At 63.1% G+C, this 56563-nt stretch carries 51 protein-coding genes and 1 pseudogene (1 of these 52 running past the window's edge); 29 read left to right on the top strand and 23 right to left on the bottom strand.

All coding sequences use genetic code 11. The annotated features are described in order from the left end of the window. The 3 genes from AB688_RS17160 to AB688_RS17150 form a co-directional block, all read left to right on the top strand. A protein-coding gene (locus tag AB688_RS17160) for a YebC/PmpR family DNA-binding transcriptional regulator (RefSeq protein WP_063545256.1) crosses the window boundary here: on the top strand, positions 1-146 show its end. 565 nt of this gene lie to the left of the window's left edge; 146 of the gene's 711 nt are visible here — the last part of the coding sequence; its start codon lies beyond the left edge, outside the window; the stop codon is at positions 144-146. Between the two features lie 74 nt (positions 147-220). Then, positions 221-1165 (top strand): LysR family transcriptional regulator, encoded by a 945-nt coding sequence (locus AB688_RS17155; protein WP_063545255.1) that lies wholly within the window; start codon positions 221-223, stop codon positions 1163-1165. Between the two features lie 107 nt (positions 1166-1272). Beyond that, positions 1273-2685, top strand: coding sequence for a DOPA decarboxylase (locus tag AB688_RS17150; protein ID WP_063545254.1), 1413 nt, complete (start codon positions 1273-1275; stop codon positions 2683-2685). Positions 2686-2718: 33 nt separating this feature from the next. Here the strand turns inward: AB688_RS17150 and AB688_RS17145 are convergent, their stop codons facing one another. Next, positions 2719-4089 carry an MFS transporter gene (locus AB688_RS17145; RefSeq protein WP_054891558.1) on the bottom strand — a complete coding sequence of 457 codons (1371 nt, stop codon included), beginning with the start codon at positions 4087-4089 and terminating at the stop codon, positions 2719-2721. Positions 4090-4368: 279 nt separating this feature from the next. Here AB688_RS17145 and quiC point away from each other — a divergent pair, with 279 nt between their 5' ends. Next, entirely contained in the window at positions 4369-6264 is a 1896-nt protein-coding gene (quiC, locus tag AB688_RS17140) for a 3-dehydroshikimate dehydratase QuiC (protein WP_063545253.1), read from the top strand. Between the two features lie 80 nt (positions 6265-6344). Continuing rightward, on the top strand, positions 6345-7013 hold the full coding sequence (locus tag AB688_RS17135; protein ID WP_063545252.1) for a TetR/AcrR family transcriptional regulator: 669 nt from the start codon (positions 6345-6347) through the stop codon (positions 7011-7013). Positions 7014-7028: 15 nt separating this feature from the next. On the opposite strand, the gene AB688_RS17130 is transcribed toward AB688_RS17135, so the two are convergent. Next, complete coding sequence (locus AB688_RS17130) at positions 7029-8036, bottom strand: GlxA family transcriptional regulator (protein WP_054891555.1); 1008 nt, start codon at positions 8034-8036, stop codon at positions 7029-7031. A gap of 168 nt (positions 8037-8204) precedes the next feature. Here AB688_RS17130 and AB688_RS17125 point away from each other — a divergent pair, with 168 nt between their 5' ends. From AB688_RS17125 to AB688_RS17110, 4 genes are all read left to right on the top strand, one after another. Continuing rightward, positions 8205-8417: a PLDc N-terminal domain-containing protein gene (locus AB688_RS17125; RefSeq protein ID WP_054891554.1), complete on the top strand. Its 213-nt coding sequence runs from the start codon at positions 8205-8207 to the stop codon at positions 8415-8417. A gap of 120 nt (positions 8418-8537) precedes the next feature. Further along, a complete protein-coding gene (locus AB688_RS17120; RefSeq protein WP_063545251.1) occupies positions 8538-9041 on the top strand; it encodes a GNAT family N-acetyltransferase in 504 nt (167 codons plus the stop codon). Positions 9042-9147: 106 nt separating this feature from the next. Further along, positions 9148-11637, top strand: coding sequence for an EAL and GGDEF domain-containing protein (locus tag AB688_RS17115; RefSeq protein ID WP_081255255.1), 2490 nt, complete (start codon positions 9148-9150; stop codon positions 11635-11637). A 111-nt stretch (positions 11638-11748) separates the two neighbouring features. Continuing rightward, positions 11749-12627 (top strand): DMT family transporter, encoded by an 879-nt coding sequence (locus tag AB688_RS17110; RefSeq protein WP_054891552.1) that lies wholly within the window; start codon positions 11749-11751, stop codon positions 12625-12627. A gap of 3 nt (positions 12628-12630) precedes the next feature. Here the strand turns inward: AB688_RS17110 and AB688_RS17105 are convergent, their stop codons facing one another. Then, positions 12631-13260: a hypothetical protein gene (locus AB688_RS17105; protein WP_063545250.1), complete on the bottom strand. Its 630-nt coding sequence runs from the start codon at positions 13258-13260 to the stop codon at positions 12631-12633. Positions 13261-13609: 349 nt separating this feature from the next. Here AB688_RS17105 and katG point away from each other — a divergent pair, with 349 nt between their 5' ends. After that, positions 13610-15871: a catalase/peroxidase HPI gene (gene katG, locus AB688_RS17100; protein ID WP_063545249.1), complete on the top strand. Its 2262-nt coding sequence runs from the start codon at positions 13610-13612 to the stop codon at positions 15869-15871. A gap of 239 nt (positions 15872-16110) precedes the next feature. On the opposite strand, the gene AB688_RS17095 is transcribed toward katG, so the two are convergent. From AB688_RS17095 to AB688_RS17085, 3 genes are all read right to left on the bottom strand, one after another. Then, complete coding sequence (locus AB688_RS17095; RefSeq protein WP_081255254.1) at positions 16111-16422, bottom strand: hypothetical protein; 312 nt, start codon at positions 16420-16422, stop codon at positions 16111-16113. 378 nt (positions 16423-16800) lie between these two features. Beyond that, a complete protein-coding gene (locus AB688_RS17090) occupies positions 16801-17229 on the bottom strand; it encodes an RDD family protein (RefSeq protein ID WP_063545247.1) in 429 nt (142 codons plus the stop codon). Between the two features lie 142 nt (positions 17230-17371). Further along, complete coding sequence (locus tag AB688_RS17085; protein WP_063545246.1) at positions 17372-18322, bottom strand: DMT family transporter; 951 nt, start codon at positions 18320-18322, stop codon at positions 17372-17374. A gap of 104 nt (positions 18323-18426) precedes the next feature. Here AB688_RS17085 and AB688_RS17080 point away from each other — a divergent pair, with 104 nt between their 5' ends. Together AB688_RS17080 and AB688_RS17075 are read left to right on the top strand one after the other, a co-directional pair. Then, complete coding sequence (locus AB688_RS17080; RefSeq protein WP_063545245.1) at positions 18427-19311, top strand: LysR substrate-binding domain-containing protein; 885 nt, start codon at positions 18427-18429, stop codon at positions 19309-19311. 81 nt (positions 19312-19392) lie between these two features. Next, the gene (locus tag AB688_RS17075; protein WP_054891547.1) at positions 19393-20553 is read left to right on the top strand and encodes a GGDEF domain-containing protein; all 1161 of its coding nucleotides are present in this window, start codon (positions 19393-19395) and stop codon (positions 20551-20553) included. A gap of 15 nt (positions 20554-20568) precedes the next feature. Here AB688_RS17075 and AB688_RS17070 read toward each other — a convergent pair whose 3' ends face one another. After that, positions 20569-20892 carry a DUF2790 domain-containing protein gene (locus tag AB688_RS17070; RefSeq protein ID WP_063545244.1) on the bottom strand — a complete coding sequence of 108 codons (324 nt, stop codon included), beginning with the start codon at positions 20890-20892 and terminating at the stop codon, positions 20569-20571. Positions 20893-21116: 224 nt separating this feature from the next. Between AB688_RS17070 and AB688_RS17065 the strand changes: the two genes are divergently transcribed. Continuing rightward, entirely contained in the window at positions 21117-22454 is a 1338-nt protein-coding gene (locus tag AB688_RS17065) for an OprD family porin (RefSeq protein ID WP_063545243.1), read from the top strand. Positions 22455-22562: 108 nt separating this feature from the next. On the opposite strand, the gene AB688_RS17060 is transcribed toward AB688_RS17065, so the two are convergent. After that, positions 22563-23561: a FecR family protein gene (locus AB688_RS17060; RefSeq protein ID WP_063545242.1), complete on the bottom strand. Its 999-nt coding sequence runs from the start codon at positions 23559-23561 to the stop codon at positions 22563-22565. A gap of 225 nt (positions 23562-23786) precedes the next feature. On the opposite strand from AB688_RS17060, the gene AB688_RS17055 reads away from it, so the two are divergent. The 4 genes from AB688_RS17055 to AB688_RS17040 all read left to right on the top strand — a co-directional run bounded on the left by AB688_RS17055 (position 23787) and on the right by AB688_RS17040 (position 27860). Continuing rightward, positions 23787-24275 carry a MarR family winged helix-turn-helix transcriptional regulator gene (locus AB688_RS17055; RefSeq protein WP_054925628.1) on the top strand — a complete coding sequence of 163 codons (489 nt, stop codon included), beginning with the start codon at positions 23787-23789 and terminating at the stop codon, positions 24273-24275. A 16-nt stretch (positions 24276-24291) separates the two neighbouring features. Further along, a complete protein-coding gene (locus tag AB688_RS17050; RefSeq protein ID WP_063545241.1) occupies positions 24292-25488 on the top strand; it encodes an HlyD family efflux transporter periplasmic adaptor subunit in 1197 nt (398 codons plus the stop codon). After that, the gene (locus AB688_RS17045; protein WP_054891541.1) at positions 25485-27020 is read left to right on the top strand and encodes a DHA2 family efflux MFS transporter permease subunit; all 1536 of its coding nucleotides are present in this window, start codon (positions 25485-25487) and stop codon (positions 27018-27020) included. Before AB688_RS17050 ends, AB688_RS17045 begins: the two co-directional genes overlap by 4 nt. A 93-nt stretch (positions 27021-27113) precedes the next feature. Then, positions 27114-27860, top strand: a complete 747-nt coding sequence (locus AB688_RS17040) for an SDR family oxidoreductase (RefSeq protein WP_063545240.1) — start codon at positions 27114-27116, stop codon at positions 27858-27860. A gap of 3 nt (positions 27861-27863) precedes the next feature. On the opposite strand, the gene AB688_RS17035 is transcribed toward AB688_RS17040, so the two are convergent. From AB688_RS17035 to AB688_RS17020, 4 genes are all read right to left on the bottom strand, one after another. Then, a complete protein-coding gene (locus AB688_RS17035; RefSeq protein ID WP_081255338.1) occupies positions 27864-29552 on the bottom strand; it encodes a PAS domain-containing sensor histidine kinase in 1689 nt (562 codons plus the stop codon). Positions 29553-29599: 47 nt separating this feature from the next. Further along, on the bottom strand, positions 29600-31009 hold the full coding sequence (mapR, locus tag AB688_RS17030; RefSeq protein WP_054891539.1) for a GntR family transcriptional regulator MpaR: 1410 nt from the start codon (positions 31007-31009) through the stop codon (positions 29600-29602). A gap of 48 nt (positions 31010-31057) precedes the next feature. Next, on the bottom strand, positions 31058-32464 hold the full coding sequence (gene ccoG / locus AB688_RS17025; protein WP_063545239.1) for a cytochrome c oxidase accessory protein CcoG: 1407 nt from the start codon (positions 32462-32464) through the stop codon (positions 31058-31060). Positions 32465-32585: 121 nt separating this feature from the next. Next, entirely contained in the window at positions 32586-32825 is a 240-nt protein-coding gene (locus AB688_RS17020; protein WP_054891537.1) for a DUF3203 family protein, read from the bottom strand. 147 nt (positions 32826-32972) lie between these two features. Here AB688_RS17020 and AB688_RS17015 point away from each other — a divergent pair, with 147 nt between their 5' ends. After that, complete coding sequence (locus AB688_RS17015; protein WP_054891536.1) at positions 32973-33500, top strand: MgtC/SapB family protein; 528 nt, start codon at positions 32973-32975, stop codon at positions 33498-33500. 532 nt (positions 33501-34032) lie between these two features. On the opposite strand, the gene AB688_RS17010 is transcribed toward AB688_RS17015, so the two are convergent. Further along, on the bottom strand, positions 34033-34512 hold the full coding sequence (locus AB688_RS17010; RefSeq protein ID WP_063546775.1) for a GNAT family N-acetyltransferase: 480 nt from the start codon (positions 34510-34512) through the stop codon (positions 34033-34035). Between the two features lie 132 nt (positions 34513-34644). Between AB688_RS17010 and AB688_RS17005 the strand changes: the two are divergent. The 4 genes and pseudogenes from AB688_RS17005 (at position 34645) to AB688_RS16990 (ending at position 36833) form a co-directional block, all read left to right on the top strand. Then, positions 34645-35018, top strand: a pseudogene (locus AB688_RS17005) (hypothetical protein). Next, positions 35015-35218, top strand: a complete 204-nt coding sequence (locus AB688_RS17000; RefSeq protein WP_063545237.1) for a helix-turn-helix transcriptional regulator — start codon at positions 35015-35017, stop codon at positions 35216-35218. The pseudogene AB688_RS17005 and the gene AB688_RS17000 overlap by 4 nt, the downstream one beginning before the upstream one ends. Positions 35219-35319: 101 nt before the next feature. Further along, positions 35320-35940: a LysE family translocator gene (locus AB688_RS16995; RefSeq protein ID WP_054891533.1), complete on the top strand. Its 621-nt coding sequence runs from the start codon at positions 35320-35322 to the stop codon at positions 35938-35940. A gap of 20 nt (positions 35941-35960) precedes the next feature. Then, positions 35961-36833, top strand: a complete 873-nt coding sequence (locus tag AB688_RS16990) for an alpha/beta fold hydrolase (RefSeq protein WP_063545236.1) — start codon at positions 35961-35963, stop codon at positions 36831-36833. An 18-nt stretch (positions 36834-36851) separates the two neighbouring features. Here the strand turns inward: AB688_RS16990 and xthA are convergent, their stop codons facing one another. After that, positions 36852-37664, bottom strand: coding sequence for an exodeoxyribonuclease III (xthA, locus tag AB688_RS16985; RefSeq protein WP_054891531.1), 813 nt, complete (start codon positions 37662-37664; stop codon positions 36852-36854). A 161-nt stretch (positions 37665-37825) separates the two neighbouring features. On the opposite strand from xthA, the gene AB688_RS16980 reads away from it, so the two are divergent. Genes AB688_RS16980 through AB688_RS16970 form a run of 3 tightly spaced genes read left to right on the top strand, consistent with a single transcriptional unit; the run spans position 37826 to position 43933 of the window. Then, complete coding sequence (locus AB688_RS16980) at positions 37826-38467, top strand: GNAT family N-acetyltransferase (RefSeq protein WP_054891530.1); 642 nt, start codon at positions 37826-37828, stop codon at positions 38465-38467. A gap of 52 nt (positions 38468-38519) precedes the next feature. Further along, complete coding sequence (locus AB688_RS16975) at positions 38520-40262, top strand: autotransporter assembly complex protein TamA (protein ID WP_063545235.1); 1743 nt, start codon at positions 38520-38522, stop codon at positions 40260-40262. Continuing rightward, the gene (locus AB688_RS16970) at positions 40262-43933 is read left to right on the top strand and encodes a translocation/assembly module TamB domain-containing protein (RefSeq protein WP_155738212.1); all 3672 of its coding nucleotides are present in this window, start codon (positions 40262-40264) and stop codon (positions 43931-43933) included. The genes AB688_RS16975 and AB688_RS16970 overlap by 1 nt, the downstream gene beginning before the upstream one ends. Here the strand turns inward: AB688_RS16970 and AB688_RS16965 are convergent. The 4 genes from AB688_RS16965 to AB688_RS16950 form a co-directional block, all read right to left on the bottom strand. Then, positions 43915-44487 carry a DUF2589 domain-containing protein gene (locus AB688_RS16965; protein WP_063545233.1) on the bottom strand — a complete coding sequence of 191 codons (573 nt, stop codon included), beginning with the start codon at positions 44485-44487 and terminating at the stop codon, positions 43915-43917. The genes AB688_RS16970 and AB688_RS16965 overlap by 19 nt on opposite strands. A gap of 115 nt (positions 44488-44602) precedes the next feature. Continuing rightward, entirely contained in the window at positions 44603-45244 is a 642-nt protein-coding gene (locus tag AB688_RS16960) for a DUF2589 domain-containing protein (RefSeq protein WP_063545232.1), read from the bottom strand. A gap of 43 nt (positions 45245-45287) precedes the next feature. Next, positions 45288-45668, bottom strand: a complete 381-nt coding sequence (locus AB688_RS16955; protein ID WP_063545231.1) for a Mor transcription activator family protein — start codon at positions 45666-45668, stop codon at positions 45288-45290. A 231-nt stretch (positions 45669-45899) separates the two neighbouring features. Next, positions 45900-46361, bottom strand: a complete 462-nt coding sequence (locus tag AB688_RS16950; RefSeq protein WP_063545230.1) for a hypothetical protein — start codon at positions 46359-46361, stop codon at positions 45900-45902. A 150-nt stretch (positions 46362-46511) separates the two neighbouring features. On the opposite strand from AB688_RS16950, the gene AB688_RS16945 reads away from it, so the two are divergent. Further along, positions 46512-46700 (top strand): hypothetical protein, encoded by a 189-nt coding sequence (locus AB688_RS16945; RefSeq protein ID WP_054891523.1) that lies wholly within the window; start codon positions 46512-46514, stop codon positions 46698-46700. A gap of 35 nt (positions 46701-46735) precedes the next feature. On the opposite strand, the gene AB688_RS16940 is transcribed toward AB688_RS16945, so the two are convergent. Then, entirely contained in the window at positions 46736-47110 is a 375-nt protein-coding gene (locus tag AB688_RS16940) for a hypothetical protein (protein WP_063545229.1), read from the bottom strand. Between the two features lie 198 nt (positions 47111-47308). On the opposite strand from AB688_RS16940, the gene AB688_RS16935 reads away from it, so the two are divergent. Next, positions 47309-49624, top strand: coding sequence for an acylase (locus tag AB688_RS16935; RefSeq protein WP_063545228.1), 2316 nt, complete (start codon positions 47309-47311; stop codon positions 49622-49624). A gap of 49 nt (positions 49625-49673) precedes the next feature. Here the strand turns inward: AB688_RS16935 and AB688_RS16930 are convergent, their stop codons facing one another. After that, positions 49674-50396, bottom strand: coding sequence for a UDP-2,3-diacylglucosamine diphosphatase (locus AB688_RS16930; protein WP_063545227.1), 723 nt, complete (start codon positions 50394-50396; stop codon positions 49674-49676). Further along, positions 50393-50893: a peptidylprolyl isomerase gene (locus AB688_RS16925; protein WP_063545226.1), complete on the bottom strand. Its 501-nt coding sequence runs from the start codon at positions 50891-50893 to the stop codon at positions 50393-50395. The genes AB688_RS16930 and AB688_RS16925 overlap by 4 nt, the downstream gene beginning before the upstream one ends. 246 nt (positions 50894-51139) lie before the next feature. Here AB688_RS16925 and AB688_RS16920 point away from each other — a divergent pair, with 246 nt between their 5' ends. Both AB688_RS16920 and cysS read left to right on the top strand, forming a co-directional pair. Then, positions 51140-52840: a glutamine--tRNA ligase/YqeY domain fusion protein gene (locus AB688_RS16920; RefSeq protein ID WP_054891518.1), complete on the top strand. Its 1701-nt coding sequence runs from the start codon at positions 51140-51142 to the stop codon at positions 52838-52840. Positions 52841-52849: 9 nt separating this feature from the next. Beyond that, positions 52850-54232, top strand: a complete 1383-nt coding sequence (cysS, locus tag AB688_RS16915) for a cysteine--tRNA ligase (protein WP_063545225.1) — start codon at positions 52850-52852, stop codon at positions 54230-54232. An 84-nt stretch (positions 54233-54316) separates the two neighbouring features. Here cysS and AB688_RS16910 read toward each other — a convergent pair whose 3' ends face one another. Both AB688_RS16910 and AB688_RS16905 read right to left on the bottom strand, forming a co-directional pair. Beyond that, positions 54317-55696, bottom strand: coding sequence for a sensor histidine kinase (locus tag AB688_RS16910; RefSeq protein ID WP_054891516.1), 1380 nt, complete (start codon positions 55694-55696; stop codon positions 54317-54319). Then, complete coding sequence (locus AB688_RS16905; protein ID WP_054891589.1) at positions 55674-56354, bottom strand: response regulator transcription factor; 681 nt, start codon at positions 56352-56354, stop codon at positions 55674-55676. Before AB688_RS16905 ends, AB688_RS16910 begins: the two co-directional genes overlap by 23 nt. Positions 56355-56563 lie beyond the last annotated feature (209 nt).

Here is a 56563-nt window from a genome sequence, read left to right as displayed (position 1 = left end):
CCTCGGCGAAGATTGGCTATACCCCGAAAAACCCGGTGAGCGCCGCCAGCCTGAGTGCTGAAGCCCTGGCCGAGGTCGAGGCCTTCCTCGAGGCGATCGACGAGAACGAAGACGTGCAGAACGTCTATGTCGGTCTGACGGACTGACTTCCTGCCGGGCCGCCTCGCGGCCCGATGGGCCCCGCCATGGGGCCCTCCACCTCACCCGCGCAGGTCACCCCATGACCCCCACCTTCGCCTCACTGAGCCTGGCCCACCTGCGCACCCTCGATTGCCTCCTGCAATTGAAGAACCTCAGCCACGCCGCCGAGCGCCTGGGTTGCAGCCAGTCGGCCCTCAGTCGGCAGCTCGCTCACCTGCGCGATGCCTTCGGCGACCCGCTGCTGGTCCGCCAGGGGCGCGGCTATGTGCTCAGCGAACATGCCGAAACCTTGGTCGAACCCTTGCGCCAGGTGCTCGATGAGCTCAGCGCCCTGCGCCAGCCTGCCGCCTTCGACCCGGCGCGTTGCGAGCGGCGTTTCTGCATCGCCGCCTCCGACTATGTGGCCGAGCACATCCTTCCGGACCTGGTGACGGCACTGGAGCATGAGGCGCCCGGGGTGTCCCTCGAGTACCGCACCTGGCAGGCCGGCCAATACGCCTCGCTGGCCAGTGGGGAGGTCGATCTGGCCACCACACTGTTCGATGAGTCCCCGCCCAACCTGCATGGCCGGCTGCTCGGTGAAGACCGTGCGGTGTGCCTGATGGCGGGCGGGCATCCGCTGACCGCCTGCACCACGATCAGCCAGGACGACTACCTTGCTTATCGCCATGTGCGGGTATCCGGCGGCGGCGACAAGGACAGCTTCATCGACCGACACCTGCGTGCCCAGGGCCTGCAGCGACGCATGCAGCTGCAGGTGCCGTTCTTCAGTGCCATGGTGCAGGTAATCGGCAATGGCCAGGCGTTGGCCACGGTGCCGGAGCATATCGCCCGCCAGCTTTGCCGTTTGCATGGCCTGGCCTGGCGGCCGCTGAGTTTCATCGAGCACAGTCAGCGCTACTGGGTGGTCTGGCACCAGCGCTTGCAGGCCTCGGCCGAGCACCGCTGGTTGCGTAATCGGGTATTCGAGCTGTGGCGCCAGTCGTCGTTTGGCGTGCAGGGCGGGGATGCGCGGTTGCGATAGCAGCTATGCGCGAAACGGGGTTATTGCCCGACGGCGGGTTGCCTAGACTGGGCTGATTGCGGGGTGTCGGTGCTGACACCTCATCCCTTCGCCCAGGAGCCAGCCCAGTGACCCCCGAACAATTCCGCCAATACGGCCACCAGCTCATCGACCTGATCGCCGACTATCGCCAGACCGTCGGCGAGCGCCCGGTGATGGCCCAGGTCGAGCCCGGCTACCTCAAGGCCGCGCTGCCCGAGGCTGCGCCGCAGCAGGGCGAGCCGTTCGCCGCCATCCTCGATGATGTCTCCAGCCTGGTGATGCCCGGCCTGTCGCACTGGCAGCATCCGGACTTCTACGGCTACTTCCCCTCCAACGGCACGCTGTCGTCGGTTCTCGGCGACTTCCTCAGCACAGGGCTTGGCGTGCTCGGCCTGTCCTGGCAGTCCAGCCCAGCCCTGAGCGAGCTGGAGGAAACCACACTCGACTGGCTGCGCCAGCTGCTGGGGCTGTCGGCGCAGTGGAGCGGGGTGATCCAGGACACGGCCTCCACCAGCACCCTGGTCGCGCTGATCAGCGCACGTGAGCGCAGCACCGACTACATCCTCGCCCGCGGCGGCCTGCAGGCCCAGGACAAACCGCTGATCGTCTACGTCAGCGCCCATGCCCACAGCTCGGTGGACAAGGCCGCGTTGCTGGCCGGGTTTGGCCGCGATAACATTCGCCAGATCCCGACCGACGAGCGCTTTGCCATGATCCCCGAAGCGCTGCAAGCCGCCATCGAGCAGGACCTGGCCGCCGGCAATCAGCCCTGCGCCGTGGTTGCCACCACCGGCACCACAGCCACCACGGCCCTGGACCCGTTGCGCCCGGTCGGTGAGATCGCCCAGGCGGCGGGGTTGTGGCTGCATGTCGATTCGGCGATGGCAGGCTCGGCGATGATCCTCCCCGAATGCCGCTGGATGTGGGACGGCATCGAGCTGGCCGACTCGGTGGTAGTCAATGCGCACAAGTGGCTGGGCGTGGCCTTCGACTGTTCGATCTATTACGTGCGCGACCCGCAGCACCTGATCCGGGTGATGAGTACCAACCCCAGCTACCTGCAGTCGTCGGTGGATGGCGAAGTGAAGAATCTGCGCGACTGGGGCATACCGCTGGGGCGGCGGTTCCGTGCGCTGAAGCTGTGGTTCATGCTGCGCAGCGAAGGGGTCGAGGCCTTGCAGCAGCGCCTGCGCCGAGACCTGGAAAATGCCCGATGGCTGGCCGAGCAGGTCGCGGCGGCGCCGGGTTGGAAACTGCTGGCGCCGGTGCAGTTGCAGACCCTGTGCATTCGGCATGAACCAGAGGGGCTGGACGGTGAGGCGCTGGATGAGCACACCCGTGGCTGGGCAGACCGGCTCAATGCTTCCGGCGATGCCTACGTGACCCCGGCCACCCTGCAAGGCCGGTGGATGGTACGGGTGTCGGTCGGCGCGCTGCCGACGGAACGGGCGGATGTGGAGCGGTTGTGGAGGAACCTGCAGGCGGTGGTCAAGGCTTGAGGTTGCCGGGGCCGCAGTGCGGCCCCGACGGCCTTACGGGCTCACCACCTCGAAGCTGCTTTTGCGGCTGGCTTCATAGGCGTCCTTTTCCAGCGGTTTGGCCTGCGGGTTACCCAGGTCTTCCATCGCCATCCGGTAGGTTTCAGGCGCCACATAGGCGGCCAGCGCACACACGCAGGTGATGGCGAATGCCAGTGCCCCGACTACCAGCCAGATATGCTCCGAACCGGGTGGGGCGACGGCTGCGAACAGTGCCGGCAGCATCGCCGTGAGCATGGTGCCGATGTTCTGTGCGATGGCCATGGCCGACACCCGGTAGCGGGTCTGGAACAGCTCGGGGTAGAAGCTTGGGAACACGGCGTTGTAGCCCTGGTAGACCATGCCCCACATCAGGATCGAGCCGACGAAGGCCAATGGCACGTTCTGGATGCTGATCGCATACAGGTAGACGAACGCCAGCAGGCCCGATCCCAGGCACCCGGCAATCATGGTCGGGCGCCGGCCGATGCGGTCCGACAGGTTGCCCACGAACGGAATCACCAGCACCGCGACGATATTGCCCACCACCGGGATCCACAGGTACACGCTCTTGTCGAAACCGATGCCGTAGGCCGGCTGCACCGCATAGGCCGCGCCGAAGATGGTGGCGACCACCGGGATCACGTTCATCAATGCCATGAACATCACCAGCACCATGTGTTTCCAGCTGTGGCGGAACGCTTCGCCGATTGGGGACTTGGCTACCTTGTCCTGTTTTTCTTCCTGAACGAATGCCGGGGTTTCGTGCACCTCCTTGCGGATGATGAAGCCTGCGATCAGCACCACTGCACTCATCAGGAACGGAATGCGCCAGCCCCATTCGTTGAACGCTTCGCTGGGCATGAAGTAGGCCAGTGGCAGGAATACCGCAGCGGCCATCACTTGGCCGGCCTGCACGCCTTGCAGCGTATAGCTGGCGTAGTAGCCGCGACGCCCGAAGGGCGCGTGCTCCATGATCATGGAACTGGCGCCGGAGATCTCTCCGGCCACGGCGAAGCCTTGGACCAGGCGCAGGACCACCAGCAAGGCAGGGGCGAGGAGGCCGATGTCGTGGTAGGTGGGCAGCAGGCCTACGGCCATGGTCGAGATGCCCATCAGGAACATGCACAGCAGCAGCACGTTCTTGCGTCCTCGCGTGTCACCCCAATGGCCGAGCACGAAGGCGCCGACCGGACGAGCCAGGTAGCCGACGCCATAGGTGGCAAGGGAGGCGATGATGGCCATCTTCGGGTCACTGGACGGGAAGAAGATCTGCGGGAAGATCAACGCTGCCGCCTGGGCATAGATGAAGAAATCGTAGTACTCGAGGGCCGAGCCGATCCACCCGCTGGCGGTGGCTTTCTTGGCCTGTGAAGAGTGGGCCATGGTGTCTCCGTTGTTCTTGTTGGTTGTCGGATGGCGGTCGCCCTCGGGCAGGCATGAGCCCGGATGGCGGCGACTGAATCCATGGTGGTCCAGGGTTCTGCGGTGAATCAATTCGCCTGGCTGGCTTTTGTTCGATTACCGAACACAAACTAACCATTTCGTACAAAGTGCATTGCCGTCCCGACTTTACCTGCGAATAATCGATCCTGCCATCGTCGAGAACAAGCAGGCTCACAGGTCAGACGAACCCGCGCCTGTACAAACAACAAGGAACTCAACATGCAGCGTTCGATCGCCACCGTCTCACTCAGCGGTACCCTGCCTGAAAAGCTCGAAGCTATCGCTGCCGCAGGCTTTGATGGCGTCGAGATCTTCGAGAACGACCTGCTCCATTACGCCGGTGCCCCGCGTGAAATTCGGCAGCGGTGTGCGGACCTGGGGCTGGCCATCACGCTGTTTCAGCCGTTTCGCGACTTCGAGGGCTGCCGCCGTGATCGTCTGCACAAGAACCTCGACCGCGCGGCGCGCAAGTTCGACCTGATGCAGGAACTGGGCACCGACCTGGTGCTGGTGTGCAGCAACGTGCAGCCCGATGCGCTGGGCGATGAGCAACTGCTGGTCGATGACCTGCGCCTGTTGGCCGAGCATGCCGGGGCGCGGGGCCTGCGCATCGGTTACGAAGCGTTGGCCTGGGGGCGTCACGTCAACACCTGGCAGCAGGTGTGGCACCTGGTGCGCAAGGCCGATCATCCGGCGCTGGGGGTGATTCTCGACAGCTTCCACACGCTCTCGCTCAAGGGCGACCCCAGTGCGATCCGCGATATTCCCGGTGAGAAGATTTTCTTCGTGCAGATGGCCGATGCGCCGATCCTGGCCATGGACGTGCTGGAGTGGAGTCGGCATTTTCGCTGTTTCCCCGGCCAGGGCGAGATGGACCTCGCAGGTTTCCTTGCGCCGATCATCGCCAGTGGGTATCGCGGCCCGCTGTCGCTTGAGGTCTTCAACGATGGCTTTCGCGCCGCACCTTCGCGTCAGAACGCCGCCGATGGTCTGCGCTCGTTGCTGTACCTGGAGGAAAAGACCCGCGTGCGGCTGGCCGAGCAGGCGGTCGCAGTGGAACCCGGCGTGCTGTTCGCACCGCCTGCGGCGAGCCGTTATGACGGGGTGGAGTTCGTCGAGTTCGCCGTAGATGACGCGGTCGGTGCACGGCTGGGTGGGTGGCTGAAGCGCCTGGGGTTCGCCGAGGCCGGTCAGCACCGCAGCAAGGCGGTCAAGCTGCTGCGCCAGGGTGATATCAATATCGTGCTCAACGCCGAACCCTATTCCTTCGCCCACAACTTCTACGAGGCTCATGGTCCATCGCTGTGCGCTGCAGCCTTGCGCGTGGATGACGCCCAGGCGGCGCTGCAACGGGCAATGGCCTATCGTGGTCAGCCATTCCGTGGCCTGGTCGGCCCCAACGAGCGGGAAATCCCGGCGGTGCGCGCGCCGGATGGCAGTCTGATCTACCTGGTGGAGCCGGCCGGGGCAGGGCAGAGCATCTACGACAGCGATTTCTGCCTCGATCCGTCGGCCACTGCCGCTGGCGGGCTGCAGCGCATCGACCACATGGCCTTGGCCTTGCCGGCCGAGGGGCTGGACAGTTGGGTGCTGTTCTACAAGAGCCTGTTCGACTTCACCGCCGACGACGAAGTGGTACTGCCCGACCCTTATGGTCTGGTCAAGAGCCGCGCCCTGCGCAGCCCGTGCGCGACGTTACGCCTGCCGCTGAACATCTCCGAGAACCGCAACACCGCCATCGCCCACGCCCTGTCGAGCTATCGTGGTTCGGGCGTGCACCATATTGCCTTCGACTGCGCCGACATCTTCGCCGAGGTCACGCGGGCCAAGGAGGCTGGCGTGCCATTGCTGGAGATCCCGATGAACTACTACGACGATCTGGCGGCGCGCTTCGAGTTCGACGATGAGTTCCTCAGCGAGCTTGCGTACTACAACGTGCTGTACGACCGCGATGCGCAGGGCGGCGAGCTGTTCCATGTATACACCGAACCGTTCGAGGGGCGTTTCTTCTTCGAGATCCTCCAGCGCAAGGGGAACTACGCGGGGTATGGCGCGGCGAACGTGGCGGTGCGCCTGGCGGCGATGGCCAAGCTGCGCGCGAGTGCGGCTGGCTAGCAAGCCGCACTCGCGCTTCCCTGCACCGCCCGGCTCACGGATAATCCCCGCACATTCCAAACAACAGCCTGTGAGTCGGTATGAGTGATCCGCAAGTCAGCCTCGGTCAGCCCGCGGGCGGGGCGCGCAAGTCGCGCAAGAACAACCCGGAGAAAACCCGCGAGGACATTCTCCAGGCTGCGATCCACGAGTTCGTCCAGCAAGGCCTGGCCGGCGCGCGGGTCGATGCGATCGCCGAGCGCACCGCCACTTCCAAGCGCATGATCTACTACTACTTCGGCAGCAAGGAACAGCTGTACCTGGAATGCCTGGTCAAGCTCTACGGCGACATCCGCAAGACCGAGCACAGCCTGGACCTGGAGTCGCTGCCGGTCGAGCAGGCGATCCGCCGGCTGGTGGAGTTCACCTTCGATCACCACGACCACAATGTCGACTTCGTACGCATCGTCTGTACCGAAAACATCCATTACGGTGAGTTCGTCAAGCAGGCGCCGGTGATCCGCGAAATGAGCAGCCTGGTGCTCGAATCACTGGCGCGCACCCTGCAGCGCGGGGTCGAGGAAGGCATGTTCCGTGCGGGCATCGAGGTCATCGACCTGCATATGCTGATGAGTTCGTTCTGCTTCTATCGGGTCTCGAACCGGCATACCTTCGGCCAGATCTTCCAGATCGACCTGGCGGACGACGCAATCAAGCTGCGCCACAAGCAGATGATCTGCGAAGCCGTGCTCAACTACATCCGCGCCTGATGCCCAGCATCGGCATCACTCGCCCAGCCGCTGCTCACGTGAAGGTGGGTAGCCGAAATACGCCGCGTAGCACTTGCTGAAGTGCGACACCGAAACGAACCCGCACGCCACCGCCACTTCCATGACCGACAGGTCCGAGTACTGCAGCAGCCGCCGGCTCTTGGTGATGCGCAGCTCCATGTAGTAGCGCCGCGGCGAGGTACCGAGCTGGGCCTGGAACAAGCGGTCGATCTGCCGACGCGAGCGGCCGCTGTAGGCGGCCAGCTGATCGAGGCTGAGGGTCTCTTCCAGGTTGTTTTCCATCAGCTCGACAATGGTGCGCAGTTGCAGGCTCATGGACTTCTTCGCCCCGGGCCCGACCTGGCGATAGCGGGCGCCGGAGAACGACAGGATCTCTTCGACACCTTCGGCCAAGGCATCGCCATACAGCCGGCGTACCAGGCCCAGCATCAGTTCCATGGCGCCATTGGGGCTGGCGGCGGTCAGGCGATCGCGATCAAGGGTGAAGCTGGCCGGCGTGATGCGCGTCTGCGGGCTGCGTTCGGCGAGGCTGGCACGCTGTTCGGGGTGGATGCTGCAACCGTAGTCGCCCAGCACCCCGGCGCGGCCGAGGAACCATGCACCGCTCCACAAGCCACCCAGGGCCATGCCGTGGGCCGCGCAGTCGCCCAGCAGGCGGTCGAGCTCGGGGTATTTGAGCGGGGTGCGCAGGCCGGCGCAGATGACCAGGAGGTCGGGCTCCTTGAGCTTGCGCGGGTCCAGCTCGCTGGCCACCAGTTCCAGCCCCAGGTCACTCAGCACTCGGTCACCTTCGAGCGACAGCGGGGTGAAGCGGAAACTGTCGGCTCGCAGCAGGTTGGCGGTGACCAGCACGTCCATCGCCACGGTGAAACTGGCCATGGAAAAATGCTCGAGCAGAACGAAGTCGACGCGGTACGGCACCTGTTCGTCGCTGGCGCCGGATTTGAGCCGCAACATGTTACTGGTGCTAGTCTTCTTGCTGAACTGGCGAGGCGTGGGCACAGCGGACTCCGTTTCCTTCGATGGCGCAGGGAGTGTGCTGGGAGTTGCGGGGAAAGACAATCACTGGCCGGATAATGCCGCGTACCCTGCACTGGCGGTACGCGGATTGGAATGAACCCTTGGCGCCTGGCGTGAACAAATGCATTACATGCTCACAGGAGAACGCTCATGGAAATCGGAACGGTCTGGATCCTCGTCGCAGTGCTGGTGATTCTTCTGCAGATCTGGGCGATATGGCACATCATCGGCAGCGAGCGCCGTGCCGAGCGCAAGATGTTGTGGGTCGTGTTCGTGGTTTGGGCGCCGTTCCCCGGCCTGTTGTTCTGGGCCTGGCGCGGGCCGCGGGCGGTGAAGGGCAGGGCCGTGCTGGAAGAGAAATGAGCCTTGCCTGGCGCCTGTCGCAAGGACAGGCGCCACGGACTTGGATCTCGGTGCCGATCCCTGGAAAAACCTGTCTGGGCGGGTAGAATCGGCGCTCCTGCCTTCAGCGAGCCTGCCCCTATGTCAGCGCCGTCACTCGAGCTGTTCCCGACCGGCCCTGAACACGCCGAAATCATCCGCAATCTTTATCAGTTCTATGCCTACGAGTCCTCGGACTGGGAGCAGGAAGACGTCGAGGCGGATGGACGTTTCTACCTGCACGAGGCGCACATGGCGCGCTACTGGCAATCGTCCGGTTGGGGCGCCAGCCTGGTGCTGGTCGACGGCTTCATCGCCGGTTTCGTGCTGGTCGAGCGTAGCGAGCTGCCAGGGGTCGAGGCCCTCGAGCTGGCCGACCTGTTCATCCTCAAGCGCTACCGCCGTCAAGGCATTGGCCGTGCAATAGCGTGCCAGATGCTCTGCAGTGGCGCGCATGACTGGCTGTTGCGCTGCTATCGGCAAGATGAAGCGGCCATGGCCTTTTGCAGCCGCGTCGTCGCCGAGTTGCCGCGCGCCGTGCAGGCAATCGCGCCGGAAGATGACCCGCAGTTGCACACATGGCGTGTCGCGGCGGTGCGTCACTGAGGTCCAGCAAGCGCGAATTTTTGTGATCCACTTCACAAAATCCTGTCGCTCAAAGGCATAATGCCAGTATCTTGAAAAACGGCCCCGCAGGTTCAGGAAGAATGCCATGTCGCTAGTCGCGAGCCCCGACGTCATGTACCGGTTGTTGATCCAGAGCGTGGTGGACTATGCCATCTACCTGCTGACCCCGGAGGGGGTGGTCGCCAACTGGAACCCGGGGGCGCAGCGCGCCAAGGGCTATGAGGCCGCCGAGGTTGTCGGGCAGCACTACTCGCTGTTCTACAGCGAGGCGGACCGCTCTGCCGGCCTGCCGCAAGCCAACCTCGAGCAGGCGCGCCGCTGTGGTCGTTTCGAGGAGCATGGCTGGCGCCTGCGCAAGGACGGCAGCCTGCTGCGCGCGCATGTGGTGATCGAGGCGGTGCATGACGACGACGGGCAACTGGTGGGTTTCGCCAAGATCACCCGTGATTGCACCGAGCAGTACCATGCACAGATGGCTCAGCGCGAGCAGGAGCGGCATTTCCGCCTGCTGGTGCAGGGCGTGCGCGACTATGCCATCTATATGCTCGACAGCGCCGGCCATGTGATCAACTGGAACGCCGGGGCCGAGCGAGCCAAGGGCTACAAGGCCGATGAAATCGTCGGCCAGCATTTCTCGGTGTTCTACACCCATGAAGACCGCGTCGGCGGCCTGCCCGAACTGGGGCTGGAGACGGCACGTCGGGAAGGGCGCTTCCAGGCCGAAGGTGTACGCCAGCGCAAGGACGGCTCGCATTTCTGGACCAGCGTGGTGATCGAGGCCATCCATGACGAGGACAGCGGCCAACTGATCGGTTTCGCCAAGGTGACCCGTGACATCTCCGAGCGTCGCCGCTACGAGCTGGAGCTGCTGCAGGCCAAGGAGCTGGCCGAGCAGTACAGCCAGGAGATGAGTACCTTGTCGCAGTTTCTCGATTCGGTGATCGCCAATATTCCAGCCTGTGTCATCGTCCAGGACCTGGTCAGCCAGCGCATCCTGTTGGCCAACCAGCAGGCCGAGCGCTTGTTCGGTGGCCAGGGGGCGAGCCTGATCGGCACGCTGCCCGCAGATTGCGCGGTGCCGGCTGCCGCCGAGTTCCTCGAGCAGCAACTGGCGCGCGGCGCACGCAGTACCAAGGGCTACGCCGCTGAAACCCGTGTCGAAACCGTCGCGGGAGCTCGCACCCTGCGCAGCCGCGCGCTGCTCAGCCAGAACCGCGACAACCAGGCCGATTACGTGCTGTTCATCGCCGAGGACGCTACTGAAGAACTGGCAGCCCACGCGCAGATCCACCACATGGCCCATCACGATGCGCTGACCGGCCTGCCCAATCGCACGCTGTTCCATGAGCGCCTCAAGCAGGCGCTGGCGCGCGGCGAGGACAGTGGCAAGCTGACCGCCACCTTGTGCCTGGACCTGGACAACTTCAAGAACATCAACGACTCCCTCGGCCATGCCTTCGGCGACAAACTGCTGCGTGCCCTGGGCAAGCGCCTGCGTCGAGAGCTGCGCGAGCACGACACCTTGGCTCGGCTAGGCGGGGATGAGTTCGCCGTGGTTCTGGCCGGGCTGGACAACCGCGAGGCGGCCTGCAATACCGCCCGGCGCCTGATCGATGCGATCTGCCCGCCGTTCCAGATCGAAGGGCACCAGTTCGCTGTCGGTGTGAGCATTGGTATTGCCTTTGCGCCCGAGGACCAGGACAACGCCGAGCAACTGCTCGGCTACGCCGACATGGCCCTGTACGAAGCCAAGCGCAATGGCCGCAACCGCTACGAGTGCTTCCATGTCGAACTCGACGTTGCCGCTCGCCAGCGCCGCCTGGTGGAGACCGACCTGCGCACAGCCCTGCACCTGGGGCAATTGCAATTGCACTACCAGCCGGTGGTGGACCAGCAGTGCAACAGCGTCACCGGCTACGAGGCGCTACTGCGCTGGGAGCACCCCAGCCGTGGCCTGATCATGCCCATGGATTTCATTCCCATCGCCGAGGAGACCGGGCTGATCCACGAGATTGGCGCCCGTGTGTTGAATCTCGCCTGCCAGGAGGCGGCGACCTGGGAAGGGCAGGAGGTGGTGTCGGTCAACCTGTCGCCGGTGCAGTTCAAGAACACTGGGCTGGCGCACACCGTTTCCCTGGCACTGTCGGACTCAGGGCTTGCCCCGCATCGTCTGGAGCTGGAGATCACCGAGTCGGTGCTGCTGGGCAACAGCGAGGAGAACGTGCGGATCCTGCGGGAGCTGAAGGAGCTTGGCGTGTCGATCTCGCTGGACGATTTCGGCACCGGCTATTCGTCGCTGGGTTACCTGCGCTCATTCCCGTTCGACCGGATCAAGATCGACAAATCCTTCGTCCACGACATGTGCGACAGTCGCGAGGCGATGTCGATCATCCGCGCGATCACCGAGCTGTCCAACAGCCTGAAGATCAAGACTACGGCCGAGGGCGTGGAGTCGGCCGAGCAGATGGAGCGCCTGGCGGCAGAAGGGTGTTCGCATTTCCAGGGCTATTTCTATGGGCGACCGGCACCGGCCAGCGAGCGTCTGAAGACGCCGGGCAGGATTGTCAGGGACTGAGGAACGGTGTCTGCTTCGCGGATAAACTCGCCCTGACGCGGGCAAAAACACTTGCCATCCGGCGCCCCATCTCTTCTAAACTCGCAAGGTTCGTCTTACCCAGAGATCCGCATGACCACCCGCACCCCGCTGTCCGGCGTCAACCACCCCTTGCGCGGCATCGCCCTGGTGGTGGCCGCGACTTTCCTGTTCGCCAGCCACGATGGGCTGTCGAAATTCCTCGGTGGTATCTACCCGGTGATCATGGTGGTCTGGGCGCGCTATGTGGTGCATACGCTGCTGATGGCCGGCATCTTCATGCCCCAGGCGGGGCTGCGTGTGCTGCGCACCCGGCGTCCGTTGCTGCAGACCTTGCGTGCCTTGAGCCTGCTCAGCACCAGCCTGTTGTTCACGGCGGGCCTGCAGTACCTGCCGCTGGCCGAGGCCACGTCGGTCAACTTTCTCGCCCCGGTGCTGGTCACTGCGCTGTCGGCTCCGCTGCTCAAGGAGCGGGTCACGCTCGGCCAGTGGCTGGCGGTAGTGATGGGGTTCATCGGGGTACTGGTGGTGGTGCATCCGGGCGGGGCGATGTTCACCCCGGCGATCCTGTTTCCCTTCGGTTCGGCCCTGGGTTTCTGCTTCTACCAGCTGCTGACCCGGATTCTGGCCGCCCATGACAGCCCAACCACCAGCAACTTCTACGCAGGCCTGTGCAACACCCTGATCATGAGTGCGCTGGTGCCGTTCTTCTGGCAGACACCGCAATGGCAACACGTACTGCTGATGCTCGCCCTTGGCGGTTGCGGCATGACCGCCCACCTGCTGCTGACCAAGGCCTTCCGCCATGCCGCTCCGGCACTGCTGGCGCCGTTCAGCTACTGCCAGATCGTGTTTGCGGGTGTGCTGGGCCTGGTGGTATTCGGCCAGGTGCCGGACACCACCAGTATCGTGGGCATCGCCATCATCTGCCTGAGCGGCCTTGGTGCCGCCTGGATGCAGCGGCGCAAGTGACCGTCAGCCTTTGACCAGGGCCTTGAGCGAAGCGTCGAAGCTGCGCAGGGCGTCGGCCTGCACGTTTTGCTCGACCTGCAACTGGCGGGCGACATTCGCCGTGTCGCTGGGCAGCGCTTCACGGGCCTGGCCTTCGGCGCGGCCGATGTAGGTCAGTTGGTCGTCGTAGAAGCGTGCGACCACCTGGGTTTCGATGTCCGGGCTGGTGGCGCTGGCGAGCCGGCTCTGGGCATCGAGCAGCACGATCACGTCGGGGCGATCGGCGAGCAGGGTGTCCAGATCGTCGTAGAAGGTGACCTCGGCGAAGGTTTGCGCCAGCGACTGGGCCAGCCAGCCATAAGCCTGGCTGCCACCGTTGAGCGTGGCCACTTGCACGGCACGCGAGGCGCCAGGCACTGAAGGAGGGACCTCGCGATGGCGCTGCAGGTAGTCCAGGGTGGCAGCGGCATTGCGGCCCAACAGCACGGCGACGTGTTGGCCCGGTTTCAGCGACACGCTGGACAACTCGGTGGCCGAGTAGAAGTGACCGTAGGGTTGCGCCACCTGCGAGTTGGTCGAGGCGGCACAGCCACCCAGAGCGGCCAGCAGGGCCAAAATCGCGGCGAGCATGCCGCCTTTGCTGATCGATGCCATGATCGATGCCTCATCGAAGGTTCAATGAAGCCATCTTCCGCCTCCGGGCCCAGCGGTGGAACTTGAAGATATTCATGGTCGCTATCGACGATGTCGATGGGGCGCGGCTGCCTCGTCTGCCTGACAGACCCAGCCTATCGCCCTTCAATAGTCGCTCTATTAGACCTCTGCCCATGCTGGGCTAGTCTTTCCCGTGGCCTCGCGATTTGCGCGTGCAGCGCCGCGGGCCTGCGTCGGCAACAGACCGACCACCCCCTGATGAAGAGAAGGCACGAGCCTTGCGGCTCGGGCTGCAGAACACCTGGCATAGACCAGAAATCTGGACAACCGACCCATAAGGTACCCGCAGATGTCGAACGAATCGAAATGCCCGTTCCATCAAACCGCAGGCGGCGGCACCACCAACCGTGACTGGTGGCCCGATCAGCTCAACCTCAGGATTCTCCACCAGCATGGCAGCCAGTCCGATCCGATGGACCCGGATTTCGATTATGCCAAGGCGTTCAAGAGCCTTGACTTCCAAGCCCTGAAAAGAGACCTCACCGCGTTGATGACCGACTCCCAGGACTGGTGGCCTGCGGATTTTGGCCACTATGGCCCGCTGTTCGTCCGCATGGCCTGGCATAGCGCAGGCACCTACCGCATCGCGGACGGCCGCGGTGGCGCGGGCTCCGGTCAGCAGCGCTTCGCCCCGCTCAACAGCTGGCCCGACAACGTCAGCCTGGACAAGGCCCGGCGGCTGCTGTGGCCGATCAAGCAGAAATACGGCAACAAGATTTCCTGGGCCGACCTGATCGTGCTCACCGGCAACGTCGCGCTGGAGTCGATGGGCTTCAAGACCTTCGGCTTCTCTGGAGGCCGCGCCGATGTCTGGGAGCCGGACGAAGATGTGTACTGGGGCTCGGAGAAGGTCTGGCTGGGGGGCGACACCCGCTACGGCAAGGCCCAGCCGCCCGGTAAAGGTGATCTGGTGGCCGAGCCTGCCAAGCACGCAGAGGAGCAAAGTCGCACCGAGCCGGCAGGGCGCAACCTTGAAAACCCGCTGGCAGCCGTGCAGATGGGCTTGATCTACGTAAACCCCGAAGGCCCGGAGGGCAATCCTGACCCGGTCGCTTCGGGCAAGGACATTCGCGAGACCTTCGGCCGCATGGCGATGAATGACGAAGAGACCGTGGCCCTGATCGCGGGCGGCCACGCCTTCGGCAAGACCCACGGTGCAGGCCCTGCGGACAACGTCGGTGCCGAACCTGAAGCCGCAGGGCTCGAGCTTCAAGGGCTGGGTTGGGCCAACACGTTTGGCACTGGCAAGGGTGGCGATACCATCACCAGCGGCCTGGAAGTGACCTGGACCTCGACCCCGACCCGCTGGAGCAACGAATACCTGAACAACCTGTTCAACTTCGAGTGGGAACTGACCAAGAGCCCGGCGGGCGCCCATCAATGGCGTCCCAAGGATGGCAAAGGGGCCAACAGCGTGCCCGATGCCCACGATCCGGCCAAGCGCCATTCACCGATGATGCTCACCTCTGACCTGGCCTTGCGCTTCGACCCGATCTACGAGCCGATCGCCCGGCGTTTCAAGGAGCATCCCGAGCAACTGGCCGACGCCTTCGCCCGTGCCTGGTACAAGCTGATCCACCGTGACATGGGGCCGCTGGCCCGTTACCTGGGCCCGGAAAACCCGCAGGAAGAACTGCTCTGGCAGGACCCGATCCCCAAGGTCGATCACCCGCTGGTAGACGAGCAGGACATCACGGCGCTCAAGGCCAAGGTGCTGGCCTCGGGCCTGAGCGTTGCCGAGCTTGTGTCCACCGCCTGGGCGGCAGCTTCGACCTTCCGTGGTTCGGACAAGCGCGGTGGCGCCAACGGCGGGCGTCTGCGCCTGGAACCTCAGCGCTCCTGGGTCGCCAACCAGCCTCAGCAATTGGACAAGGTGCTCAAGGTGCTGGAGAAAATCCAGGGCGAATTCAACAGCGGCGGCAAGAAGATTTCGCTGGCCGACCTGATCGTGCTGGCGGGCTCCGCTGCGGTCGAGAAGGCCGCCCAGGACGCTGGGCACACTGTCAGCGTGCCGTTCCGGCCGGGTCGCACCGATGCCTCCCAGGAGCAGACGGATGTCGAGTCGTTCGCCGTGCTGGAGCCGCTGGCAGACGGCCTGCGCAACTTCACCAAGGCCAGGTACAGCGTCAAGGCCGAGAAGCTGCTGCTGGACAAGGCCCAGTTGCTGACCCTCACCGCGCCGGAACTGACCGTGCTGGTCGGTGGCCTGCGGGTGTTGGGCGCCAACCATGGTGGCAGCCAGCATGGGGTGTTCACCGACAAGCCTGGCACCTTGAGCAACGATTTCTTCCGCAACCTGCTGGACATGAGCGTGGAATGGAAGCCGACCTCGGCTGACAACGAGACCTTCGAAGGCCGTGACCGCAAGACCGGGCAGGTGAAATGGACCGGCACGCGGGTCGACCTGGTGTTTGGTTCTCACGCCCAGTTGCGGGCGTTGAGCGAGGTGTACGGCAGCAGCGATGCCAAGGAGAAATTCGTCAAGGACTTCGTGGCGGCGTGGGTGAAGGTGATGGAGTTGGATCGTTTCGAATTAAATCGCGGGGTGTAGAGGTGATGTTGCCATAACGTTGGCATTACCCGAACAAGGTGCTTCTGCGCGCCCTCCGGCTCCCACACCAGCGGAGGGCGTCCAGCGCCCATCAACCTAGCATCCTTACCAATACCGGCTACCGGCCACGATTTCGAGGTTCAGAATGTTCCAATGACTACAAAGCAACCCGACTGGGAGGCGATCAAGCGAGCCTCTCCGGCCGGGCTGAGTGTGGTCAGGCCCGAGAGGCCTAGTTTTTACTGCACGTACTTGACGGTCGCGCTAACCAGCAACTGATCGTTTACTGTGACTTTGCAAAAGCGCTTCGTGACTGTTTTGTTATCATTCGCGAGCGTGGGGGCGCATTGCAAGAGCACCTTTTTGCCCTCCCAATCCTTAGTGACACCAGAAGTCGTTGCGCTCGCATACTCTTTCATGAATTTGCGATTCCAAGGCCCGAAAAAGACCTCCGGCTCGCCGCCTCCGAAGAAACCAGACTCATCAGTGGCGCAGATCGTACCTTCCACCCGTTTGCCGTCGATGATATTGGCATCGGTATAGCAATTCATCTGACCGTTCCAGGCGTCTAGATCCACTGGGCCCCTGTTAACCCAAGTGGGCGCGGTAACGCATCCCGAGAGAGTTGCGACTGCGAGAGCGCCAAGGCAGATGCATTTCATGCAAGACATTGAATTGAGCTTCCTTACTTTTTGAAGCCGCCACCAATACTCGTAATACCCCACAATTTCAAGTTCAGAGTGATCCATGGGAAGGCCATACTCTCCATCATCACTTTCGACCTGTCCGAGCTTTCCTACTTCGGTATCCTTCTGACACCAGCATCCTGGCGTAGTAGGGCAACTCGTCCCTGAGCGCTTGTTGGCATCCATTGGTCCTTGCGTGCAAAAGAAGCCCGGCGCTTGGCCGGGCTTGGGGTTACCTGCTGTTCAGAGGCTTGGTGCCTGTATCGTCGCACGTAGCTGGGCTAGATCCTTGGACGGTATGACATAGGTTCTAGACAGCATGTCACCGATCCGCTGGCACCGTGCGGACTGCGTATAGATGAAGATCGTTATGATCCCCAGAGGTACGTCAATGTGTCTCATGAACCCTCGGATCAGAGCTTGAACAAGCGTTGGTGGCCCGCCTGCTCTGTTGATGACGGCCAGTCCAAAGACGTACTTTCCTGGTGTTCTACCTTTGAAAAGCCACTCGCACAGGGGATATAGGAATAGATAGACGAAGACCAGTTCAAGCCCTGCGAACAATAGGGTCTCTTGATTAGCAAGCCACAGGCCGAGGAGGACGATTGTTCCGTAATCGATGATGTACGCCCCTATGCGTTTCATTAGAAGGGACGTTCTTGAGACTTCCATCAGGTGCTCCGTGCTGTGGTATTTGTCATGCGAGAAGGGCTCAGTGCTTGGCCGGGCTTGGTTTATCTTGGCTTATTCACGGGCTCCCTTGCCCTGAGGGCTCTACTGTATCTAGCCGGTAAAGCAATCGCCATCACCCGGCTCAGGCGACAGCCTTCTGCGCCTCGGCCACCTTGGGTTTCGCCGGCTTGAGCCGCGATACCCCCAGCAACACCAGGACCAGCCCGGCAATCTGGTAGCCCGAGATCGCCTCGCTGAGGATGGCCCAGGACGCCAGCATGGTCAGCACCGGCCCGAGGTTGCCGACCGCCGCAGTGTGTGTCGGGCCAAGGCGCTGGATCGCCAGGGCCACCCAGTAGATCGGCAGTACCGTGGAAAACAGCGCCATCATCGCCGCGTTGGCCCACACCGCAGCGGGCAATTGCGCCAACTGGGTGACATCCGCCACCAACAGGTAGTGCGCCAGCACCATCAGCGACGAGGCCGAACCACACAGCCCGGCCATGCGCATCGAGCCCATACGCTTGAGCATCATTCCGGTACCGGAGTAATACAGCGCGTAGGTGACGGCGCTGGCGAACACCCACAGCGACCCCACCAGCACTGCGTGCCCTCCGCCGGCGGTGCCCAGGTCATGCACGAAGGCGATCCCCAGCCCCAGGTAGCACAACCCCATCGCCACCAGGGTGCGCGGGGTAGGGCGCTCACGCAGGGCGATGGCCTGGAAGATCAGCACCAGGGTCGGGTAGGTGAACAGAATCAGGCGTTCCAGCCCCGCGCTGATGAACTGCAAACCGTAGAAATCGAACAGGCTCGACAGGTAGTAGCCCAGCAGTCCGAGCACAGCCACGCGAAACCCGTCACCCAGGGTCAGCGGGGTACTCGCCGAGCCACGACTGGCCCACACCAACCAGGCGAACAGCGGCAGCGACAGGCCCATGCGCAACGCCAGCAAGGTGACTGCATCCACAGGCCCCGCGGCGTAGGCGAGTTTGACGAAGATCGCCTTGAAGCTGAAGCCAAGGGCGGCCAGGACGGCATAGAGGCTTCCGCTTTGCAGGTGTCGCTCAAGTGAGGTACGCAGGCTGTTCATGCTGAATCCGCAACAAAATAAGTCAGAGGCTTATTCTGAATAGAAGGCTCGAAAGCTAGAATCGCTTTTTCTGGAACATGGCGTTCGCTTTTGGAGAAACCCCCATGCACTTCGATCTTCAGGACTTGCGTCTGCTGGCTGCCATCGCTGCGACTGGCAGCCTGAGCAAGGCCGCGGCCAGTTTTCCAGTGGCAGTGTCGGCGGCAAGCACGCGCTTGCGCCTGTTCGAGGAGCGCAGCGGTCTGATGTTGTTCACCCGCAGGGCTGACGGTATGCAGTTGACCCCTTCTGGACGACTGGTACTGGAGTCGGCCCGTGGAGTGCTGGGCGAGGCGCAGAAACTGCAGGACACGCTCAAGGAGCTGGCCGGCCAGCGTCGAATCAACCTGCACCTGGCGGCCTCGACGGTCACCAACAGCACCTTGCTGCCGGCGGTACTGGGGCCGTTCCTGGCCGACTACCCCGAGGTCGACCTGCTGCTGGTCGAGCACAAGAGCGTCGATGTATTGCGGGTGGTGCTGGCTGGGGAGTGCGAGATCGGCGTGTTCGACGGCAACCTGGTCAACGATGGGCTGGTGTCGCTGCCGTTTCGCACCGAGCGTCTGGTGCTGCTGGTGCCTGCCGATCATGAACTGGCGACGCGTGAGCAACTGCGTCTGGTCGATGCCCTGGATCATGCCTTCGTCTGCCTGCCGGCAGAGCGCGCCATGCAGCGCTTTGTCGAGGAGCTGGCGATGAACCTCGCCATGCCGCTGAAGATTCGTGTGCGCGCGCCCAGCTTCGAGGCCATCGCCCAGTTGGTGGCCCAGCGCGCCGGGCTGGCGATTGTCCCGGAGATCGCGGCCGTGCGCGCCGAGCAGGAGCTCGCGGTGCGCAGGGTGGCACTGGAGGAGCGTTGGGCGACTCTGGAGCTGCGCATCTGCTTTCGCAGTTGGGAAGGCCTCAGTTCCCACGCCAGGCAACTGGTCACCTTCCTTTCCGGGCAGTAATCCGATGAGGTGGCACTCTGCAATCCTGGCCGGAGCGCTTACAATCACCGCTTTTGCCCTCCAAGACAGGCACGCCGGTCAATGACGCTCGACCCCCCAACCCTCCTGGCCCTGACCGTCGCCCTTGCGGCAGCAGCTGCGCTATACCTGGCGATCGAATGGCGCAGTGTGCGCGAGTCGTCGTTGCTCTACTGGAGTGCCGGTTTCGCCACCATCACCGTTGGTTCTACCCTCGCGCTGCTGCGCATGAACGGTTTTCTGCTGATTGGTATCTGGTTCGCCAATGGGATGCTGGTGTTCGCGCATTTCTGCTTCCTGCTGGGCGTTGCCCGTTTCACCGAGGTGCGATTGTCACGGGGCTGGCTGCTGGTCGTGCTGCTGTGGGTGAGCCTGCTGCTGCTGCCGGAAGGGCCGTCGTGGTCGAAGATCATGCTGGTGGTCAATTCGCTGCTGGTGGCCCTGGTGTCGCTACGTGCCAGTTTCCTGCTGCGTCCGCACGGTGTGTCGCTGAGTGTGGGGGCGGTGCAACTGCGCTACGTGATGCTGATCCACGGGCTGTTCTACGTGATCAAGGCCCTGACCGTGGTGATTCCGGGAACCTTGATCGACCTCGCGGCTTTTCGCGGTGAAATCATCCAGATTTCGCTGATCGAAGGGGCGATGGCGATCATGCTGATCGCCCTGTCGATGACCGGCACCGAGCGCTACCGGCGTGAGGAGCGCATCGCGCTTCTGGCCGCGCGTGATCCGCTCACGGCGCTGTTCAACCGCCGCGCCCTGGAAGTGCGTGCGCCGGTGTTGCTGCGGGCGACAAGCCACGAGCGCCCTGGCGCCGTGCTGTTGATCGATATCGATAACTTCAAGCTGGTCAACGACCTTTACGGCCATACCGCAGGTGACCGGCTGCTGGTGGCACTGAGCGAAACCATTCGTGGCCTGCTGCCGGCCAATGCCCTGGCAGCGCGACTGGGGGGTGATGAGTTCGTCATTCTGCTGGGTAATGCGCGCCGCGACGAAGTCGAGGTGCTGGGCACGATACTTCGTGAGCGCTTCCAGGACATCGCCGCACAATCCTTCGTCACCCCGATGGCGGTGACCCTGAGCATCGGTGCCAACCTGTTCGATCAGCCGCCGGCCAGCCTCACGGCACTGATCGAGCAGAGCGATGCCGCGCTGTATCAGTCCAAGCGCAGTGGACGCGACAGCATGCGCCTGGTGGACCTGACCTTGACGGGCGATTGAGCCGGCATCGGGTTTTCACTTGTTGTTGATGCATTCGGACTGCACCGAATAACGCACGGTGCGCAGGGTGCCCTGGCTGTCCTCGAAGGTCATCAGGCGCGGTACCACCTCGCACGTGCGCGGGTCGCCCGACTGGCGCACCAGCCGCGCCACATCCAGTGGCATGCCATAGCGGTAGTCGACGATCTCCGGCATGGGCTTGTCGCGCTTGATGGCGTAGGCGGCCACGGCTTGCTGGTGGACCTGCAGCAACTGCTCGCTGCGTTGACCGGAAAGGCCGGTGGCCTGGACGCCGAAGGCCAGCAGGAGCAGGGCGATCGCTGTGCTCAGTCGTTTCATGGGGTGTCTCCGGAAGGGCTGTGGTTTCCGGATCACGCTAGCGAGCAGCAGCCAACAAGGGCATGACGACAGCCTTACAGTTGTGAAAGGTGCGCACGCATGACGCCATTGTAATGTGCCGATCACCTTCCCGTTATCCACCTGCGGCGAGCATCGATGCTGGCCGCGAACGCACCTGCGAAACGGCCTGACAAGAACAACAGCCGTTATCGAAGGAGCATCGCATGAGATATCGTCCGGGACTTTCCCTGGCCGCGCTGGTGGCGCTGGCCGGTCCTTCGGCGTGGGCCGAGGACGCTACGAAAGAAGGGTTCATTGAGGGCAGCCGCCTGAGCGTGCTGAACCGCAACTACTACTTCAACCGTGACAACCGCGACGCGGTGGCACCGACCTATAACAGAGCCAAGGCGCCCGACAATGGCTATTCCGAAGCCTGGGCGCATGCTGTCATCACCCGCTTCGAGTCCGGCTTTACCCAGGGCACCGTGGGGGTAGGGGTCGATGCCTTCGCCATGCTCGGGCTCAAGCTCGACACCGGAGGTGGGCGCAACGGTGGACGCAGCTCGTTCGATGTACTGCCGGTGGATCGCGACGGCCAGGCGCGTGACGAATACAGCAAGCTCGGCGGCGCGGCCAAGGTGCGGGTGTTCGACACGGTGCTGCGGGTGGGCGATGTGTTTCCGGCCAACCCGGTGGTCGCGGCGGGCGATTCACGCCTGCTGCCGGAGAGCTTTCGCGGCGTGACCGTCGAGAACACCAGCCTGGCGGGCCTGAACTTGCAGGCCGGGCGCCTGCATGCGATGAGCCAGCCGATGTCCAGCGACATGCGCGAGTCTTTCGCGACCTTCTATGGCGGGCCGGTGGACTCGCCATGGATCGCCTATGGCGGCGGCGACTATGCCATCAACGAACATGTCAGCGTCAGTCTGTTCGGCAGTCGCCTGAAGGATGTGTGGAACCAGTACTACGCCGGTACCAGCGTTACCTGGCCATTGAGCGAAGAGCTGGCGCTGATCGGTGGCTTCAACGTCTACAACGCCAAGGACGAAGGGCGTAAACGCCTGGGCACCTTCGACAACGACATCTGGAGCGCCAAGCTCGGTGTGCGTTACGGCGCCCACACCGTCGCCTTGACCCACCAACGCAACAATGGCGACGACGATTTCGATTACCTGCGCCAGTCCGACTCGATCTTTCTCGACAACTCCATCCAGTACAGCGACTTCAACTCGCCCAAGGAGCGCTCGTGGATGCTGCGCTATGACCTGAACATGGCCGGGTATGGCGTCCCCGGGCTGTCGTTCATGACCCGTTACGGACGCGGCAGTGACGCGGATTACTCGAACGCCAACGCCTACTACATGCGTCGCGATGGCAATGGCGATCCGCTGACCGACCAGAAGCGCTGGGAGCGCGACATCGAGGTCAAGTACGTAGTGCAGACCGGCGCGGCCAAGGACCTTTCGCTGCGCGTACGCCAGGCGACCACCCGGGCGACGGCGTTCGAGTCCGACCTGGATGAGGTGCGAGTGATCGTCGAGTATCCGTTGTCGATCCTTTGAGCTTGAGCCCATTCACCTTCAGAAGCCTTGCGCTCCTTTGGTTGCAGGTGAATGTCTTGGCGCCTCGATTGAGGCGCCTTTTTTGTGGCTGCCATTTGGCAGCGCACATCACCCCTTGTCGGAGGACGGCAGGATGCGGTTGATGACCGTGCTGCCGTTGTCGTTGCGGGTCAGGTAGATCGGCAGGACCTTGGGCAGGTTGTTCACCAGGCGGTTGACGTCGCGGGTGTCGTAGATGCCGCTGATGCGGATGTTGCCGACAGTGTTGTCGGCCAGCAACAGGGGTTTGTCCAGGTAGCGGTTGATCACCGGCAATGCCTGGGACAGGCTGAGGTTGTCGAGTACCAGGCGACCGCTGCGCCAGGCCAGGCTATTGGCATAGTCGTCGCTCTGGGCCAGTTGCGGTTCGAAGTCACCGATGCTGTAGCTGGCCTGCATGCCGGGGCCGAGGCGGTAGCCGCCTTCGCCACTGTTGCTGGAAACCAGCACTGAGCCTTCCACCAGGGTCACCTTGACCTGATCTTCGTACTTCCACACGTTGAATTGCGTGCCGGTGACCCGCGTCTGGCCGTGACCGGCGCGCACGATGAAAGGGTGCTCGCTGTCGTGGGTAACCTTGAAGAAAGCTTCGCCCTTGATCAGGTCGACCTGGCGCCGGTCCTTGTAGTTGAGGTAGCGCAGCTCGCTGTTCAAGTTGAGCTCGACCTGGCTGCCGTCGTGCAGTTGCACCGTACGCACCTGCTGGTCGCTGTCGAAGTGCTGGTAGCGATTGGGCAACCAGCCTTGCTCCCAGCCAACCCAGCCGGCCAGGGGCAGGGCGAGCAGGGTGATCACCGCGGCTGAGGCCAGTCGTCGCCAGTTGCGCTGGTGGGACCTGGCCACAGGCAGTTCGGTCACGTGGGTGACACGCGGCAGCATGTCGGCGGTATGCCAGATCTCCTGCATCGCCTGGTATTCCTCGGCATGCCGGGTGTCGGCGGCCAGCCACTGGGCAAACGCCTCACGCTCGGCGGCCGAGCAGTCCTCGGCGTGCACGCGCATGCACCAGTGCGCAGCGGCATCGGTGATGGCATCGTCGTCGAGGGGGGTGAGGCGGTCTTGGTTCATTGCGGCTCCCGGTTTTGCGCATTCTACCTGCCAGAAGGGCCCTGCGAGAACCAAGATAATGGCGAATGACTATCAGTTGCGATTTTTTTGTCGGTTTTCCGGCGCTGAGGCATGGGGGCACCAAGAGGACTGAGGGAACAACGACTTAGATAGCCTGCTAATAAAAGCTTTGACATTAACTGCCTAGGCAGTAATATTTTCTAACATCTTTTCTGAGCGATGCCGATGGCCCATTTCACCCCGGAAAACTTCCAGACCTGCGCCATTGGCATGTTGCTCGGCCGCGCCTCGTTATTGAAGGACCGCATTCTCGACTGGCACCTGGAAGCTGATGGCGTTACCGCTGCGCAGTTCAAGGTGCTGATCATCGTGACCCAGTACCAGGTAGATACCCCGGCCGAACTGTGCCGCTGCCTGGGGCTGGACAGCGGTTCGATGACGCGCATGCTCGATCGCCTCGAGCAGAAGGGCCTGATCCTGCGCAACCGCTGCCCCGACGACCGTCGTCAGGTGCGGCTGGCGCTGACCGACGACGGTCAACGTCTGGCTGACCGTCTGCCGGAGATCGGGGCAATGGCGATGAACGAGCTGGTCGGTTCGCTCGAACCCGACGAGCTCAAAATCCTCGAGACGCTGCTGGCAAAGATTCTCTTGGCCGCCAGCGACCCGTTGACGATTGCCCGTTTCGGCGATCGCACCCCTGATCCGACTTGATTCAAAGGTACTTCTCATGGCCACACCCTCGGATGCACCCACTCCCGCCGAAGTGCCCGACGCCACGCGCAAGCGCAAGACCTGGCTGCTGGCCCTGCTGCTGGTATTGATATTGGCCGGCGCCGCCGGCTGGGCCTGGTACAGCTTGGTCGGGCGCTGGCACGAAAGCACCGACGATGCCTACGTCAACGGTAATGTGGTGGAGATCACCCCACTGGTGACGGGTACCGTCACCAGCATCGGCGCCGACGATGGCGACCTGGTGCATGCCGGCCAGGTGCTGTTGCGCTTTGACCCCAGTGACAGCGAGGTCGCGCTGCAGGCCAGCGAGGCCAAGCTGGCGCGCACGGTGCGCCAGGTGCGCGGCTTGTACAGTAACGTCGATGCACTCAAGGCCCAGATGCAGACGCGCCAGGCCGAACTGAAGAAGGCTCGCGAGAACTACGCCCGGCGCAAGGTCCTGGCTGACAGCGGGGCGATCGCCGCTGAAGAGCTGTCGCACTCACGCGACGACCTGACCGCCGCGCAGAGCGCCCTGGACAACGCCCGCCAGCAACTCAACACCAGCACTGCGCTGATCGACGACACCGTGGTGTCGTCGCACCCGGACGTGATGGCCGCGGCCTCCGACCTGCGTCAGGCTTACCTGGACAACGCTCGCACGACGTTGGTGGCGCCGGTGACCGGCTACGTCGCCAAGCGCACCGTGCAATTGGGGCAACGCCTGCAGCCGGGCACCGCGACCATGGCGGTGATTCCCCTCGACCAGGTATGGATCGACGCCAACTTCAAGGAAACCCAACTGCGTGACATGCGTATCGGTCAGCCAGTGGAGATCACCGCCGACCTGTACGGTAGCGAAGTCAAGTACAGCGGGACGGTCGACAGCCTGGGCGCCGGCACTGGCAGTGCCTTCGCCCTGCTGCCCGCGCAGAACGCCACGGGCAACTGGATCAAGATCGTCCAGCGTGTGCCGGTGCGGGTGCACCTGAACCCCGAGCAGCTCAAGGACCATCCGCTGCGCATCGGCCTGTCCACCGTGGTCGAGGTCGACCTGCACGACCAGAGTGGCCCGGCGCTGGCCCAACAGCCGCCGCAACAGGCCAGCTATACCACCCAGGTGTATGACCGTCAGTTGGCCGAGGCCGATCGTCTGATCGCCCAGCTGATCCATGACAACAGCGCCGCCAGTGGCAAGACGGCGCAGCGATGAGCAACGGCGCATCCGCCCAGTTCACCCCGCCGAGCCTGCTGCTGACCACCATTGGGTTGTCGCTGGCGACCTTCATGCAGGTGCTCGACACCACCATCGCCAACGTGGCGTTGCCAACCATTTCCGGCAATCTGGGGGTGAGCTACGAGCAGGGCACCTGGGTCATCACCTCCTTTGCGGTAAGCAATGCCATTGCCCTGCCGCTGACGGGGTGGCTGAGCCGCCGCTTTGGCGAGGTGAAACTGTTCATCTGGGCCACCTTGCTGTTCGTGCTGGCGTCGTTCCTCTGTGGTATTGCCCAGTCGATGCCCGAGCTCGTGGGCTTTCGCGTGCTCCAGGGCGTGGTCGCAGGCCCCTTGTATCCGATGACCCAGACCTTGCTGATTGCGGTCTACCCTCCCGCCAAACGGGGGATGGCTCTTGCGTTGCTGGCAATGGTTACGGTGGTGGCCCCGATTGCCGGGCCCATCCTCGGCGGCTGGATCACCGACAGCTATAGCTGGCCGTGGATTTTCTTCATCAACGTACCGATCGGTCTGTTCGCTGCCGCCGTTGTGCGCCAGCAGATGCGCACACGTCCGGTGACCACCAGTCGCCAGCCGATGGATTACATCGGCCTGCTGACGCTGATCGTCGGTGTCGGCGCCTTGCAGGTGGTGCTCGACAAGGGTAACGACCTGGATTGGTTCGAGTCCTCGTTCATCGTGGTGGGTAGCCTGATTTCCGCGGTCTTCCTGGCCATCTTCGTGATCTGGGAACTCACCGATCGGCACCCGGTGGTGAACCTGCGGCTGTTCGTGCACCGCAATTTCCGCATCGGCACCCTGGTGTTGGTGGGCGGGTATGCGGGCTTCTTTGGCATCAACCTGATCCTGCCCCAGTGGCTGCAGACGCAGATGGGCTACACGGCGACCTGGGCGGGGCTTGCGGTAGCGCCGATCGGCCTGCTGCCGGTGATCATGTCGCCCTTCGTTGGCAAGTATGCGCATCGCTTCGACCTGCGCCTGCTGGCAGGGATCGCCTTCCTGGCCATTGGCGCAAGCTGCTACATGCGTGCGGGTTTCACCAGCGAGGTCGACTTCCTGCACATCGCCCTGGTGCAACTGTTCATGGGGATCGGAGTCGCGCTGTTCTTCATGCCGACCCTGACCATCCTGCTTTCGGACCTGCCGCCGCATCAGATTGCCGACGGCTCTGGGCTGGCCACGTTCCTGCGTACACTCGGCGGCAGCTTCGCCGCCTCGCTGACCACCTGGATCTGGATCCGCCGGGCCGACCAGCACCACGCCTACCTGAGCGAGCACATCAGTCAGTACGACCCGGCAACGCGTCACACCCTCGAGCAACTCGGCGGGGCGAGTCCGCAGAGCTATGCGCAGCTTGAGCAGATCCTCAACAGCCAGGCTTACATGATGTCGACGGTGGACTACTTCACCTTGCTGACCTGGGTGTTTGGCGCCTTGATCCTGCTGGTGTGGCTCGCTCGTCCGCCCTTCACGGCCAAAGCCGGACCCGCTTCGGCGGGGCACTGAGGTGTACTTGCGGCACGGCTGCGTGCAGCCGTTGCCGCGATCGGGGCTTTTCCCCTAACCTTGTAGGTCTATTCCTTCGACAGTGGCAGTTTCATGGACAAGGTCATTCTCATCACTGGTGCCAGCCGCGGTATCGGTGCCGCGACCGCGCGGTTGGCGGCGCAACAGGGCTACCGCATCTGCATCAATTATCACGCCGACGATCACGCTGCCGAACGCATCCTTGCTGAGGTTCGGGGGCTGGGCGCCCAGGCCATCGCCGTGCGGGCCGATGCCAGCGTCGAGGATGAAGTGATCCAGGTGTTCCAGCGGATCGACCAGGAGCTGGGCCCTGTCACCGCACTGGTCAATAATGCCGGGACCATCGCGACCCAGAGCCGGGTCGACGAGATGTCCGAATTCCGCCTGCTCAAGCTGATGAAAACCAACGTGGTCGGCCCGATGCTCTGTGCCAAACATGCCTTGCTGCGCATGTCGCGGCGCCATGGCGGGCAGGGTGGTGCGATCGTCAACGTGTCGTCGGTGGCCGCACGCCTGGGCTCGCCCAACGAGTACGTCGACTATGCCGCTTCCAAGGGCGCGTTGGACACCTTCACCCTTGGGCTTGCCAAGGAAGTGGCGGGCGAGGGTGTGCGGGTCAACGGCGTGCGTCCCGGTTATATCCATACCGACTTTCACGTCCTGAGCGGTGATGCCCAGCGCGTCACCAAGCTCGAACCTGGCCTGCCCATGGGCCGCGGTGGGCAACCGGAGGAAGTGGCCGAGGCGATCCTCTGGTTGTTGTCGGAGAAAGCATCCTATTCCACCGGCAGCTTCATCGATCTGGGTGGCGGGCGCTGAGCTTCAGCCCAGGATGTGTGTCACCCGTTCGAGCAGTGCTTTGAGCTCGAACGGGCTGGAAATGATTTCGATATTTGTTGGCAACCCGCCGTGGTCTGCCAGCGTCTGGGTGGCGTAGCCGTTGATGAGCAAGGCTGTGCAGCCAGGTGTCAGGGCCGCATTCATTTCGATCAGTTGCCTACCCTTGGGGCTGTCGGACAAGGCGATGTTGCCGACCAGCAGGTCCGGGCGCAGCCCCTTGCGCAGGGCGGCAAGCGCCCGGTCGATGCTGGCGAAGGCATGCACGTCGTAGCCCGCCTCGCTCAGCAGCTCGCTGATGACCAGCTTCATCGCCGCCTGGTCCTCGATCAGCAGGATTGACTGCGCAGTGGGCGGGGCCGGCAGGCTCTGCGGTTCGGGGGGCGGGAGGTTTTCGGCCCTGGGCAAATAAAGGTGAACGCAGGTGCCGTTGCCCGGAATCGAGTCGAGGTGCATTTGCCCTCCAGACTGCCGCACGAAGCCGTACACCATGGACAACCCCAAGCCAGTGCCCTGCCCGAGCGGCTTGGTGGTGTAGAACGGTTCGATGGCTCGTTGCGCCACCTCCGCTGGCATGCCTTGGCCGTTGTCCTCGACTCGCAAGTGCAGGTATTGGCCCGGGGCGAGCCGCAGACGTTGGGCTTGCGCCGGGGTCATTTCCAGGTTTTCGCAATGAATCACCAAGGTGCCACCGTCGGGCATGGCATCGCGGGCATTGATGCACAGGTTGAGCAGCGCGCTTTCTAGTTGCGAGGGGTCGATGCAGGTTGGCCACAGCTGTGAAGCTGTGCGATCGATGAGCTCGATGTCCGAGCGCAGCGAGCTCTGCAGCAGCGCCAGCATGTCGCCGACCAGTTGCTGGATGTCGGTGGCGCGGGGCAGCAATGTCTGTCTGCGCGAGAAGGCCAGCAGGCGCTGCACCAGTGACGCGGCCTTGGACGCGTTTTGCTCGATGATGCCGAACAGCCGGCTCACCTCATCGTTCTGCGGCCCGCACAGGCGTGGCTTGGCAAGCTCCAGCGCACCGAAGATGCCACCGAGCAGGTTATTGAAGTCGTGGGCGATGCCGCCGGTGAGTTGGCCGACCGCTTCCATTTTCTGCGCCTGGCGCAGTGCCTGCTCGGCTTCGCGCAGGCGCTCCTGCTCAAGGGTGCGCTCGGTGATGTCGTAGGCGAACAGACAGGCGCTGAAAGGCGGGCGTTCGTCGCTGTGCAGCGGGGTGATCCGCAGCTCGTAGTGGCGCCGATAGGGCGGCCCGTCGAAGGCGACGCTTTCGATCACCGTTTCACCCGCCAGCGCTCGGTTGACCAGTGGTAGCAGGCATTGGAGCGGCTGTGGCAGGCCGGCAAGCGCTTCGTCCAGGCGATCGCCGACTCTGAGGCAAAAACCGTGCAGGCGTTGGAATGTCTGCCGGCCGGTGCGGTTGATCGCTTGCAGGCGCAGGTCCGGGGCGATGACGAAGACATTGGCCAGGCTGTGATCGACCAGCTCGATGAACAGCCGGCGTTCGGCCAGGGTCTGGTCGAAGCGCTGCTCGAGTTGCTCGTGCACTCGGCGCAACAGGACGTTGTCCAAGGGCAATACTTCGGCTTGCTGCGCCAGCCGGTTTTCCAGCTCGCCGTTGCGCTGCTGCAAGGCCAGGATCTGTTGGCGCAGTTGAGTGGGGTCGTCCATCGCATGCTCGTCCATGGGCAGGTAGCCTCACTATAGCGGCTGATCCTTCAGAATGAGCGCACGATACGCCCCAGTGTCTCCATCGCAGTCTCCGTGGCGTCGTTCCACGGGCTGCCGTAGTTCAGCCTGATGCAGTTGCCGAAGCGCCGGGTCGGCGAGAAGATCGGCCCCGGTGCGATGCTGATGCCTTGCGCCAGGGCCATGTGGAACAGCTTGAGCGCGTCCATCTGCTCGGGCAGTTCCAGCCACAGGAAGTAGCCGCCGGCGGGCTGGCTGACCCGTGTCTGCGCCGGGAAATGGCGGGCAATGGCGGCGAGCATGTTGGCCTGCTGGCCTTCCAGGGCGTAGCGCAACTTGCGCAGGTGGCGATCGTAACCGCCATGTTGCAGGTAGTCGGCGATGGCGGCCTGGGCCGGCATCGAGGCGCACAGCGAGGTCATCAGCTTGAGCCGCTCGATCTTCTGAGCGAAACGGCCGGCGGCGACCCAGCCCACCCGGTAGCCTGGGGCGAGGCTCTTGGAGAACGAGCCGCAGTGCATGACCAGGCCGTCGCGGTCGAAGGCCTTGGCCGGCTTGGGCGCTTGCTGGGCGTAGTAGAGCTCGGCGTAGACGTCGTCCTCGATCAGCGGCACCTGGTGGCGGTGCAGGAGTTCGACCAGTGCCTGCTTTTTCGCCTCGGGCATGCTCGCGCCGACCGGGTTCTGGAAGTTGGTCATCGACCATACGGCCTTGACCGGGTGTTTCTCCAGGGTTTGTGCCAGTACACCCAAGTCCATGCCTTCACGTGGGTGCACGGGAATTTCCACGGCCTTGAGCTTCAGTCGTTCGAGCACCTGCAGGCACACGTAGAAGGCCGGGGCTTCGATGGCAACCAGGTCCCCCGGCTCTGTGACTGCCTGCAGGCACAGGTTGAGGGCTTCCAGCGCGCCATTGGTGATCAGCAGCTCTTCCATCGGCAGCATCAGGCCGGCGACCATGTAGCGCAGGGCGATCTGGCGGCGCAACTGCGGGTTGCCCGGTGACAGGTCGGTGACCACCACGCGTGGGTCCATGGCGCGGCTGGCGCTGGCCAGCGAGCGGGCCAGGCGCTGCAGCGGGAACAGGGTGGGGCTGGGGAAGGCCGAGCCGAAGGGGACGGTGTGAGGGTCCTTGATCGAATCAAGGATGGAAAATACCAGGGCACTGACATCGACATCGGTGGATTCGCTGACCGGTGCCTGTGCCTGGGGTTCGCTGAACTGGCGAGGTGCGTGGGTATTGACGAAGTAGCCCGAACGCGGCCGGGCACGAATCAGCCCGCGGCGCTCGAGCAGGTAATAGGCCTGGAACACCGTGGAGGGGCTGACCCCGTGGGTCTGGCTGGCGTAGCGTACCGAGGGCACACGCTGTCCGGGGCCAAGCACCCCGGAGCGGATCAGTTCGGCGATATCGTCGGCGAATCGTTCGTAGCGTTTCATCGTTGTGTTATTCGGCCTGGCAGGCAAGGTTCAAGGCAGTGTAAGGGATCAGCGGTTGAGCGGCGCAACGAAACGGCTGCGTGCACGGCTGTGCACCTGCGGCTGGTCGCTGTCCTGTACCTCGAACGTGAGGTCTACCGAACTGCTTGTTGGGCGGTCGGCGAGCATCGCCACCGATACCGGCAGTTCGCTCATTTCTCCGGCAGGAATGAATATCGCTTGCTTGCCGTGCAGCACGAAGCCTTCGGCGTCTACCAGACGTAGTCGATAGTGCTGGGGATGCTGGGTCTTGTTGATGATCTTGAGCAGGTAGATATTCTCGATCTGGCCCTGGGCATTCTCACGGAACAGGCCGCGGTCCTTGATGACGTCCAGCGACACCATCGGGCGCATCTGCAAGGCCATCACCAGGGCACCGATCATGACCAGCAGGGCCGTGGCGTAACCCAGCAGGCGCGGTCTCAGCCAGTGGGTGCGGCCGCCTTGGAGGTTGTGTTCGGACTTGTAGCCGATCAGGCCGCGGGGGTAGCCCATCTTGTCCATGACCCCGTCGCAGGCGTCGATGCACGCAGCGCAACCGATACAGGCCATCTGCAGGCCGTCGCGGATGTCGATGCCGGTGGGGCAGACCTGCACGCACAGGGTGCAGTCGATGCAGTCGCCCAGATGCTGTGCCTGACGGTCGCTGCCTTTCTTGCGGGGGCCGCGGCTTTCACCGCGACCTGGATCGTAGGCCACGGCCAGGGTGTCCTTGTCGAACATCACGCTCTGAAAGCGCGCATAGGGGCACATGTGCATGCACACGGCTTCACGCAGCCAGCCGGCGTTCAGGTAGGTGGCGGCAGTGAAAAAGACCACCCAGAACAGCGCTACGCCGCCCAGCTGAAGGGTCAGCAGCTCTTGGGCCAGCGGGCGGATGGGGGTGAAGTAACCGACGAAGGTGAGGCCAGTGATCACCCCGATGGCCAGCCACAATCCATGCTTGAGGCTGCGGCGGGCGAACTTGCCGAGGCTCCAGGGCGCGGCTGCCAGGCGGATGCGCTGGTTGCGGTCGCCTTCGGTGACCTTCTCGCACCACATGAAAAGCCAGGTCCAGACGCTCTGCGGGCAGCTGTAGCCGCACCACACCCGCCCGGCGAAGACGGTGATGGCGAACAGGCCGAACGCGCAGATGATCAGCAGTGCCGACAGCAGGATGAAATCCTGTGGCCAGAAGGTTGCGGCAAAGATGTGGAACTTGCTGTCGGCAAGGTCCCAGAGCACGGCCTGGCGACCGTTCCAGTTCAGCCAGGCCGTGCCGAAGAACAACACGAACAACAGGCCGGAGAAGCCGATCCGCAGGTTGCGGTACAGGCCTGTGAAGCTGCGGGTCTGGATGCGCCCGTCTGCGTGGCGCTTGGGGGACTTGGCCGCAGGCTCGATCTGGATGATTCGGAAGGGGATTCTCTCGCTCATGGTGGTTCGCTCATTAGGCCTCGATCAGGCCCGGGCACTATGGCCCCCGATCTGTTTACAGCACAGGCTCAGGTAGAGCGATAAAAACCATATCAGATGAACGAGAAGTCCCTTGCAGGCCTCAGATTACCGAGCCTGGAGCACTGCTCTTGAGATGTCTGCGACTATCCACCGCACCGATCACGGTCAGGGCGTCGGCTTCGGCTTCGGTGATTGGTATGCGTTCACCCGCCAGCACCGCGACCGACATGCGCAGCTGTTCATCGGTGAAGATCTCGATCTCCGGCCCCAGGCCTTCTATGCGCAGCTTGTCACCGATCAGTGTGCAGCGTTGGTTGCTTTCGTCGATTTCTACCGGCATGACGTTACCCTCCGCAGGTGGTTACGGGTGTGACCACGGCGAGCTTCGGGTTGCTGCATCGTTCTGCCGGGCGGATGCTGCCGCACTCCGGGCAAACGCAGCGGTCAATCTTTCAATAGGCCACGGCGCGCTGGTGTGGAGAAACCCATGGATTCCTGGTGGCAGAATGTTTGGCAAGCGATACGGGCAGAGTTCACCGACATCACCGATGAAGGCGAGGTGACGCGGATTCTCGTGCGTCTGCTGATGGCGGCGGTGCTTGGCGCGGTGTTGGGTTTCGAGCGCGAGCACAAGGGCAAGTCGGCCGGGGTGCGGACACACATGCTGGTGTCCATGGGTGCAGCCCTGTTCGTGCTGGCACCGAGCATGGCCGGTGCCGATGCACAGGCGTTGAGCCGGGTGATACAGGGGATCGTCGCCGGGATCGGTTTTCTCGGCGCGGGCACCATTCTCAAGGGCCATGGCCAGGACACCAATCACGTTAAAGGGCTGACGACGGCGGCAGGCCTGTGGATGACGGCGGCGATCGGCACGGCGGCGGGCATGGGGCGCGAGGCGACGGCGTTGGTCAGCACGGTGCTGGCCTTGCTGGTGTTGAGCAGCATGCCGGTGCTGGTGGAGAAGGTCGAGGGGGAGGGTGGTGAGGCGAAGAATGAGGAAAACACAAAGCACTGAGGGGAGCCGAAGCTCCCCTCAAAGCGTTGTTGCCTGCTCTTTTTATTATTGAAAACCGGCCTGTTGTTGTTTTTGTCAGCCTGTTTCGGTGTAACCGGGCCCCTATCCGGGGCCAAGAGCAAACGTATTTTTTTGAGCGCTGACCTGCCTTCATCATTGCTGATCCGATCCTGACAGTCGCTACCTCGAGGTAGTTTTGTTGTTCTGCGTCAGGTCGCGGGGACGAACCCCTGGAACGCGTGTCTACTCCAAAAAAATCTGCTTGCTGCGCCTCTGCCGTGTTGTTCTTGTTATGTCAGAGCCGGTGCATGTTGTTTTTATTGGGGTATCACGTTTTTTTATTTTTGTTGTGCCAGAGATAAAGCAGATGCCGTGCCAACTTTTCAATATCCATTAAAATCAAGGGCTTAGAGATTTTTGGCGATTTTTCACGACCTGAAAATCTCGCGAATTGTTTCCGTGTTACCCGATTTTTTGCTGGGTGGACGGGGCCGGGTAACACTTTTGACACAGTCGTGTGGTCGGACGCGGCTTACCCCTGTGCGAATGCCTTCAGGCGCTCGCCGTCCAGGCGATAACGTACCCATTCATCTTGCGCTTCTGCGCCCAGCGCCTGGTAAAAACCGATAGCCGGTTCATTCCAATCCAGCACGCTCCATTCCAGGCGCCCGCAACCTTTGGCTACGGCCTCGCGCGCGATGTGCCGCAGTACCTGGCGACCAGCACCGCCGCCGCGTTGTTCGGGGGTGATGTACAGGTCTTCGAGGTAAATGCCGTTGCGGCCCAGCCAGGTTGAGTAGCTATAGAAGTACACGGCAAAGCCGATGGCCGTGCCGTCGCGCTCGCACATCAGACTGTGCACGGTGCTGCCTTCATCGAACAGGCTGTGCTCGATATCGGCGAGGGTCGCTACCACTTCGTGGCGGGCGCGCTCGTAGTCGGCAAGCTCGGTGATGAAGGCGAGGATCTGGGCGGCGTCGGCGCGACGGGCAGGGCGGATAGTCAGGCTCATGAAGGCTTCCTTGTGGTTGGCGGGCACCATGGTAATGGGCCTGGGCCGGCTTGCCGAGATGTAAAGCAAGCTTGACATGGCGCGCGACCTCGCCTTCAATGTAAAACACACTTTACATCCGAGGCTGTTGGCATGCTGCACAAACGTCATGTGATTTCATTCGTCCTGTTCTCGTCGCCTATATGGCCTGTGTGCTGGTCAGCAGCCATTTCCTCGCGTCCATGGCACCAGGCATTGCCAAGACCCTGGTGGCGCTGGTGCCGGTGCCGGCCATGATTGGTATGGCCTGGGCTGTGGTGCAGCAACTGCGCAGCCTTGATGAAATGGTCCGGCGCATCCAACTGGAGGCGTTGGGGCTGGCGTTCGTCGCGACGGCGCTGTTGACCTTCAGCTACGGTTTTCTGGAGACCGCAGGCTTCCCACGTTTGTCGATGTTCATGGTCTGGAGCCTGATGGGGCCGTTGTGGGCCCTGGGGACCTTCATCGGGGTGAGGCGTTACCGTTGAACAACCGCATCCGTGAATTGCGAAATGGGCGTGGCTGGTCGCAGGCCGAACTGGCCGAGCGACTCGGTGTTTCGCGCCAGACCGTCAATGCCATCGAGACTGGCCGCTACGATCCCAGCCTGCCGCTGGCCTTCAGCATTGCCGGGGTTTTCGAGTTGAGTATCGAAGAGATCTTCGATCCCTCTGCGGCGGTACAGTAATTTGTATAGGTGTAATTTAAGGTAACTGTACCGGTCTGCGCGAGAGGGGTTCCGCTAGTGTGGCAGGACACGATAATCAGTACCTGACGGAAGTCCCTGCCATGCTCGGCTCATACGATCTGCTCACCGCATTCATCCTGTTCGCCTTCGTTTCTTCGATCACCCCAGGGCCGAACAACACCATGTTGCTGGCGTCCGGCGTCAACTTCGGTGTACGCCGTTCGATCCCCCATGCAATGGGCATCAGCATCGGCTTCATGCTGATGGTGCTGGGCGTGGGGTTCGGGCTGGGCGAACTGTTCAAGGCCTGGCCGCCGCTGTACAGCATCCTGCGCTACGTGGGGGCCGCTTACCTGCTGTACCTGGCGTGGAAGATCGCCACTTCCGGGCCGATCTCAGGGGATGCCGCAGGGACGCGCAAGCCCCTGAGCTTCTGGGGAGCGGCTGCTTTCCAGTGGGTCAATCCGAAGGCCTGGGTCATGGCGGTCGGTGCGATCACGACCTACACCCCGGCCCAGGGCTATGTGCTCAACGTGATCGTCATCGCCGCGCTGTTCGCCTTGGTCAACCTGCCCAGCGTGGGGATCTGGGTCATGTTTGGCAGCGCCTTGCGCAACCTTCTGCAAAATCCGCGCTGGCTGATGCTGTTCAATGTCCTGATGGCCTTGCTGCTGGTGATTTCGTTGTATCCGCTGCTGTTTGTAGAATCGTCGTTTTCCTAGTTCGATGAGTGCGGTACACGATGCAGCTGATTCCCTGGTCCCATGATTGCTCGGAAGGTTTCACGCTACGGGGTTGGCATTCCGAGCCGAGCGGCAAACCGTTGCTGCATTTTCTGCACGGCAACGGTTTCTGCTGCCTGGCATACGAGCCCATGCTGATGCGCCTGGGGGAGCACTTCGACCTGTGGTTGTCCGACGTCCAGGGGCACGGCGACAGCGATCACGGCGGCGCCTTTCGTGGCTGGAACCGCACTGCGGAGTTGGTCCTGGAAGCATTCGAGGCGGGACACCAGGTGTTTGGCGATGTGCCGCGCCATGCGCTCGGACACAGTTTTGGTGGGGTGCTGACCGGGCTGATCCTCGCCAGCAGACCTGGGTTGTTCGAGCGTGCAGTACTGCTCGATCCGGTGTTGTTCAGCCGACGCATGATCGGGGTGATGGGCGCGGCGGCACTGGTGGGCCTGCACCGGCGTCATGCCCTGGCGCGCAAGGCCGCAACCCGGCGCAGCCATTGGCCAGACCGCGAGGCGGCGCTGGCGTCGCTGCAGGGGCGGGGGATCTTCAAGGGTTGGAGCGATGCGGCGCTGCACGCGTATATCGGGCATGCCATCGGTGATTGCGGCGAAGGCGTGGTGCTCAAGTGCCGACCCGGCCGTGAGGTGGAGATTTTCAGCACCTTCCCGGCGCGCATGTGGCCCAGTCTGCAGCGCATCACCACGCCGACGCTGATCCTGCATGGTGAAACCACCTACCCATTCGTGCCGCATTCGGTGCGGCGCCTGGTGGCGCTCAATGCCAATGTCAGCGAGCGGCAGGTGGCGGGTGGTCATTGCTTCATGCAGGAAGACCCGGTGAGCGCCGCGCAGGCGGTCGAGGCGTTCCTGCGCGGTTGAGTCCGGTGGCCTGCGCCGTCAGGCCAGTTCCAGCCAGATGGGGGCGTGGTCCGAGGGCTTCTCCATCGCCCGCAGTTCGTAGTCGACGCCCGCCGCCTTCAGGCGTGGAAGCAGTGCCTGCGAGGCCATGATCAGGTCGATGCGCAGGCCACGCTTGGGTTCGTCCTCGAAACCGCGGCTGCGGTAGTCGAACCAGCTGAAGCGGTCCGCTACCTCCGGGTGCAGGTGACGGAAGCTGTCCACCAGGCCCCAGCCTTTGAGGCGTTCCATCCATTCACGTTCTTCGGGCAGGAAGCTGCATTTGCCGGTCTTGAGCCAGCGCTTGGCGTTATCGGCACCGATGCCGATGTCGCAGTCCTGGGGCGAGATGTTCACATCGCCCATCACCACCAATGGCTGGTCATTGCGGAACTGACCTTCGAGCAGGGTCTGCAGGTCGCTGTAGAAGCGTTGCTTGGCCGGGAACTTGGTGGGGTGGTCGCGGCTTTCGCCCTGGGGGAAGTAGCCGTTCATGATGGTGATCGGGGTGCCGTCGGCATCGGCGAAGGTGCCCCAGATGAAGCGGCGTTGGGCGTCCTCTTCATCGGTGCTGAAGCCCTTGACCAGCGACAATGGCGCCTGGCGCGAGAGCAGGGCAACCCCGTAGTGGCCCTTCTGGCCATGGAAATGCACGTGATAGCCCAATGCCTGTACTTCGGCCAGCGGGAACTGATCGTCACTGACCTTGGTTTCCTGCAGGCCGATGACGTCTGGCTGGTGCTTCTCGATCAGCGCAGCCAGCTGGTGCGGGCGGGCGCGCAGGCCATTGATGTTGAACGAGACGATCTTCATGGAAAGACGATCCTGGTAAAAGCCTCGGATGCTAGCCGACATCGGCCGTCATCACCAGCGTGGCAGCGTCGCCGGGGCGCTGCTAACGTGCTGGAGGGGGAACGATGTGCGACACGACGCCTCCAAGGCTCTGTTACGTACATTCCAGGAGGTTCATCGCAATGTCCGACGCCCCGGCGCATATCAGCCTGCTCGACGATGGCTACAGCCGCGAAGTGCGTTCGCTGCTCTACCATGCCTATCGCCACGAGCCGACCTTCGCCTATCTGTTCGATGCACAGCGGCGGGGTTATGAGCGGCGCCTGCGGGTGATGGTGCGCGAATGGGTGCGTCAGCACTTCTACCTGCAGTTGCCGGCAATCGGTGTGCTGGTCGACGACCGCCTGGTCGGTGCCGCGCTGATCGTGCCGCCGCAACGTCGCCTTGGCGTGGCCGACAGTTGGGCCTGGCGCCTGCGCATGCTGCTGGGAACAGGCCGGCGCTGCACCCGTCGATACCTCGAGTATCAAGCGGCACTGGCGGCGTGCCTGCCCAGTCAGCAAGTCCATGTGCTGCCTCTGCTGGGGGTGCACCCGCAGTTTCAGGGACAACACTATGGTGAGCAATTGTTACAGGCGGTGCACGACTGGTGCGCCGACGATCCCGATACCCAAGGCGTGATCCTCGACACCGGCAATGCCCATTACCTGGCCTTCTACGAGCGTCAGGGCTATCAGGAGATTGGTGAGGTCGCGGTCGGGCCAATCCGAGAGAGAGTGTTCTTTCATCCGAATCCGCTGTCCTCCAACCCGCCAATTGCTTGATCGCAACCTCCTGCGGCTTACGCTGCCGCTTCGCTCTGGTAGCATGCCCCGCATGACGTATTCAGGAAGACTTGGTTGGGGCGTGCTGTTGCTCGCCGCCAGCTGCACAGCATGGGGCCAGAGCGAACTGTTGGTACGGGTCAAACCGTCCAACAAGACGTTGCAGGCCAATATCGAAGGCTACATCGGCAGCCTGGGCGATCGCGACGAGGAGGCCTTGCTGCGGTTCAGCCGCGGGGCTGAGGAGCAGGCGCGCAAGGCGGCCCAGGCGCTGGGCTACTACCAGGCGCAAATCGATACCGAGGTCAAGCCGCCGAGCAAGGCCGATCAACCCGTACAACTGATCATTCGGGTCGACCCTGGCGAGCCGGTGCGCCTGCGCAATGTGACCGTGCGCATCGAAGGCCCGGCGAGCGAGATGAAGGCCTTTCGCATTCCGGACAGCAAGGCATTGCGCCCGGGCGAGCAGCTCAATCATGGTGTCTACGAGGACGCCAAGCGGCTGATCCAGAACCAGGCCTCGCGCTATGGCTTCTTCGACGGGCGCTTTTCACGTCAGCGCCTTGCGGTAGACCCGCAAGCAGGCGTTGCGGATATCGAGCTGGTGTACCAGAGTGGCCCGCGTTATCGCCTGGGCAAGGTGACCTTCGGTGGCGACGCACCGCTGGACGACGACCTGCTGCAACGCATGGTCGGCTTCAAGCCGGGAACACCCTACGATTCCGAACTGGTGGCCGAACTCAATAACGACCTGCAGTCCAGTGGCTATTTCGAAGGAGTACGTGTCGATGCGGCGCCGACGGCGGCGGTCGATGACGTGGTGCCGGTGGACGTGCGCCTGGATACCCGTAAACCGCGAACGCTGGGGCTGGGCCTGGGGTTCTCGACCGACGTGGGGCCACGGGGCAAGGCGAACTGGACACGGCACTGGGTCAATCCCCAAGGCCACAGTTATGGCTGGGAGACCGAGCTCTCGGCGCCCCGGCAGAACGTCGGCCTGTGGTATGACATCCCGCTGGACCCTCCACTGACCGACAAGCTGCGCTTTGCCGGTGGTTACCAGAACGAAGAGATCGCCGGCACCGACACCCTCAGCAAGCTGCTGACTGTCGGCCCCGAATGGCACAGCAAACTGCCCAGCGGCTGGCAGCGGGTGATCTCGCTGAAGTACCAGCGCGAGGAGTACCGCCTGGGCGACGACTCCGGGCTGAGCAACCTGCTGATGCCTGGCGTGAGCTTTTCCTATTTGCGCAGTGACAACCGCATCGACCCGCACAATGGCTATCGCCTGCAGTTCGACCTGCAGGCGGCGAAGGAAGGGCTGGGCTCGGACACCAACCTGGTGCATGGCAATGTCCTGCTCAAGGGCCTCACCACCCTGGGGCAGAACCATCGCTTCCTCGGGCGCGTGCAGTTCGGTGGCAGCGCTACCAACGGCTACCAGCAGAACGTCCCGCCCTCACTACGCTTCTTCGCCGGTGGCGACCAGAGCGTCAGGGGCTATGACTACCAGACGCTGTCGCCGAAGAACAACAAGGGCGACCGTATCGGTGGCCGCTACCTGGTGGCCGGCAGTGCCGAGTACCAATATTCGGTCACGGAGAAATGGCGCGTGGCGACCTTTATCGACCAGGGCAATTCGTTCAATTCGCTGGAACTGCCCAGCCTCAAGACCGGGGTCGGCATCGGCGTGCGCTGGGTCTCGCCAGTCGGGCCGCTGCGTCTGGACCTGGCGCGCGCGCTGGACGACGACGGTGGTATCCGGCTGCATTTCTCCATGGGGCCTGAACTGTGATGCGCCTGCTCAAACCTGTGTTGTCGATCGTATTGGGCTTGCTGGTGCTGGTGGGACTTTGCGCAACTTTGGTACTGGGAACGCAAGCGGGCAGCCGCTGGGCCCTGAGCCGGGTGCCGGGGCTTGAGGTCGAGGACTTCCAGGGCCATCTGGGAGGCCAATGGCAGGCCGCCCGTGTGGTCTGGGCCCAGGATGGCAGCCGGGTCGAGCTGCAGGCACCGCAACTGCAATGGTCACCCTCGTGCCTGTTGCGCGCCACGCTGTGCGTGCAGCGGTTGCAAGCCGAGCGCATCGACATGGCGTTCGCTGCGAGTGAGGCGCAGCCAGACACAGGACCGTTGCAACTGCCCGAACTGCGTTTGCCGATCGCAATCGAGCTGGGTGAGGTCAAGATCGGCCAGTTACGCCTGGATGGCAGTGACCTGCTCGGCGACCTGCAACTGGCCGCCCACTGGACCACCGAAGGCCTGCGTATCGACGCCCTGCAATTGCAGCGTGACGACCTGCACCTGAGCCTGCAGGGCAATCTGCAGCCCCAGGGTGATTGGCCGCTTAAGGCCGATGCCACCCTGCAACTGCCGACAGTGGATGGTCAGGCCTGGCAATTGGTGCTCAATGCCAAGGGCGACCTGCAGAAGACCTTGGCCCTCGAGGGCACCAGCACGGGTTATCTCGAGGCGAAGCTCAAGGGTGAGCTGCAAGCGCTGGCCGATCACTTGCCCGCGACACTGCAGATCCGCGCCGAGACGTTCCGGCCCTCTGCCTCGTTACCCGACCCACTGCAACTGAATCAGCTCAACCTTCAGGCCAAGGGTGACTTGCTCAAGGGATACCTGCTCAAGGGTACGGCCAGCTTTCCGGCCGAGCAGGGGCCAGTGGCCCTGGCCCTGAATGGTAAGGTCGATGCCAAGGGAGCCCGGCTCGAGACACTGGACCTCAGCGCCAGTGAGACCCAGCGCCTCACGTTGCAGGCCAGTGCCGACTGGCAGCAAGGGCTGACGGCCGATGCCCGGATCGACTGGCTCGATTTTCCCTGGCTGCGTCTGTACCCGATGGACGAAGCACCGCAAGTCACGCTCAAACGCTTCAACGCCCAGGTGCACTATCGCGACGGTACCTACAACGGTGATTTCAAAGGAGACCTCGATGGCCCGGCCGGTGCGTTCAGCCTGGCCAGCCCGTTCGATGGCGACCTGACCCAGGTGCGCCTGCCACAGTTGGCATTGGTCGCCGGGCAGGGCAAGGCATCGGGTGCCGTGGCGCTGGGCTTTGCCGACGCGATTACCTGGGATGTCGATCTGCAACTGTCGGCGCTCGACCCCGCCTATTGGCTGGCGGAGCTGCCGGGCACCCTGGCAGGGCCGCTGCGCAGCAAGGGCGAATTGAAGAACGAGCGTCTGCAGCTCGATGCCCAACTCGACCTCAAAGGGCGGCTGCGTGGTCAGCCGGCGGTGCTCAAGGCGGATGCCAAGGGTGCAGGTGAGGACTGGACGCTCGGTGCGCTGGCGATCCAGTTGGGTGACAACCGGATCAATGGCAGTGGCAGCCTGCAGCAACGCCTTGCCGGTCGCCTCGATCTCGACCTGCCGCGCCTTGGCCAGCTCTGGCCGCGCTTGCAGGGGCAGGTCAAAGGTCGCCTCGATCTGGCTGGCACGCTGGCTGCGCCGCAGGGTGTCCTGAGTCTTCAGGGGCAACAGCTGGCCCAGGCCGACAACCGCATACAGCGCCTGGATCTCGACGCACGCCTGGACAGCGCCCAGCGTGGACTGATCACCCTCAAGGCCGGCAATATCCGCCTGGGCGAAACGGCCTTGGGCAATCTTGATGCCACGGGCAAAGGTGATATCCGTCAGCAGGCGCTGACAGTGGCGCTGAATGGACCCCAGCTCAAGCTCGACCTTGCGTTGGACGGCACGCTCGGCAAGGGTGATTGGCGTGGCCGCCTGGCCAGCGGGCGCATCCAGGCGGGCGGTCAGGACTGGCAATTGCAAGCCCCCGCACGCCTGCAGCGCCTGGCCAACGGGCAGCTCGACTTCGGTGCACATTGCTGGCGCTCCGGCGCTGCCAGCCTGTGTGGCGAGGATCAGCGCCTGGCGCCGGATCCACGTTTGCGCTACCACCTCAAGCAGTTCCCCATCGACAGTCTGGCCCAGTGGCTGCCGAAGGATTTCGCCTGGCAAGGCATGCTCAATGCCGACATCAACCTGGATATGCCGGCCAGCGGCCCCAAAGGCACGGTGCGCATCGATGCCAGCGGCGGCACGCTGCGGGTCCGTGATAACGGGCGCTGGATCGACTTTCCCTACCAGACGCTCTGCCTGGACAGTACCTTGGCACCGCGCCGGGTAGACACGTCGCTGGCGTTTCGTGGCGACCGGTTGGGGGCGTTGAACCTGTCGACACGCATCGATCCCCTGGGCCGGGACAAACCGCTTTCCGGTGAATTTCGCCTTTCCGGGCTGGACCTGTCGATCGCCCGGCCTTTCGTGCCGATGGTCGAGCGCCTGGCCGGGCAACTCAACGGCGACGGGCGTTTGTCGGGTACCTTGCTGGCGCCCCAGGTCAACGGCAACCTGACGCTTAGCGGCGGGCATGTCAGTGGCGCCGAGTTGCCGGTCAGCCTGGAAGACTTGTCGTTGCGCGCGCTCGTCGCCGGGGAGCAGATCCGGATCAGCGGTGACTGGCGAAGTGGCGAGGCCGGGCGCGGGCAATTGGCCGGCGAACTGGCTTGGGGGCAGGCGTTGGCTGTCGACTTGCGTTTGCAAGGCCAGCAGCTTCCAGTGAACGTCGAGCCCTATGCCGCGCTGGAGGTCGCGCCGGATCTCAATATCCGCCTGTCCGGCGACAAGCTGGCAGTGACCGGCAAAGTTCAGGTACCCAAGGGCAAGATCACCGTGCGCGAGCTGCCGCCTTCGACGGTGAAGGTGTCCGACGACACGGTGATTATCGGCCACCAGACCGAAGAGGGCACGCCGCCGATGGCGGTCGCGATGGACATCGATGTCGAAGTCGGTCGTGACAAGTTGTCCTTCAGCGGCTTTGGCCTGACCGCCAATCTGCTGGGTCATGTGCACATAGGTGACAACCTGGACACGCGTGGTGAGTTGAGCCTGGCTGACGGTCGTTATCGAGCCTACGGCCAGCGCCTGACCATCCGTCGTGCGCGGCTGTTGTTCGCAGGCCCCCTCGATCAGCCATACCTGGATATCGAAGCGATCCGCAAGGTCGATGACGTGATTGCGGGTATTCGCCTGAGCGGCAGTGCCGAGCAGCCGACTACCCAAGTGTTCTCGGAGCCGGCCATGAGCCAGGAGCAGGCGTTGTCGTATCTCGTGCTGGGACGTCCCCTGGGCAATTCTGGCGAGGATAACAACATGCTGGCTGAAGCGGCCTTGGGCCTGGGCCTTGCCGGTAGCGCCGGGATTACCGGGAGCCTGGCCTCGAGCCTGGGAATCGATGATTTTCAGCTCGACACCGAAGGTTCGGGCAACAAGACCAACGTGGTGGCCAGCGGCAACCTGACCGAACGCCTCAGCCTGCGTTATGGGGTCGGTGTGTTCGAGCCAGCCAACACCATTGCCTTGCGCTACAAACTGAGCAAGAAGGTCTATCTGGAGGCCGCCAGCGGGCTGGCGAGCTCGCTGGACATCTTCTACAAACGCGACTTCTGAACTGATCGGCGGACAGTGGCGGCTTCGATGAACTCGTTGCCGTCTGCGCCTGGCTCCGGGGCGGGCATGGGCGGTGTGCGCACAGGCATGATCAGGTTGGTGTACTCCTCGATCAGCCGGTTGATCGCTTCGGGCGGCTCGCAGGCCTGGAACTGCATGCGAATCTGTACTTCGTCGGGGTCGCGTCCTTCGCCACGGCGCGTTTGGGCGCCGACGGTGACCTTGAAGTGCGAGCACGAGGTGGTGTCGTTGGCCTGCTGCAGCAAATCCTGTCGGGCCTGAGCGTTCTTCACGTGAACCGACAGGTCGACCTGCATGCGCTCCAGGGCCAGGCCCTTGGTGGACACCAGGGCAATCAGCGGAATGCGCAACGTGTGCGTATCGTCCATCGCCACTTCGACCATCTTGGCGCGCATCGGCATGCCGGGCTGCTCGGCGTCCACGTCGAAGAACTGATCGAAGAGTCTGAGGTATTGCTGGGCAATCAGGGTATTGGTTGCCGCGGCGGCTTCCTGGAGCCCGCGCGTGATGTCGCGCAGGTCGGTGGATGTCATGGGTGTCGGTTGAGCGTGTTCGCGGGGCTGATCCAATCAAGGGTCTCCAGTGCGCAGGCCGCAGGTGCCCCGGAGGGGACCTGCGGCAGGTGTGGGTGAGGTAGGGCATTGCGCATCAAGTCGTTGTAGCGGGTTTCTCAGCGCCGGCCAGGGTGTCTTCGCTGGAGATGCTGTCGGTACTGCGTAGCTCTGAGCTGGCGAGCACGGCAGGTTTGGTTGCAGCATCGGTGAGGAATTCCATCACGCGCATGAGGGCTTCCGGTGGTTGCTGACGGCGCACGGTAGTGTTGAAGGCGTAGCGCGCGCGGGTGTCGGTCTTGCGGGTCTGTTCCGACTTGTGGCTTACACTGCCTTTCACATTCAGCTTGAAAGGTCCCCAGCCGAGCGAGGCCTCCATGCTGCCTTCCGCCTCCTTGGAGGATCGGTCCTCGGCCATCTGGTTGATGGTCATCTCGAACTCGATCTTGCCTTCGTCGATGGCAATGTTCGGGTGGGTGATGGCCGCCAGCAGTGGCACCTTCATGCTCTTGGCGACGATACCTTTGTATTCGCCATCCTCACCGACGATGGTCTCGTCGTAGTCGAACTGGATGGCGACTGCCTTGCCATCCTGGATGCAGACATTCATGAGGAAGTCGGCGTACGACTTGCTCGCGGTGACCTGCGCCTGGACCATGGCCTGCAAGGGGCCGGCAATCATTCGGTCCATGGGTAGAGAGTTGATGACGGAACCGATCAGGCTGTTGTCAATGGACATGGGTGATACTCCTTCGGGGGCGGTGAATGTTCAGGCCCGGTTTTCAGTGGGGGTGGTTGTCCTGGCGCCGGATGTTGCCGATCTGACGCAGGCTCAGTCCGTACTTGTCCGCGAGCAGGCTGCGCGACAGCCCGCTGGCACTTTCTTTCTGGATTTGCAGGTTGCGCAACTGGCGCTGGAAGTGGTCGGCCTTGGGAATCTCTAGGGCAATGCCGGCATAGCGCTTGATCAGTGCGTCCAGCGCGTCGGCTGGCAGCAGCTCGGCCAGCCGTGTGCGGTCACGGTGTTTGGGGATGTACTTGGGGCGGCCGCCGTAGGCGCAGGTCAGCCGGTACGCATTTTCAAGGCCGATGCACTCGATCAGCGATTGCAGTGAATGAGGTAGCTGGGCGACATCGATTGCAGTCAGATCTGGCAGTTCCATATTCGATTTCCCTGTGTCTTAGAGGCCAGCACGATGGGTGCCCAGGGATTCTCAGCCACCTCTCCCGATCATTCCTAGGCGCCAAGTGGCCCATGCTCTGTAGTTCCTGTAGAGCGTTTGTTGCAGGCAGAGGAGAGCTCTTACGTAGGAAGTTGAGCGGTGATTTTCCAGTAGGTCTTGTTCTTTCTCGGTCGACTTCTTAGGTGTGTTCCAAGGGTGTCGGTACCCATTTCAATCGCAGGGGTAGGCTTTGCGCAGGCTCGCCAAACCCAGGTAGCTCTGAGGGGCGGAAACCGCTGCGGCGGGCAATGCGCGCCAGTCCACGTCTACGCACAGTGCTTCGAGCGCTTGGCTACCGCGATAGCCGATGACTTGCGGGCTGAATACCCGGCGGTAGCGCGCGTGGGTAATGGCGAAGGGTTCCACATGCTGCGCCTGTGCCAAGGTCAATCTGACCATGGCCGGCAGTTCCGAGGGGGGAGGGACGAAGCGCAACTGGCCTGGCTGGGCCTGCAACAAGCCGTTGCCACGAACCTGTTGCCACAACTGCTGCCATTGGTTGCTGCCGCTGGACGCTTCGAGGCGTGTGCCGAGCTCGAGCAGTTGTTCGCGGGGCAGGGTGCTGGTATCGATGGCGTGGGCGCAGGTGAGTGGGAGAAACAGCAAGGTGCAAAGCAGGATGGGTGTTGGCATGGTCGCTCCGGGACACGAGTCGGGCGTCCATGTTTTCAATCTTGAGCGGCGAAGCTCAGCAGGAAATGCATCGCGAGTGGATCTGGCCATGTATCATGTGGCCGGCTCGTGACGAGCTTCTTTTGTCCCTGATGCTCCAAGGAATTGCCGATGACACACATGCAGCGCTTCAAATATTCGATCCTCATCATCGTGGTGATGATGGGTGTGATGTTCGGCCTGAGCTACCTGCAGAAACAGGGCACGATCAGCGAGCAGACCTTCCAGTACCTGGCCATTGGTATCGCCGTGGTCGTCGTGGTGATCAACGGCATCCTGCGGCGCAAGGTGAAGTCCTGACGCAGGCCAGCCGGCCGTCCTGGCCGGCCGGGTAATCAGCGCAAGGCGTTCTGCTCCAGCACGGCGCGGGCTGCAGGCTGAAGGCTGTAGCACTTGTCATCGCCCAGGCTGATGACGCCCTCGGTGCAGAGTCGCTTGAGCACTTCGCGCACGCTCAGGAATGACAGCGGGATATCCAATTGCTCCAGCTGCGCATGTACGCCGCGTACGCCGATGCTGCGGCCACTGCGATCGGCCGAATGCAGCGCATCGATGACTTTCAGGCGAATCAGGCTGGTGCGCAGACCGTAGGCGCGCAACAGTTCGCGGATCTGTTCGTTGCCGATCCGTTCCTGCGCGCCAGTGCTGTCTTGCGGCGATGTGCGCTCAGCGGTGCGCTGGTGCTGCGCCTGCAGTTGCGGGTTGTACATGTGAATGCTCCTTTTCGTGGACTGTCCCGAAATCATGAGTGCCTAACTATTAGGACGAATGAGCGCGGGAAAACTGCAGTTCTGACTGAAAAAAAACTGCCACGTCCTTTTCAAGACGTTCCCGCGTAGCGCAAGACGTAAAATTTTCATCCGGCCGCTCGTCTGATCGGGATGACCTCTCATTCCCCAGGAGTGCCCGTGATCCCACTATCGCGACCCTTATCCTGCCTTGGCCTGGCCATCGTGCTTGCCACCGCTGCTGCCGGCGCGCAGGCGCGGGAAGTTGCCGGCGATGCTTCGGCGCAGATTCGCCGCACCAGCTTCGGTGTGCCGCACATCCTGGCCAGCAATGAGCGCGGCCTGGGCTATGGCATCGGCTACGCCTATGCCCAGGACAACCTTTGCCTGCTGGCTGACGAAGTGCTCACGGTCAATGGTGAGCGGTCGAAATATTTCGGTGCCGAAGGCAAGACGGTCGAGCAGCGCGACAACCTCGACAGCGATCTGTTCTTCACCTGGCTGAACGACAATGCGGCAGTCAACGGATTCCTCCAGGCGCAGTCGGCGCCCATTCGCGATCGCCTGGAGGGCTATGCTGCCGGCTACAACCGAGCGCTTGCCGAACGCAAGGCCCAGGGGCTGCCGGTGGAGTGCGGGGCGGGCGACTGGGTCAGGCCAATCACCAGCCTGGACCTGGTGAAGCTGACCCGCCGACTGCTGGCTGAAGGGGGTATCGGCCAGTTCGCCGAAGCGGTGGTCGCAGCAACGCCGCCGGGGCTGGCCATGCACAGGCCGAAGGCCGACTACGGCGTGGCCCTGGCACGCCAGCAGGCGTTCGCCAGCGAGCGTGGCAGCAACGCCGTGGCCATCGGTGCGCAGCGCTCGGCCAATGGGCGTGGCTTGTTGCTCGCCAACCCACACTTCCCCTGGATCGGCGGCCTGCGGTTCTATCAGATGCAGTTGACCATTCCCGGGCAACTGGATGTGATGGGGGCTGCGCTGCCGGGGTTGCCAGTGATCAACATCGGTTTCAACCGTGATCTGGCCTGGACCCATACCGTCGACACCTCCAAGCACTTCACCCTGTACCGTCTGCAGCTCGACCCGAAGGATCCCACCCGTTACCTGCTGGATGGCCAGTCGCTGCCGCTCCAACAGCAGGCAATCACTGTTGCGGTGAAGGGGGCAGACGGAACGCTCAGCCAGGTGCAGCGCAAGATCCACGTCTCCAGGTTCGGCCCTGTCGTGCAGTGGCCGGGGCGTCTGGATTGGGATGGCAAATATGCCTACAGCCTGCGCGATGCCAATCTCGACAACACGCGAGTGCTTGAGCAGTGGTACGGGATCAATCGCGCCAAGGACATCGATGCTGTCAAGACCTCGGTGGCCAAGCTTCAGGGCATTCCTTGGGTCAACACCCTGGCGGTGGATGCCGGTGGCCGCGCGCTGTACCTGAATCAGTCGGTGGTGCCGTATGTCGACAAGGCCATGCTTGCCCAGTGCAGTGATCCATCGCTGGTCGGGCCGTTGGTCGTACTGGACGGTTCGCGCAGCGCCTGCCAGTGGAAGGTTGACCCCGACGCTGCGCAACCTGGAATCTTCCCCGCGCGCCTGCAGCCAAGCCTTGAGCGCGCGGACTTCGTGCAGAACTCCAATGACTCGGCCTGGCAGGTCAACCCGGCCCAGCCGCTGACAGGCTTCTCGCCGCTGATCAGCCGTGAAGACCAACCCTTGGGGATGCGTACCCGCTTTGCCTTGCAGCGCCTGCAAGGTCGCGCCAAGCTCGGCGTGGCGGAGCTGCAGCACATGGTGCTGGACGACGAGGTGTATCTGGCCAGCCAATTGCTGCCAGAGCTGCTGGACTGGTGCAAAGGCGCCGAACCCGATCTGCAGGCTGTTTGCGCCAGCCTCAAGGCCTGGAACGGCAAGGCCGGCACCGACAGCGGCATGGGGCTTGTGCATTTTGCCAACATCATGGAAGCGCTGGGCGACCAGCCGCAAATCTGGCGTGTGGCGTTCGATCCGGCCGATCCGCAGCACACGCCGCGTGGTCTTGCAGTAGAGCAAGCAGCAGTGCGCGCGCTGCTGCGTGAGGCGGCGCTGGCTTCGTTGGCGCAGGTGCAGGAAGGCGGCATGGCGCAAGAACAACACTGGGGGCAGGTACAGCAAGCGCTGGACGGCACGCCGGTGCCGGGTGGCCCGCAGGAGTTGGGGGTCTACAACGCCATGGTCAGTGTGCCCAATGGGGCAGGGAAGCGTCTGGTAGTCAGCGGTACCAGCTACCTGCAGCTGGTCAGCTTCACCGAGCAGGGGCCTAAGGCCAAGGGGTTGCTGGCATTTTCACTGTCCAGCGAGTCGGCCTCGGTGCACGCATTCGACCAGACGCGTGCCTTTGCGGCCGGACAATTGGCGCCCATTCCGTTTACCGAAGCGCAGATCACCTCCGATCCTCAGTATCGCCAGTATGGGGTGAGCGAGCGGGATGAGCAGGCACTGGTCAGCGCGGGGAAATAGTCGAAATAAGTGGCCCTGTGGTGGCACGAGCCACCTCAGGGCCTGCGCGTCAGGAAAATTCGAACGGCGCCAGGTGCATGCCCTGGTCGTCCACCTGCAGCGCCCAGCCTCGGCGATCCCAGTCCCCCAGTACGATGCGCCGAGCCGGCTGGCCCTCGACCACCAGCTTGTGCAGGGCAGGGCGGTGAGTATGGCCATGGATCAGCGTGCGCACACCGTGCTCGCTCATCACCTTGGGCACTTCGTCGGGGGTGACATCGACGATTTCAGTGTTCTTCATCCGCACCTGCGCCTGGCTTTCACTGCGCAGCTTGCGCGCCAGTTTCTGGCGCGTGGACCGCGGCAAATGACGCAGAATCCAGAGGCTCAGCGGGTTGCGCAGGTAGCGGCGCAGCTTCATGTAGGCCACGTCGCGGGTGCACAGGGTGTCGCCATGCATCAGCAGTACCGGCTCACCGCCCAGCTCAACCACGCTAGGGTCGACCAGCAGGGTACAGCCAGCGGCCTTGCAGAAGTCCTGGCCGATGAGAAAGTCGCGGTTGCCGTGCATCAGGTAGATCGCCGTGCCGCTGTCGGACAGCGTGCGCAACGCCTGGCAGATCGATTGCTGGAACGGCGTCATGGCATCGTCGCCGATCCAGGCATCGAAGAAGTCGCCAAGAATGTACAGCGCCTTGGCGTGTCGCGCCCGCCCATCGAGCAGATCAAGAAACGCCCGGGTAATGTCCGGGCGTTCTTCTTGCAGGTGCAGATCGGAGATCAGCAGGATCACTCAATGATCTCGGCTTTCTCGATGATCACGTCGTCCTTCGGCACGTCCTGGTGGCCAGCCTTGGAACCGGTGGCGACTTTCTCGATGGCATCGACCACTTCACGGCCTTCGGTCACTTCGCCGAACACCGCGTAGCCCCAGCCCTGCACGTTCTTGCCGCTGTGGTTGAGGAAGTCGTTGTCGGAAGCGTTGATGAAGAACTGCGCCGAGGCCGAGTGCGGCTCCATGGTGCGGGCCATGGCGATGCTGTACTTGGTGTTCTTCAGGCCGTTGTCGGCTTCGTTCTGGATGCTGGCGCGGGTTTTCTTCTGGTTCATGCCAGGCTCGAAGCCGCCGCCCTGGATCATGAAGCCCTTGATCACACGGTGGAACACGGTGCCGTCGAAGTGGCCGTCCTTGACGTATTGAACGAAGTTCTCGACGGTTTGCGGGGCTTTTTCGGCGTTCAGTTGCAGAACGATGTCGCCGTGGTTGGTGCTCAGTTTGACTTTGGACATGCTGAAATTCGCTCTTTCAAGGCATTCGGGAATAGGGTGCACAGGTCGCGTACTGTACCTGACGCAGGATCTGGCGGCGGCGACACAAGGCGCGCGGCGGCCATTTTGCCAGCTGGCGACAAAACGCTGCGAGAAATCGCGCCAGTTTGTCGGTGCCCGGCTGTCAGCAGCTTGACTGCTTCGGCTATGATAGGCCCTTTGATTCAATCGGCCTACCCGGACCGGACATCTGCATTCAAGGATCCTATGAGCAAGCCCACCGACAACGCGACCAACGCCGCTGCCAAAGGCGCCCCCGCCGTCCCTGCGAACTTCCTGCGACCGATCGTCCAGGCTGACCTGGACTCGGGCAAGCACAGCAGTATCGTCACCCGCTTCCCGCCGGAACCGAACGGTTATCTGCACATCGGCCACGCCAAGTCGATCTGCGTCAACTTCGGTCTGGCCCAGGAGTTCGGTGGCGCCTGCCACTTGCGTTTCGACGACACCAACCCGGCCAAGGAGGATCAGGAGTACATCGACGCCATCCAGCGTGATGTCAAGTGGCTGGGCTTCGAGTGGACCGGTCCGGTGCGCTTTGCTTCCGATTATTTCGACCAGTTGCACGACTGGGCGGTCGAGCTGATCAAGCGCGGCAAGGCCTACGTCTGCGACCTGACCCCCGAGCAGGCCAAGGAGTATCGCGGCACCCTGACCCAGCCCGGCAAGAACAGCCCGTTCCGCGAGCGCAGCGTCGAGGAGAACCTCGATCTGTTCGCCCGCATGAAGGCTGGCGAGTTCAAGGACGGTGAGCGTGTGCTGCGTGCCAAGATCGACATGGCTTCGCCCAACATGAACCTGCGCGACCCCATTCTTTACCGCATCCGCCATGCCCACCACCACCAGACCGGTGACAAGTGGTGCATCTATCCCAACTACGACTTCACCCACGGCCAGTCGGACGCCATCGAGGGCATTACCCACTCGATCTGCACCCTGGAGTTCGAGGGCCATCGTCCACTGTACGACTGGTTCCTCGACAACCTGCCGGTCCCGGCGCATCCGCGCCAGTACGAGTTCAGCCGCCTGAACCTGAACTACACCATCACCTCCAAGCGCAAGCTCAAGCAGTTGGTGGACGAGCAGCACGTCGAGGGCTGGGACGATCCGCGCATGTCCACGCTCTCGGGCTACCGCCGTCGTGGCTACACCCCGGCCTCGATCCGCAACTTCTGCGACATGGTCGGCACCAACCGCTCCGATGGCGTGGTCGACATGTCGATGCTCGAGTTCAGCATTCGTGACGACCTCGACCGCACCGCGCCGCGCGCCATGTGCGTACTGCGTCCGCTGAAGGTGGTGATCACCAATTACCCTGAAGGCCAGGTCGAGCAGCTCGAACTGCCGCGCCACCCGAAGGAAGACATGGGCGTGCGCGTCCTGCCGTTCGCCCGTGAGCTGTACATCGACCGCGATGACTTCATGGAAGAGCCGCCCAAGGGATACAAGCGCCTGGAGCCAGCCGGTGAAGTGCGCCTGCGCGGCAGCTATGTAATTCGTGCCGACGAGGCGATCAAGGATGCCGAGGGCAATATCGTCGAGCTGCGCTGCTCATACGATCCGGACACGCTGGGCAAGAACCCCGAGGGTCGCAAGGTCAAGGGCGTGATCCACTGGGTGCCGGCCGCCGCCAGCATCGAGTGCGAGGTGCGCCTGTACGATCGCCTGTTCCGCTCGCCCAATCCGGAGAAAACCGATGAGGGCGGCAGCTTCCTTGAAAATATCAATCCGCAATCGCTGCAGGTGCTGACGGGTTGTCGTGCCGAACCTTCGCTGGGCCAGGCCCAGCCAGAAGATCGCTTCCAGTTCGAGCGTGAAGGCTACTTCTGCGCCGACCTGAAAGACAGCCAGCCGGGTCGCCCGGTGTTCAACCGCACCGTGACCCTGCGCGATTCGTGGGGCAGCTAAGGAATCCTCGTGCTTAACATCTACAACACCCTGAGCAAGACCAAGGAAGTCTTCAAACCCCTGGATGGCAACAACGTGCGCATGTACGTCTGCGGCATGACCGTGTACGACTACTGCCACCTGGGCCATGGTCGCAGCATGGTGGCGTTCGACCTGATCACCCGTTGGCTGCGCAAGAGTGGCTACGCGCTCACGTACGTGCGCAACATCACCGACATCGACGACAAGATCATCAACCGCGCCAACGAAAACGGCGAGCGCTTCGATGAGCTGACTGCGCGCATGATCGATGCCATGCATGAGGATGAGCGTCGTCTCAACATCCTCAAGCCGGACCTGGAGCCGCGTGCCACCGATCACATCCCCGGCATGCACGCGATGATCCAGACCCTGATCGACAAGGGCTATGCCTACGCGCCGGGCAATGGCGACGTGTACTACCGCGTCGGCAAGTTCGTCGGCTACGGCAAGCTGTCGCGACGCAAGATCGAAGACCTGCGTATCGGCGCGCGGATCGAGGTCGACGAGGCCAAGCAGGATCCGCTGGACTTCGTCCTGTGGAAGGGCGCCAAGCCGGGCGAGCCGAGCTGGGATTCGCCCTGGGGCCCAGGTCGTCCGGGCTGGCACATCGAGTGCTCGGTGATGTCCACCTGCTGCCTGGGCGAGAGCTTCGACATCCACGGTGGTGGCAGCGACCTCGAGTTCCCGCACCACGAGAACGAGATCGCCCAGAGCGAGGCGGCCACCGGCAAGCCTTATGCGGCGGCCTGGATGCACTGCGGTATGATTCGCATCAATGGCGAGAAGATGTCGAAGTCGCTGAACAACTTCTTCACCATTCGCGACGTGCTCGAGAAGTACCACCCGGAGGTGGTGCGTTATCTGCTGGTGGCCAGCCACTACCGCAGCGCCATCAATTACTCCGAAGACAGCTTGCGCGATGCCAAGGGCGCCCTGGAGCGTTTCTATCACGCACTGCGTGGCCTGCCGCGCGTCGCCGCCAAGGGTGGCGAGGCGTTCGTCGAGCGGTTCAGCGTGGCGATGAACGATGACTTCGGCACCCCTGAAGCCTGCGCCGTGCTGTTCGACCTGGTCCGCGAGATCAACCGCCTGCGCGACAGCGACGCTGAGGCAGCGGCAGGCCTTGCCGGTCGCCTGCGTGAGCTGGGTGATGTACTGGGTGTGCTGCAGCTCGATGCCGACGACTTTTTGCGTGCCGGTGCCGAAGGCAAGGTCGATGCTGCCGAGGTCGAAGCCTTGATCCAGGCGCGTTTGCAGGCGCGTACGGACAAGAACTGGGCAGAGTCCGATCGCATTCGCGATCAACTGGCTGCCATGGGTGTGGTGCTTGAAGACAGCAAAGGCACCACCACCTGGCGTCTGGCTGACTGATACGACTCGAGGGCTGCCCTGCAGCCCTGTTGCTGGACAAGTCGGGGCGCCGAACCGCCGCCCCGACTTGTCCCGTGACGTTTTTCAGGCCGTCGAGCAGTGCAGCACCAGCTTCGCTCCACCCAGCTCGCTACTGCCCACTTCCAGTCTGAACCCATGCAGGTCGACGATCGCTGCGACGATCGACAAGCCTAGCCCGAACCCTGGGTGACGATGTCCTTCCTCGCTGCGATAGAAGCGCTTGAGCACCGCAGCACGCTCCTGTTCCGGAATCCCCGGTCCGCTGTCCTCGATGGCGATATGCACGCCATCGTCGTCGTGCAGTGCCTGGATCCGTACCTGCCCACCCTCCGGGGTGAACTTGATGCCGTTGCCGACCAGGTTGGCCAAAGCCTCGAACAGCAGTTCGCGGTCGCCGTGCAGCGCGGGCAGCTGCGCAGGCTGCTCCAGTTGCAGGCGAATGCTGCCATCCTCTGCGAGCGGCAGGTAGAAGTCGTGCAACTCCACCAGCAAATTGTGCGGATCAAGCTCGACGAACCCTGCGCGGCGTTGGCGGTCTTCCAGCTCGCTGATGCGCAGCAGGCCGCGGAAACGTGCCATCAGGGTGTCGGTCTCGCTAATGGCTTGATCCAGTGCTTCGGCTTCCGGCGAGTTCGCTCCGCTCTGCTGGCGAATGCGGTAGAGCTGGGCGCGCAGGCGGGTCAGCGGTGTACGCAGGTCGTGGGCAATGTTGTCGCAGACACCCTTGACCTCGTGCATCAGCCGTTCGATGCGGTCGAGCATGGCGTTGACGATCGCGGCCAGCATGTCCAGCTCGTCTCGTCGTGCCGACAGCGGCAAGCGGTGGGTGAGATCGCCGGCCACGATCAGCTCGGCGCTCGCCTGTACGGCGCGGATACGCTTGAGCGGGCGCCTGCGTAGCAGATACCAGCCCGCGAAACCGGGAATCAGCGTCAGCGAAATGCCCCAGAGCAGCGCGTGCAGAATGATCCGGGTCACCACGAACAGCGAGCCGTTGTCGCGCACCAGCACCAGCCAGCGGCCATCGGGGATGCGGATCGCCACGGCATCGCAGCTGTCGCGCGGCAGGTGCGGATCGTCGGCATCCAGGCAACGCTTGAGTTCGTGAACCTTGCCGTCCAGGCCCAACTCCGACGGAATCGAGCGGATACGACCGCCGATGGGGTTGAGCTGCGGGTCGAACAGGCCGTACGCGTCGAAGCTGCGTTCCTCGAAGGCCTGGCTGGCGATCAACGCATCGTCCAGCTGCTTGCCGGTCATGTGCGCGAAGAGGTGCTGACGTTGCAGCATGGAGTGGCGGGTCAGCTTGTTGAGGTAGCTGGTGACCTCGAAGTACAGCACCCCCATGAGGATGCTGCTCCAGGCCACGAACAGGAAGCTGTACAGCGCCAGCAGGCGGCTGGTCGAGGAGCTCCAGCCCTTAGATGGGTTCAGCAATGGCATAACCGGAGCCCCGTACGGTTCGGATCAGCGGTGTCTGGCCGGGTGGGTCGATCTTCTTGCGCAGACGACCGATGTGGACGTCGATCAGGTTGGTGCCGGGATCGAAGTGATAACCCCACACTTCCTCGAAGATCATCATGCGAGTGATGACCTGCCCGGAGTGACGCATCAGGTATTCGAGCAGTTTGTATTCGGTTGGCAGCAGGTTCAGGCTGCTCTCGCCGCGTCGGGCCTCATGGCTGATCAAGTCCAGCTCCAGGTCGGCGACCTGGAGGCGGGTCTGGGTCATGGGCACGCTGTTGCGCCGCAGCAGCACCTCGACGCGGGCCGCCATCTCGTCGGAGGCGAAGGGCTTGGTCAGGTAGTCGTCGCCGCCTGCGCGCAGGCCGCGCACGCGCTCGTCGACATCCGACAGGGCGCTGATCATCAGGATGGGCGTGGCGATCTTCAGGCTGCGCAGGGTGGTGACGATGGTCAGGCCGTCGACTTCCGGGAGCATCCGGTCCACGGTGATCAGGTCGTAGCCGCCGGCAATGGCCTTGGCCAGGCCTTCGCGGCCATTGTCTGCCCAGTCGACCTCCAGCCCGTGGCTGGAAAGTTCGGCGACGATTTCCTGGGCGGTGACGGCGTCGTCTTCGATAGTCAGTACGCGGGGCATGCTAATACCTGGGCGGCGATTGGATGGCTGATTGTGCCAAAGAATAGACAAGCGGCGATTTAAGAAAAATTCATCTATCAGAGGCAGGGTGCCAGTATCGGTGTTTTCACGCGCCTGGCGTTCAGCGCGACTCCGTTGGGGAGCAGGCTCGCCTGCGAAGAAACCGGCCCTGACAGCAATGAAAACGGGGCGTGCCATTGCTGGCACGC

Source organism: Pseudomonas putida, from assembly GCF_001636055.1.
Classification (GTDB): Bacteria; Pseudomonadota; Gammaproteobacteria; order Pseudomonadales; family Pseudomonadaceae; genus Aquipseudomonas; species Aquipseudomonas machongensis.
Note: the sequence above shows the minus strand (reverse complement) of the source record. Positions and strands in the feature narration are given on the sequence as shown.

Coding starts and splice junctions, on each gene's coding strand:
- AB688_RS17155 (WP_063545255.1), top strand. CDS start 221: ATGACCCCCACCTTCGCCTCACTGAGCCTGGCCCACCTGCGCACCCTC.
- AB688_RS17145 (WP_054891558.1), bottom strand. CDS start 4,089: ATGGCCCACTCTTCACAGGCCAAGAAAGCCACCGCCAGCGGGTGGATC.
- quiC (WP_063545253.1), top strand. CDS start 4,369: ATGCAGCGTTCGATCGCCACCGTCTCACTCAGCGGTACCCTGCCTGAA.
- AB688_RS17135 (WP_063545252.1), top strand. CDS start 6,345: ATGAGTGATCCGCAAGTCAGCCTCGGTCAGCCCGCGGGCGGGGCGCGC.
- AB688_RS17125 (WP_054891554.1), top strand. CDS start 8,205: ATGGAAATCGGAACGGTCTGGATCCTCGTCGCAGTGCTGGTGATTCTT.
- AB688_RS17120 (WP_063545251.1), top strand. CDS start 8,538: ATGTCAGCGCCGTCACTCGAGCTGTTCCCGACCGGCCCTGAACACGCC.
- AB688_RS17115 (WP_081255255.1), top strand. CDS start 9,148: ATGTCGCTAGTCGCGAGCCCCGACGTCATGTACCGGTTGTTGATCCAG.
- AB688_RS17110 (WP_054891552.1), top strand. CDS start 11,749: ATGACCACCCGCACCCCGCTGTCCGGCGTCAACCACCCCTTGCGCGGC.
- AB688_RS17105 (WP_063545250.1), bottom strand. CDS start 13,260: ATGGCATCGATCAGCAAAGGCGGCATGCTCGCCGCGATTTTGGCCCTG.
- katG (WP_063545249.1), top strand. CDS start 13,610: ATGTCGAACGAATCGAAATGCCCGTTCCATCAAACCGCAGGCGGCGGC.
- AB688_RS17095 (WP_081255254.1), bottom strand. CDS start 16,422: ATGAATTGCTATACCGATGCCAATATCATCGACGGCAAACGGGTGGAA.
- AB688_RS17090 (WP_063545247.1), bottom strand. CDS start 17,229: ATGGAAGTCTCAAGAACGTCCCTTCTAATGAAACGCATAGGGGCGTAC.
- AB688_RS17085 (WP_063545246.1), bottom strand. CDS start 18,322: ATGAACAGCCTGCGTACCTCACTTGAGCGACACCTGCAAAGCGGAAGC.
- AB688_RS17080 (WP_063545245.1), top strand. CDS start 18,427: ATGCACTTCGATCTTCAGGACTTGCGTCTGCTGGCTGCCATCGCTGCG.
- AB688_RS17075 (WP_054891547.1), top strand. CDS start 19,393: ATGACGCTCGACCCCCCAACCCTCCTGGCCCTGACCGTCGCCCTTGCG.
- AB688_RS17070 (WP_063545244.1), bottom strand. CDS start 20,892: ATGAAACGACTGAGCACAGCGATCGCCCTGCTCCTGCTGGCCTTCGGC.
- AB688_RS17065 (WP_063545243.1), top strand. CDS start 21,117: ATGAGATATCGTCCGGGACTTTCCCTGGCCGCGCTGGTGGCGCTGGCC.
- AB688_RS17060 (WP_063545242.1), bottom strand. CDS start 23,561: ATGAACCAAGACCGCCTCACCCCCCTCGACGACGATGCCATCACCGAT.
- AB688_RS17055 (WP_054925628.1), top strand. CDS start 23,787: ATGGCCCATTTCACCCCGGAAAACTTCCAGACCTGCGCCATTGGCATG.
- AB688_RS17050 (WP_063545241.1), top strand. CDS start 24,292: ATGGCCACACCCTCGGATGCACCCACTCCCGCCGAAGTGCCCGACGCC.
- AB688_RS17045 (WP_054891541.1), top strand. CDS start 25,485: ATGAGCAACGGCGCATCCGCCCAGTTCACCCCGCCGAGCCTGCTGCTG.
- AB688_RS17040 (WP_063545240.1), top strand. CDS start 27,114: ATGGACAAGGTCATTCTCATCACTGGTGCCAGCCGCGGTATCGGTGCC.
- AB688_RS17035 (WP_081255338.1), bottom strand. CDS start 29,552: ATGGACGACCCCACTCAACTGCGCCAACAGATCCTGGCCTTGCAGCAG.
- mapR (WP_054891539.1), bottom strand. CDS start 31,009: ATGAAACGCTACGAACGATTCGCCGACGATATCGCCGAACTGATCCGC.
- ccoG (WP_063545239.1), bottom strand. CDS start 32,464: ATGAGCGAGAGAATCCCCTTCCGAATCATCCAGATCGAGCCTGCGGCC.
- AB688_RS17020 (WP_054891537.1), bottom strand. CDS start 32,825: ATGCCGGTAGAAATCGACGAAAGCAACCAACGCTGCACACTGATCGGT.
- AB688_RS17015 (WP_054891536.1), top strand. CDS start 32,973: ATGGATTCCTGGTGGCAGAATGTTTGGCAAGCGATACGGGCAGAGTTC.
- AB688_RS17010 (WP_063546775.1), bottom strand. CDS start 34,512: ATGAGCCTGACTATCCGCCCTGCCCGTCGCGCCGACGCCGCCCAGATC.
- AB688_RS16995 (WP_054891533.1), top strand. CDS start 35,320: ATGCTCGGCTCATACGATCTGCTCACCGCATTCATCCTGTTCGCCTTC.
- AB688_RS16990 (WP_063545236.1), top strand. CDS start 35,961: ATGCAGCTGATTCCCTGGTCCCATGATTGCTCGGAAGGTTTCACGCTA.
- xthA (WP_054891531.1), bottom strand. CDS start 37,664: ATGAAGATCGTCTCGTTCAACATCAATGGCCTGCGCGCCCGCCCGCAC.
- AB688_RS16980 (WP_054891530.1), top strand. CDS start 37,826: ATGTCCGACGCCCCGGCGCATATCAGCCTGCTCGACGATGGCTACAGC.
- AB688_RS16975 (WP_063545235.1), top strand. CDS start 38,520: ATGACGTATTCAGGAAGACTTGGTTGGGGCGTGCTGTTGCTCGCCGCC.
- AB688_RS16970 (WP_155738212.1), top strand. CDS start 40,262: ATGCGCCTGCTCAAACCTGTGTTGTCGATCGTATTGGGCTTGCTGGTG.
- AB688_RS16965 (WP_063545233.1), bottom strand. CDS start 44,487: ATGACATCCACCGACCTGCGCGACATCACGCGCGGGCTCCAGGAAGCC.
- AB688_RS16960 (WP_063545232.1), bottom strand. CDS start 45,244: ATGTCCATTGACAACAGCCTGATCGGTTCCGTCATCAACTCTCTACCC.
- AB688_RS16955 (WP_063545231.1), bottom strand. CDS start 45,668: ATGGAACTGCCAGATCTGACTGCAATCGATGTCGCCCAGCTACCTCAT.
- AB688_RS16950 (WP_063545230.1), bottom strand. CDS start 46,361: ATGCCAACACCCATCCTGCTTTGCACCTTGCTGTTTCTCCCACTCACC.
- AB688_RS16945 (WP_054891523.1), top strand. CDS start 46,512: ATGACACACATGCAGCGCTTCAAATATTCGATCCTCATCATCGTGGTG.
- AB688_RS16940 (WP_063545229.1), bottom strand. CDS start 47,110: ATGTACAACCCGCAACTGCAGGCGCAGCACCAGCGCACCGCTGAGCGC.
- AB688_RS16925 (WP_063545226.1), bottom strand. CDS start 50,893: ATGTCCAAAGTCAAACTGAGCACCAACCACGGCGACATCGTTCTGCAA.
- AB688_RS16920 (WP_054891518.1), top strand. CDS start 51,140: ATGAGCAAGCCCACCGACAACGCGACCAACGCCGCTGCCAAAGGCGCC.
- AB688_RS16910 (WP_054891516.1), bottom strand. CDS start 55,696: ATGCCATTGCTGAACCCATCTAAGGGCTGGAGCTCCTCGACCAGCCGC.
- AB688_RS16905 (WP_054891589.1), bottom strand. CDS start 56,354: ATGCCCCGCGTACTGACTATCGAAGACGACGCCGTCACCGCCCAGGAA.